This window comes from Acinetobacter sp. ANC 4173 (assembly GCF_004331255.1).
Lineage (GTDB): Bacteria > Pseudomonadota > Gammaproteobacteria > Pseudomonadales > Moraxellaceae > Acinetobacter.
Map to the genome: position 1 here is coordinate 1 of NZ_SJOF01000019.1, position 49317 is coordinate 49317.

40 protein-coding genes, 5 tRNA genes, 1 other RNA gene and 2 pseudogenes are annotated in these 49317 nt (G+C 41.6%); 22 read left to right on the forward strand and 26 right to left on the reverse strand.

The genetic code is table 11. From position 1 onward, the window contains the following. A partial coding sequence (locus E0H94_RS16785; RefSeq protein WP_131327544.1) for an Ig-like domain-containing protein occupies window positions 1–2357 on the reverse strand: 2357 nt, incomplete at its 3' end. A 911-nt stretch (window positions 2358–3268) separates the two neighbouring features. Between E0H94_RS16785 and E0H94_RS16795 the strand changes: the two are divergent. Continuing rightward, window positions 3269–3637 (forward strand): annotated as a pseudogene (locus E0H94_RS16795) (transposase); the annotation flags it as partial. A gap of 237 nt (window positions 3638–3874) precedes the next feature. Here E0H94_RS16795 and E0H94_RS16800 read toward each other — a convergent pair. From E0H94_RS16800 to lldP, 6 genes are all read right to left on the reverse strand, one after another. Further along, window positions 3875–3964: transfer RNA gene (locus E0H94_RS16800), tRNA-Ser, on the reverse strand. A gap of 87 nt (window positions 3965–4051) precedes the next feature. Then, window positions 4052–6085: an NADPH-dependent 2,4-dienoyl-CoA reductase gene (locus E0H94_RS16805; RefSeq protein ID WP_131327545.1), complete on the reverse strand. Its 2034-nt coding sequence runs from the start codon at window positions 6083–6085 to the stop codon at window positions 4052–4054. Between the two features lie 181 nt (window positions 6086–6266). Then, on the reverse strand, window positions 6267–7964 hold the full coding sequence (dld, locus tag E0H94_RS16810) for a D-lactate dehydrogenase (RefSeq protein ID WP_131327546.1): 1698 nt from the start codon (window positions 7962–7964) through the stop codon (window positions 6267–6269). Between the two features lie 304 nt (window positions 7965–8268). After that, window positions 8269–9423, reverse strand: coding sequence for an FMN-dependent L-lactate dehydrogenase LldD (lldD, locus tag E0H94_RS16815; RefSeq protein WP_131327547.1), 1155 nt, complete (start codon window positions 9421–9423; stop codon window positions 8269–8271). A gap of 2 nt (window positions 9424–9425) precedes the next feature. After that, window positions 9426–10169, reverse strand: coding sequence for a transcriptional regulator LldR (lldR, locus tag E0H94_RS16820; protein WP_131327548.1), 744 nt, complete (start codon window positions 10167–10169; stop codon window positions 9426–9428). 32 nt (window positions 10170–10201) lie between these two features. Continuing rightward, the gene (gene lldP, locus E0H94_RS16825; protein ID WP_171462089.1) at window positions 10202–11872 is read right to left on the reverse strand and encodes an L-lactate permease; all 1671 of its coding nucleotides are present in this window, start codon (window positions 11870–11872) and stop codon (window positions 10202–10204) included. Between the two features lie 566 nt (window positions 11873–12438). On the opposite strand from lldP, the gene argG reads away from it, so the two are divergent. The 11 genes from argG (at window position 12439) to E0H94_RS16875 (ending at window position 19952) form a co-directional block, all read left to right on the forward strand. Beyond that, on the forward strand, window positions 12439–13779 hold the full coding sequence (gene argG, locus E0H94_RS16830) for an argininosuccinate synthase (protein ID WP_131265737.1): 1341 nt from the start codon (window positions 12439–12441) through the stop codon (window positions 13777–13779). A 266-nt stretch (window positions 13780–14045) separates the two neighbouring features. Then, window positions 14046–15080, forward strand: coding sequence for a dihydroorotase (gene pyrC, locus E0H94_RS16835; protein WP_131327550.1), 1035 nt, complete (start codon window positions 14046–14048; stop codon window positions 15078–15080). After that, window positions 15065–15724 carry a ribonuclease T gene (rnt, locus tag E0H94_RS16840; RefSeq protein ID WP_131327551.1) on the forward strand — a complete coding sequence of 220 codons (660 nt, stop codon included), beginning with the start codon at window positions 15065–15067 and terminating at the stop codon, window positions 15722–15724. The genes pyrC and rnt overlap by 16 nt, the downstream gene beginning before the upstream one ends. A 20-nt stretch (window positions 15725–15744) precedes the next feature. Beyond that, window positions 15745–15820: transfer RNA gene (locus E0H94_RS16845), tRNA-Glu, on the forward strand. Between the two features lie 97 nt (window positions 15821–15917). Next, the gene (locus tag E0H94_RS18530) at window positions 15918–16070 is read left to right on the forward strand and encodes a hypothetical protein (RefSeq protein ID WP_165495629.1); all 153 of its coding nucleotides are present in this window, start codon (window positions 15918–15920) and stop codon (window positions 16068–16070) included. 316 nt (window positions 16071–16386) lie between these two features. Then, a tRNA-Glu gene (locus E0H94_RS16850) sits at window positions 16387–16462 on the forward strand. Window positions 16463–16570: 108 nt separating this feature from the next. Beyond that, window positions 16571–17989: an amino acid permease gene (locus E0H94_RS16855; protein WP_131327552.1), complete on the forward strand. Its 1419-nt coding sequence runs from the start codon at window positions 16571–16573 to the stop codon at window positions 17987–17989. 80 nt (window positions 17990–18069) lie between these two features. Next, window positions 18070–18810 (forward strand): hypothetical protein, encoded by a 741-nt coding sequence (locus tag E0H94_RS16860; RefSeq protein ID WP_131327553.1) that lies wholly within the window; start codon window positions 18070–18072, stop codon window positions 18808–18810. Window positions 18811–18927: 117 nt separating this feature from the next. After that, a tRNA-Glu gene (locus E0H94_RS16865) sits at window positions 18928–19003 on the forward strand. Window positions 19004–19045: 42 nt separating this feature from the next. After that, window positions 19046–19121 (forward strand) — tRNA-Glu (locus E0H94_RS16870). 132 nt (window positions 19122–19253) lie between these two features. After that, window positions 19254–19952, forward strand: coding sequence for a glutathione S-transferase N-terminal domain-containing protein (locus tag E0H94_RS16875; RefSeq protein WP_131327554.1), 699 nt, complete (start codon window positions 19254–19256; stop codon window positions 19950–19952). Window positions 19953–19954: 2 nt separating this feature from the next. On the opposite strand, the gene E0H94_RS16880 is transcribed toward E0H94_RS16875, so the two are convergent. From E0H94_RS16880 to E0H94_RS16905, 6 genes are all read right to left on the reverse strand, one after another. Next, on the reverse strand, window positions 19955–21199 hold the full coding sequence (locus E0H94_RS16880) for an NADH:flavin oxidoreductase/NADH oxidase family protein (protein WP_131327555.1): 1245 nt from the start codon (window positions 21197–21199) through the stop codon (window positions 19955–19957). 62 nt (window positions 21200–21261) lie between these two features. After that, window positions 21262–22890, reverse strand: a complete 1629-nt coding sequence (locus E0H94_RS16885; protein WP_131327556.1) for a dipeptide ABC transporter ATP-binding protein — start codon at window positions 22888–22890, stop codon at window positions 21262–21264. Continuing rightward, window positions 22868–23878, reverse strand: a complete 1011-nt coding sequence (locus E0H94_RS16890; RefSeq protein WP_131327557.1) for an ABC transporter permease — start codon at window positions 23876–23878, stop codon at window positions 22868–22870. The genes E0H94_RS16885 and E0H94_RS16890 overlap by 23 nt, the downstream gene beginning before the upstream one ends. Beyond that, window positions 23878–24942: a microcin C ABC transporter permease YejB gene (locus E0H94_RS16895; RefSeq protein ID WP_131327558.1), complete on the reverse strand. Its 1065-nt coding sequence runs from the start codon at window positions 24940–24942 to the stop codon at window positions 23878–23880. Before E0H94_RS16895 ends, E0H94_RS16890 begins: the two co-directional genes overlap by 1 nt. A 77-nt stretch (window positions 24943–25019) precedes the next feature. Then, the gene (locus E0H94_RS16900) at window positions 25020–26834 is read right to left on the reverse strand and encodes an extracellular solute-binding protein (protein ID WP_227548666.1); all 1815 of its coding nucleotides are present in this window, start codon (window positions 26832–26834) and stop codon (window positions 25020–25022) included. Between the two features lie 50 nt (window positions 26835–26884). Then, the gene (locus E0H94_RS16905) at window positions 26885–30091 is read right to left on the reverse strand and encodes a LysM peptidoglycan-binding domain-containing protein (RefSeq protein WP_131327560.1); all 3207 of its coding nucleotides are present in this window, start codon (window positions 30089–30091) and stop codon (window positions 26885–26887) included. Window positions 30092–30309: 218 nt separating this feature from the next. On the opposite strand from E0H94_RS16905, the gene dnaQ reads away from it, so the two are divergent. The 3 genes from dnaQ (at window position 30310) to nudC (ending at window position 34228) form a co-directional block, all read left to right on the forward strand. After that, window positions 30310–31680, forward strand: coding sequence for a DNA polymerase III subunit epsilon (gene dnaQ, locus E0H94_RS16910; RefSeq protein WP_131327561.1), 1371 nt, complete (start codon window positions 30310–30312; stop codon window positions 31678–31680). Between the two features lie 125 nt (window positions 31681–31805). Then, complete coding sequence (locus tag E0H94_RS16915; RefSeq protein ID WP_131327562.1) at window positions 31806–33455, forward strand: chemotaxis protein; 1650 nt, start codon at window positions 31806–31808, stop codon at window positions 33453–33455. Beyond that, complete coding sequence (gene nudC / locus E0H94_RS16920) at window positions 33455–34228, forward strand: NAD(+) diphosphatase (RefSeq protein ID WP_131327563.1); 774 nt, start codon at window positions 33455–33457, stop codon at window positions 34226–34228. Before E0H94_RS16915 ends, nudC begins: the two co-directional genes overlap by 1 nt. Here the strand turns inward: nudC and E0H94_RS16925 are convergent. Genes E0H94_RS16925 through E0H94_RS16935 form a run of 3 tightly spaced genes read right to left on the reverse strand, consistent with a single transcriptional unit; the run spans window position 34217 to window position 36286 of the window. Further along, window positions 34217–35101, reverse strand: coding sequence for an alpha/beta hydrolase (locus E0H94_RS16925; protein WP_131327564.1), 885 nt, complete (start codon window positions 35099–35101; stop codon window positions 34217–34219). The genes nudC and E0H94_RS16925 overlap by 12 nt on opposite strands. Continuing rightward, window positions 35091–35786 carry a BON domain-containing protein gene (locus E0H94_RS16930; RefSeq protein WP_131327565.1) on the reverse strand — a complete coding sequence of 232 codons (696 nt, stop codon included), beginning with the start codon at window positions 35784–35786 and terminating at the stop codon, window positions 35091–35093. Before E0H94_RS16930 ends, E0H94_RS16925 begins: the two co-directional genes overlap by 11 nt. Before the next feature lie 59 nt (window positions 35787–35845). Continuing rightward, the gene (locus E0H94_RS16935; protein WP_131327566.1) at window positions 35846–36286 is read right to left on the reverse strand and encodes a YraN family protein; all 441 of its coding nucleotides are present in this window, start codon (window positions 36284–36286) and stop codon (window positions 35846–35848) included. Between the two features lie 337 nt (window positions 36287–36623). On the opposite strand from E0H94_RS16935, the gene rsmI reads away from it, so the two are divergent. Beyond that, complete coding sequence (rsmI, locus tag E0H94_RS16940) at window positions 36624–37460, forward strand: 16S rRNA (cytidine(1402)-2'-O)-methyltransferase (RefSeq protein WP_131327567.1); 837 nt, start codon at window positions 36624–36626, stop codon at window positions 37458–37460. 65 nt (window positions 37461–37525) lie between these two features. Here rsmI and E0H94_RS16945 read toward each other — a convergent pair whose 3' ends face one another. From E0H94_RS16945 to E0H94_RS16960, 4 genes are all read right to left on the reverse strand, one after another. Beyond that, complete coding sequence (locus E0H94_RS16945) at window positions 37526–37774, reverse strand: hypothetical protein (RefSeq protein WP_131265755.1); 249 nt, start codon at window positions 37772–37774, stop codon at window positions 37526–37528. 174 nt (window positions 37775–37948) lie between these two features. Beyond that, complete coding sequence (locus tag E0H94_RS16950; protein WP_131327568.1) at window positions 37949–39181, reverse strand: FAD-dependent monooxygenase; 1233 nt, start codon at window positions 39179–39181, stop codon at window positions 37949–37951. Then, the gene (gene ubiH / locus E0H94_RS16955) at window positions 39178–40386 is read right to left on the reverse strand and encodes a 2-octaprenyl-6-methoxyphenyl hydroxylase (protein ID WP_131327569.1); all 1209 of its coding nucleotides are present in this window, start codon (window positions 40384–40386) and stop codon (window positions 39178–39180) included. Before ubiH ends, E0H94_RS16950 begins: the two co-directional genes overlap by 4 nt. 368 nt (window positions 40387–40754) lie before the next feature. Then, window positions 40755–41102 (reverse strand): hypothetical protein, encoded by a 348-nt coding sequence (locus tag E0H94_RS16960; protein WP_131327570.1) that lies wholly within the window; start codon window positions 41100–41102, stop codon window positions 40755–40757. Between the two features lie 339 nt (window positions 41103–41441). On the opposite strand from E0H94_RS16960, the gene E0H94_RS16965 reads away from it, so the two are divergent. From E0H94_RS16965 to E0H94_RS16975, 3 genes are all read left to right on the forward strand, one after another. Next, the gene (locus E0H94_RS16965) at window positions 41442–42434 is read left to right on the forward strand and encodes a DUF1852 domain-containing protein (RefSeq protein WP_131327571.1); all 993 of its coding nucleotides are present in this window, start codon (window positions 41442–41444) and stop codon (window positions 42432–42434) included. 36 nt (window positions 42435–42470) lie between these two features. Further along, window positions 42471–43517: a methionine synthase gene (locus E0H94_RS16970; protein ID WP_131327572.1), complete on the forward strand. Its 1047-nt coding sequence runs from the start codon at window positions 42471–42473 to the stop codon at window positions 43515–43517. A gap of 162 nt (window positions 43518–43679) precedes the next feature. After that, on the forward strand, window positions 43680–44171 hold the full coding sequence (locus tag E0H94_RS16975) for a flavin reductase (protein ID WP_131327573.1): 492 nt from the start codon (window positions 43680–43682) through the stop codon (window positions 44169–44171). A 92-nt stretch (window positions 44172–44263) separates the two neighbouring features. On the opposite strand, the gene pepP is transcribed toward E0H94_RS16975, so the two are convergent. Together pepP and E0H94_RS16985 are read right to left on the reverse strand one after the other, a co-directional pair. Next, window positions 44264–45583, reverse strand: a complete 1320-nt coding sequence (pepP, locus tag E0H94_RS16980; RefSeq protein WP_131327574.1) for a Xaa-Pro aminopeptidase — start codon at window positions 45581–45583, stop codon at window positions 44264–44266. A gap of 76 nt (window positions 45584–45659) precedes the next feature. Beyond that, complete coding sequence (locus tag E0H94_RS16985) at window positions 45660–46289, reverse strand: UPF0149 family protein (protein ID WP_131327575.1); 630 nt, start codon at window positions 46287–46289, stop codon at window positions 45660–45662. Between the two features lie 64 nt (window positions 46290–46353). Here E0H94_RS16985 and E0H94_RS16990 point away from each other — a divergent pair, with 64 nt between their 5' ends. The 3 genes from E0H94_RS16990 (at window position 46354) to ssrS (ending at window position 47477) form a co-directional block, all read left to right on the forward strand. Then, window positions 46354–46911 carry a hypothetical protein gene (locus E0H94_RS16990; protein ID WP_131327576.1) on the forward strand — a complete coding sequence of 186 codons (558 nt, stop codon included), beginning with the start codon at window positions 46354–46356 and terminating at the stop codon, window positions 46909–46911. Next, window positions 46908–47192 (forward strand): cell division protein ZapA, encoded by a 285-nt coding sequence (locus E0H94_RS16995; RefSeq protein WP_044738413.1) that lies wholly within the window; start codon window positions 46908–46910, stop codon window positions 47190–47192. Before E0H94_RS16990 ends, E0H94_RS16995 begins: the two co-directional genes overlap by 4 nt. Window positions 47193–47292: 100 nt before the next feature. Then, window positions 47293–47477: non-coding RNA, 6S RNA (gene ssrS / locus E0H94_RS17000), on the forward strand. Window positions 47478–47802: 325 nt separating this feature from the next. Here the strand turns inward: ssrS and E0H94_RS17005 are convergent. From E0H94_RS17005 to E0H94_RS17020, 4 genes and pseudogenes are all read right to left on the reverse strand, one after another. After that, on the reverse strand, window positions 47803–48588 hold the full coding sequence (locus E0H94_RS17005) for a thiazole synthase (protein WP_131327577.1): 786 nt from the start codon (window positions 48586–48588) through the stop codon (window positions 47803–47805). Between the two features lie 12 nt (window positions 48589–48600). Beyond that, a complete protein-coding gene (thiS, locus tag E0H94_RS17010) occupies window positions 48601–48798 on the reverse strand; it encodes a sulfur carrier protein ThiS (protein ID WP_116758899.1) in 198 nt (65 codons plus the stop codon). Between the two features lie 25 nt (window positions 48799–48823). Continuing rightward, window positions 48824–48910, reverse strand: a pseudogene (locus E0H94_RS17015) (DUF423 domain-containing protein); the annotation flags it as partial. Between the two features lie 117 nt (window positions 48911–49027). After that, on the reverse strand, window positions 49028–49317 hold a 290-nt coding region (locus E0H94_RS17020), incomplete at its 5' end, for a 4Fe-4S dicluster domain-containing protein (protein WP_171462090.1).

The following is a 49317-nucleotide window of genomic DNA, read 5'->3' on the forward strand; positions in this document are numbered from 1 at the left end:
GTAGTGGCATCCAGTCCATCCAGGTCTGCCGCTGTAATCTGGCCGCTGATTGTGCCCGCATCTTCAGTGCCTGTACCGGTGATTGCACCGCTGATCGTGGTCGGGTTGCTTCCCACGGTCACTGTTACGGTGGCGGTTTCAGCGACGCCGGTACTGCCGATCGCGGTATAGGTGAAGCTATCGCTACCACTGAAACCTGCATTCGCGGTGTATTTCACGGTGCCGTCTGGGTTGATGCTGACGCTGCCGTTGGCCCCTTGTGTCACACTGCTGACTGCGACGCTACTGCCTTCAAATGAGTCATTCGCAAGTACATTGATATTGACCGATTGGCCGCTGCTGACCGTGGCGGTATCATTAAATGCATCTTGTTCGGCACTCACCGTGACCGTGATGGTTTGGGTACTGCTATTGCCCAAGGCATCTTTCACGGTAATCACAAAGCTGTCCGAACCGTTATAGTCCTTCACTGGAACGTACGTCCAGTTGCCATTTCCATCCACACTCGCTAGACCGTGCGCTGCTGTGCTGGTCACACTGTAGGGCGTAGTGGCATCCAGTCCATCCAGGTCTGCCGCTGTAATCTGGCCGCTGATTGTGCCCGCATCTTCAGTGCCTGTACCGGTGATTGCACCGCTGATCGTGGTCGGGTTGCTTSCCACGGTCACTGTTACGGTGGCGGTTTCAGCGACGCCGGTACTGCCGATCGCGGTATAGGTGAAGCTATCGCTACCACTGAAGCCGGCATTCGCGGTGTATTTCACGGTGCCGTCTGGGTTGATGCTGACGCTGCCATTGGTCCCCTGTGTCACACTGCTGACTGCAACGCTACTGCCTTCAAATGAGTCATTCGCAAGTACATTGATATTGACCGATTGGCCGCTGCTGACCGTGGCGGTATCATTAAATGCATCTTGTTCGGCACTTACCGTGACCGTGATGGTTTGGGTGCTACTATTGCCCAAGGCATCTTTCACGGTGATCACAAAGCTGTCAGAACCGTTATAGTCCTTCGCTGGAACGTACGTCCAGTTGCCATTTCCATCCACACTCGCTAGACCGTGCGCTGCTGTGCTGGTCACACTGTAGGGTGTAGTGGCATCCAGTCCATCCAGGTCTGCCGCTGTAATCTGGCCGCTGATTGTGCCCGCATCTTCAGTGCCTGTACCGGTGATTGCACCGCTGATCGTGGTCGGGTTGCTTGCTACGGTCACTGTTACGGTGGCGGTTTCAGCGACGCCGGTACTGCCGATCGCGGTATAGGTGAAGCTATCGCTACCACTGAAGCCGGCATTCGCTGTGTATTTCACGGTGCCGTCTGGGTTGATGCTGACGCTGCCGTTGGTCCCCTGTGTCACACTGCTGACTGCAACGCTACTGCCTTCAAATGAGTCATTCGCAAGTACATTGATATTGACCGACTGGCCACTGCTGACAGTGGCGGTATCATTAAACGCATCTTGTTCGGCACTCACCGTGACCGTGATGGTCGTTTCAGTTTTACCACCAAGCCCATCTTCTACAATAACAGTAAATGAATCTTGTCCATGATAATCTGGATGTGGTGTATAGGTGTAAGTTCCATCTTTATTAATAACGACGATCCCATGTTCAGGATCTGTACCTTTCGTATAACTTAATTTATTTTGATCAATATCAGTTGCAGCAATACGGCCTGTAATAGTTTGATCTTCTTGTAAGGTAATTTCTACATTTGGCACATTTGACACATTTGGTGGATTATTAAGAGAACTTAATGATGACCATTCATACAACTTTTCAGTTTGACTAATTCGGTTAGTTTCAGGATATTGAGGACTTAATGGTGCAAGTGGTTCGACAATACGATTCAATGTCAGTGGTGTATAACCATCCGATACACCTTGCTCACCAATACGAGTCAACTGTACGAAACGATGCCCGCCATAATTTGTGGTTGGGTCCTCTTGAAACCATCCTGTTTCAATTTCAATATAGTCCTTACCATTTTTTTGGAATACTCGACCATTTTCCAGGCGAATTAAATCACCTTGCTCTTCAAAGTCATCTTCAAGAGTTTTGTATTTCGCTACAAATGTTTCAATTTTCTGAATTTCATCAGCTAGGTTATGAACCTGATTCTCTTTTGCAAGTAATTGACCTACATCCAACACCCCATTTTGTTGGCTCAGATCACTACCATTAATTTGAATCACTTTTCCATTTGATAAATGTAAAACAACCTTACCATCTTCAGGAATAACCAATTTATCATGCTCTGATAAATTTATATTTTTTCTCAATGCTGAATGTTTACCAGACATTGTTACTTTATCAACCGCTCCAACAATCGAAATAACTTTCACATGTACAAGCATTAGTTATTTACCCCTTAAATTATAAAAATTCCGTGCATAACATTCTGATCAGGTCTATCAAAGTAGCTTTTAGTACCCAAAAAACCGTGATAAATAATTTTGATGTAAAATCTATATTTTTTGATTTCCGTCCTAGTAGAAATCAATTGGACCGTTTTGCTTTTTTATCTATTCCCGACATATAACGAACTATCTCTTTTTAAAATGATTAATTGATTATTATTTTCTGGAAAACGGGAGTGTAAAAGCTGTGAATTTAGGTCCAGCACACGCATTGACAATTCAATTGAATTCATAACCATAGAAGGCTTAACCATAGAAATTCTACCTAATTTTTGATATTAGTAAGCAAAATACATCAATAACGTTTACTGGTTCACATTTTACACAAGTATGTTTGATTTGCACGCTGTTTTTAAAGAATTATGTGATATAAAAAAGTGAAACTTTTATTAAAATTAGTGAAATAGGAACTATCTCCCTAAATAACCAAAATCAAGGATAAGAAGTTGACTTGAAAAGGAGGAGAACTAGAGCCATCAGTTGAGTTAGCACACCAAATTTACAACTCCAGTCTGTATGTTCAATAGTATCCAATTTATTGTTTTGGCCAAATGTAACGATAGAGTTTATTGAAGCGACCAATTCCCTAAAAAAGAAAAGAAACTTAAATTTGCTTCTTATGAACCATTGCTCTATACAAGTGATGACGTATTTTTTGACTTTCCTATAGCAAAAGAATTTAAAAAAAATGCCTCGATAGACTGTATCCAATGGTTTTTAGTACTGCTTAAACCTATTGTTGGAATTCAGATTTTTAATTACTTGATCTAGATTTTATAATTCCACATCCAATTGAAAACAGACCTATTCTATATTTTAATTTAGCTGAACTTAGCAAAAAGGCTTATATTGATTCTGTCTATACAGATGGAGCATATGACACGAAATACTACCGACAAGTGATTTCAGATCGACAAGCACATGCAGTGATTCCACCAAGAAAAAATGCGAAACCTTGGAAAGACAAGCAAGCGAGATCTATAGAAAGGAATGAATTATTAAAAACAGTCAAACGTCTGGGACGAGCCATTTGGAAAAAGTGGTCTGGGTATCATCGTCGAAGTTTGGTGGAAACCAAAGTACATTGCATTAAATTATTAGGCGATAAATTAACTGCAAGGAACTTTCCTAGTCAGGTGAATGAAATTCATACGCGTGTAGCCCTACTCAATAAATTTACTGAATTAGGTCGATCTCATACCCAAGTTGTCTCTTAAATTTGAGTCGCTTAGAGAAACTCTAGTTATGAAATCTTTGTGCAACAAAGCCGTTATGAGATAAAAATATTAAAAAGAGTTTAGAATTATTATGGTTTTTTTAAACCTATTTCTCATCCCATCCAAAATCATCCTGTTACTACTTTTTACATCCAAAATTTGATGAAGGGTAGATTGAGGAGTAAAACCATAGATAAAAAATAAGCCCTTGTAAAAACAAGGGCTTATTTAGATAATTGGCGGAAGCGGTGAGATTCGAACTCACGGAGGACTCACACCCTCGTCGGTTTTCAAGACCGGTGCATTAAACCGCTCTGCCACGCTTCCATGTGCGCAAGAATACTAAGCTTTTTCATTTTAGACAAGTAAAAAATACAGTTAAAACATTCAAGTGTGTATTGTTTCATCAATTCCTTAAATTTTGGTTGCAATTTCAGCGCCATCACGAATTGCACGCTTTGCATCAAGCTCTGCTGCAAGTTTTGCACCACCAATAATATGGTAATTGGCTAAAGTGGCCTGCCCTTCACTTGGCATTAAATCTTTTACAGATTCTTGCCCTGCACACACCACGATGGTATCGACTCGAAGCAACTGATCCTGACCATTGGTTTCAACCCACAAGCCTTCATTAGTCACGGCTTTATACTGCACACCACGTAACATCCGTACCGCATGTTTTTTTAATTGCGCACGATGTACCCAACCCGAAGTCTTACCCAACCCAATGCCTAATGGCGTGGTTTTACGTTGTAATAAATAAATCTCACGTACAGGCACTTCAACTTCTGCATGTCGTAAACCACCTTCTGTCATATAGTGTGCTTCAGCAGCCACCCCCCATTCCCGCTTCCACTCAGCTAAAGGTTGCGGCTGAACTTGATGTGGCGGTTTTAATAAAAACTCAGACACATCAAAGCCAATTCCCCCAGCGCCAATCACTGCAACACGATGACCGACTGTTGCTCCTCGCAGTACTTCCGCATAAGAAAGTACATTCGGCGCATCACTGCCTTGAATCTTTAATGCCCGTGGCACGACACCCGTAGCAATAATAACTTCATCAAAACCTTCTCGCTCTAATTGTTCGCGACTGACTTGGGTATTTAAGCGTAGCTCAACCCCTGTTTTTTCCAGCTGCACTTTAAAATAGCGAATCGTTTCGTGGAATTCTTCTTTGCCAGGAATCACTTTAGCTAAATTAAATTGCCCACCCACTTCATGACTGGCTTCAAACAATGTCACTTGATGCCCACGTTCTGCCGCAACTGTGGCTGCCGACATGCCTGCAACTCCACCACCTATAACCGCGACACGTTTAGGCTTAGCAGTTTTGACATAAACCAATTCAGTCTCAAATGCCGCACGCGGGTTGACCAAGCAAGTTGCACGTTGATTTTTAAAGGTATGATCCAAACACGCCTGATTGCAGGCAATACAGGTATTGATTTCATCTACCCGATTGGTCGCAGTTTTATTGACCCAATAAGGATCTGCCAAGAATGGACGTGCCATTTGCACCATATCGGCTTTGCCTTGTGCCAATATTTCTTCTGCTGTATCTGGCATATTAATTCGGTTTGAGGCAATCACAGGCACTGTCACATGCTTTTTCACTTCTGCGGTATAGTCAGCGAATGCTGCACGTGGCACCGAAGTCACAATAGTCGGAATACGGGCTTCATGCCAACCAATGCCTGTATTTAATAAGGTAATACCTGCTTTTTCTAAAGCTTGTGCAACGGTAATTACTTCTTGCATGGTGTTGCCATCATGCACCAAATCCAACATAGATAAGCGGAAACAGATAATAAATGTCTCCCCCACTTTCTGACGGATTGCTTTGACAATTTCAACCGCAAAACGCATACGATTGTCAATCGAACCACCCCAACGATCTTGACGTTGATTGACATGACGGCTTAAAAACTGATTCAGTAAATAACCTTCTGAACCCATAATTTCGACACCGTCATAACCCGCCAATTTTGCAAGATATGATGTTTGCGCATAATCTTGAATAGTGGCCAAAATGAGTTTTTCACTCATCTGGCGGGGTTTGAACGGTGAAATAGGAGACTTAATGGGGCTAGCAGATACCACGAAAGGTTGATAGCCATAACGACCCGAATGTAAAATCTGCATGAGAATTTTTGCCCCATGCTTATGCACCGCATGGGTCACCAAACGATGCGGTGCAATATCTCCCATGGTATTCATGGTACCACCTGCGGGAAGCAGCCAACCTTGACGGTTCGGTGAAATTCCGCCTGTAATAATCAGTCCAACCCCTCCTTTCGCGCGCTCGCCAAAATAGGCAGCCAGTTTAGGATAATTATAAAAGCGGTCTTCTAAACCTGTATGCATAGAGCCCATCACCACACGGTTTTTAATGGTGGTAAAACCCAAATGAAGGGGTTTTAAAGTATTTATATAGGGTGTGGTCATGGTGAATCCTTATAATTTATTGGCTTTGCAACTTGTTGCATAATACTTTAACGTGATTTTTTATTTTGTTTATGGCTTTAACAGACTGATTCACAAAATAATCAGCCAATAAAAAAGTGTAGCCAAATTCTATTGCGAGTTGACTACACTTTTATCACAACTTATGAATCAGCTGTTGGATTTACTTCCAGTATTTTAATTTCGAGGTCTGCCCAATCCCTACATTAAAACTATTGGTTGGGTCAAGCTTTTGATAATGCTGTTTTAACGCAGGTTTCGCCACATACAAATGTCCAACATTATGCTCTGCGGGATATTCAGCACCACGATCATCCAGTAAATGCCACATTTGATGTTCCATTGCCAAAGGATCGACACCTTTTTTGACAATATAGTCCTGATGGAACACATGACATAAAAAATGTCCGTAATACAGTTTATGCACGATCATCTCGTCCATTTCTTTCGGCAAGGTTTCCACCCATTCACGGTCATTACGACGTAAAGCAATATCCAGCGCTACAATATCTTCCACTTCACTCCGATGGGTATCACGATAACGAATCGCAGCACCCGCGACTGCAAAACGATGTAAAAAGGCTTTTCGCCCTTCTTCTTCACTACAATGAAAAAAACTGCCTGTAGAACGCTGGGAAAAATAACCGCTCAGAAACTGTTTCACTTGCTCCACATCCTGATTTTCAATGCGTAAAATCAGATGATGTTCATAAAGATCACGAAATTCATTCATGCGTTTTGGTAAATGATTCGGCATAAACTTGGTGATCAATTGCAGAACTTTATCGGACAATCCTTTCAAGCCTACTTTTTCCAAATAGCCATCAACTTTGTCCTTCATGGCAAAGGCAGCAGGTACTTTAGCCGTACCAAATTTTTCAATAAAGACAAAAGTATCTTTACCGTATTCTGCACCAATGTCATATGCGACGCGGTGAATGTATTCCCCTGCAATCGGTAATCGCGGCAAATCTTTCAGTAAAAAACGACGAATTTCTGTCAAATCATCCTGTGCATTGGTGCCCACATAAAACACCTGACTTGGAATCTTCTCAAAAGTATCTAGTCGAACCGCAAACACACAAATTTTTCCTGCCGAACCGGATGCTTCAAACAAGCGGGATGGGTCGGCATTAAATCGTGCAGGGGTCGCTTCATCTACTTGCTTGACATCATGGGCATAACGCTGGTCAGATGCACAACAGCTTGGATTATGCTGCACATCAAGCATTTGATATTGCTGATTTTGCAGACGAGATAAGATTTCTTCAGGCGTAGTACCTAAATCTACCCCCAAATGATTGACGAGTTCCAATTGACCCGCTTCATTGACTCGGGCATAAAGTGCCAATTCGGTATAAGCAGGACCACGGCGTACCAAAGCACCGCCTGAGTTATTACACACACCGCCCAATACAGATGCACCAATACAAGAAGAACCAATCACCGAATGTGGTTCACGATTAAAGGGTGCCAGTTCTTTTTCTAAACGATCTAACGTTGCTCCAGGCAGACAAATCACTTGCTGCCCATCACGAATAATTTGAATGCCCGCCAACCGACGTGTGCTCATCAATATCACAGGGCGGTCATAATCATCACCAAAAGGAGTCGAGCCACCTGTCAAACCGGTATTAGCCGCTTGCATAATTACAATACAATCCGCATCAATAGCCGCTTGCAAAACTTGCCATTGTTCAAGTAATGAACCCGGTGCGACAACAGCCAACACTTTTCCTGCACCATAGCGACGACCTTGGCGGTATAAACGAGTGTCTTTATCTTCGGTTAATACATATTGTTTACCGACAATAGCGATGAGCTTTTGAATGGCGTACTGTGCATCTGATTGAGTTTGCATATGAAATTTTCCTATTCCAAATGTTAATCAGGAATAATGTTTATTGATTTAATTTTTTATTTAAGTTTTTGAATTAAAAATAAAAAATTAAATTTTAATCCGATATCGAAAGAATCCCCCCCCAAATCCCCCTTAAAAAAGGGGGAACTTTTTCATTCCTTTAATCTTGAAAGATGTAGCCCCTCCTTTTCTAAAAGGGAGGCTGGGAGGGATTAAAGTAAAATGAATTGGGAGATGAATTAAAAAATTTAAATATTTTCAACTCATAAACTTATGACTGAACCACCACACTCGTTAAAGCTCTTCACTCAGCCAACTCTCTCTCTAACTTGACCAAACAGTCAGATGTAATATCTGTAATGGTTTTGGCACCAGTCAACGTCATGGCAACCCGCATTTCTTTATCAATCAATTCTAAAAGATTTGAAACACCAGCACCGCCCGCTGCACCTAATGCGTAGACAAAAGCACGACCCAGCATACAGGTGTCCGCACCCATCGCTAGCATACGCACCACATCTAAACCATTACGAATACCTGAATCTGCTAGGATTTTAATATCGCCTTTGACCGCATCGGCAATTGGAGGAAGCGCACGTGCAGAAGATAAAACACCATCAAGTTGACGACCACCGTGGTTTGAAACCACAATACCATCTGCACCAAAACGCACTGCATCTTTGGCATCTTCGGGATCAAGAATACCTTTAATGACCATTGGGCCATCCCAAAACTCACGAATCCACTCTAAGTCTTTCCATGAAATAGACGGATCGAAGTTAGAACCTAACCAACCAATATAATCTTCCAAACCAGTCGGTTTACCCAAATATTTAGAAATATTACCCAAATCGTGTGGACGTCCCATCATGCCGACATTCCACGCCCAATGTGGGTGGAAACACGACTGCATATAACGACGCATTGCGGCATTAGGTCCACTCATTCCCGAGTGGGCATCACGGTAACGCGCACCCGGAACAGGCATATCCACAGTAAATACCAATGTCGAACAGCCTGCTGCTTTAGCACGTTCCAAGGCATTGCGCATAAATCCGCGGTCACGCAGCACATACAATTGAAACCACATTGGGCGCTGAATAGCAGGTGCCACTTCTTCAATTGGACACACTGAAACGGTCGATAATGTAAAAGGAATGCCTTTTTTATCCGCTGCCACTGCCGCCTGAACTTCACCGCGACGCGCATACATACCAGTTAAACCCACTGGCGACAATGCCACAGGCATCGACAAAGTTTCATCAAACAGTTTGGTTTCAAGACTCAGCTCTGACATATCGTTCAGAACGCGTTGTCTTAATGCAATTTTAGAAAGATCTTCTACATTGCGCTTCAGGGTATATTCTGCATAGGCTCCACCATCAATATAGTGGAAAAGAAATGGCGGTAAACGACGTCTCGCAGCTTCGCGATAATCATTTGCAGATGAAATAATCATGGTTATATCCTGTTTAAACGGCTCGAACGTTGTCGACGAGCTTCTTCCTCATCAATCGAACGTACTTGCTGAACTACAAACTCAATGTGCCCACATACAGCCTTGCGTGCGGCTTCAGGGTCTCGGCGCTCAATCGCATCAATCACTTGTAAATGTTGTTCATGCAATTGATCAAAACGGTGCGCTTCGGAATAGACTTTGCGTCGTCCTAAAGCCACGTTAAATTGCAACAAATCGAACACGCCACGCATGACTTGAATCAGCACCAAATTGTGAGAGGCTTCTGCAATCGCCAAATGAAAATTGGCATCGGCACGTGCAGCTTGCTCATCATCGCCCAAAGACTGGAAATGGGTAATTTGGTCATAACAATTACGGATGTGCTGAATATCCTCTGGGGTGGCGCGTAAAGCGGCATGCCATGCTGTCCCCCCTTCCAGAATAATTCGCGCTTCCTGCACATCAAAACGATAAGCAGGATCTTCATCAATTAGCTCACTCAGCGGCTGAACAATTTGATGTTGCGACCAAGAGCTAGGTGATTGTTGTAAATAAGTTCCCGCACCGACTTTGCTGACCAGCATGCCCTGACTGGTCAATTGCTGTATTGCCTCGCGCAAAGAGGAACGGGATACACCAAGTTGCTCACACAACTTTCTTTCAGCAGGCAAACGGTCTCCAACTTGCATATTGCTTTGTTCAATCAATACACGCAGGCTTTGTACAGCTTTATCGGAGACTTTCATCTGCTTTCCTTAACGTTGGTACACAATTTGTGTTATGGAATCATCCATGGGAACACATAGGCTTGTAAGGTAATAATAATACCCATCATGATTGTGAACGTTATACTGTGTTTTACGGTAAAACGGAATAAATCAGACTCTTTACCGACCAAGCCTACCGCCGCACAGGCAATCGCAATCGATTGAGGCGAAATCATTTTACCGGTTACACCACCACTGGTATTGGCCGCCACCAAAAGCACTTCTGGCACACCAATTTGTTGTGCAGTTGTTGCCTGTAAAGCAGCAAATAAAGCATTGGCAGAGGTATCTGAACCTGTGAGGAATACACCAAGCCATCCTAAGAATGGTGAGAAGAAGGTAAATGCATGACCTGTATGTGCAAGCGCCAATGCCAATGTTGCAGACATGCCTGAATAATTGGCAATAAAAGCAAAAGACAACACCATACCAATAGAATAAATTGGGATTTTTAATTCATTAACGGTTTCACCAAAAGTAATTACTGCTTCTTTTGGCTTCATTTTTAAGAAAATAATGGTGATGATTGCAGCAATTAAAATTGCAGTACCCGTTGCCGAGAACCAATCAAATTTATAAATTGCATCGTAATCTTTAATTTCAGGAACAACAGGTGGCATCTTTTGAATCATTTGATGCAAATACGGCACTTTGATTGCAATCACGAGGTCATGTAATGCACCATCTTTGGTAAATAAATCCTTAAACGGTTTTACGCTCCAAATCGTGACCATCACAGTTAAAATCGCAAAGGGTGACCATGCTTTAGCAATTTGAGCAATTGAATATTTCTTTTGCTTTTGTTCTGCTAAATTCTCATCAACATTACCTTCTTCATTGGCAAAACGGAAAATATGTTTCGGCTGCCAGTATTTCAATAAAATCGTTAATGAAACCAAAGAAGCAATCGATGCCGTAATATCCGGTAATTCAGGACCAACAAAGTTTGAAGTTAAATATTGTGCAATCGCAAATGAACCACCACCCACAATAACTGCTGGCCATGTTTCTTTCACACCGCGCCAACCATCCATAATCGCCATGATCCAGATCAATACAATCGGCACCATAAATGGTAACTGTCGGCCGACCATCTGACTGATTTCATGGGTGTCTACACCAGACACCTGACCTGCCACAATAATTGGAATCCCCATTGCACCAAAAGCCACAGGCGCGGTGTTCACAATTAAGCAAAGACCTGCTGCATATAAAGGTTTAAAACCTAAACCCACCAATAATGCTGCGGTAATTGCCACAGGTGCACCAAAACCTGCTGCACCTTCTAAGAAAGTACCAAAAGCAAAACCAACGAATAGCATTTGTAAGCGCTGATCTTCAGTAATCGACAAAATGGAAGAACGAATAATGTCGAACTGGCCTGTTTTCACCGAAATTTTATACAGGAAAACAGCGCCAATAATGATCCACGCAATAGGCCATAAACCGTAGAAGAAACCATAAACCATGGATGCCAAAGCCATCAGCAAAGGCATTTTATAAGCAAATAAAGAAACAAGCAGTGCAAGTACAACCGTGATCGTACCTGCCACACTACCCTTCATACGAAAGACAGCCAGCGCTAAAAAGAAAAAGATAATTGGAATAAGTGCAATTAAACTGGAAAGCCAGATATTGCCAATAGGATCGTAAACTTGTTGCCAATGTTGAAGCATTGTCATCTCCTTGAAATGCTTACTAGAGCCTTGAGTTGGTCAGATCATCCTGATGTAAAACGATCAAATTGGTCAGACCAATAAACCAAAAGTGTAAAAAAATAATAGCTGTTTGCGCTATTATAGTAGTTTCAAACCTCAAACAGGTCAATAAAAAAGCATAATAAATATATTGGTCATACCAATATATTAAATCCGTTTTATTAAAACACTCTGTTTATAAAAAATGAGTAATCGTCGTAACACTACTGTTTTTATTTGTTTTTTTAGATTGAGCAATTCCAGACTGCATAATTATTCAACTTTAGTCGAATTAATGTGTTTGTTGAGGATTTATCCAGCCTTCAAGGCAGTTCTCGGAGTTTTATGTGAATTACAAAGCTTTAACCCGTGGAAAAATACTGCTTTTTGGGGCGTCAATTTACGTATATCCATTAGAAAATTTACTGTTTTTTTTATTTTGACTTTGTTTTGCGAAAACAAGCGTCTGGAAAAGTGCTACAATCGCAAAAATATGTATTCTTTCAGGCCACCCATTCTCGGTGCCTATATTTATATCGTTAGGATTAACAATGACTGATAATGCAACTATCTTGCAGAATGTCCCAGTTGGCAAAAAAGTTGGTATTGCCTTCTCTGGTGGTCTAGATACTTCAGCTGCTTTATTGTGGATGAAACAAAAAGGCGCAGAGCCTTATGCATATACGGCAAACTTAGGTCAACCTGATGAAGATGACTACGATGCCATTCCGAAAAAAGCGGAAGCTTATGGTGCAGTAAAAGCACGTCTAGTAGACTGCCGTTTACAGCTTGCACTTGAAGGTATTGCGGCAATTCAGTGTGGTGCATTCCATATCAGCACTGGCGGTATGCCATATTTCAACACGACGCCATTGGGTCGTGCAGTAACAGGTACAATGCTTGTTACCGCAATGAAAGAAGATGACGTGAACATCTGGGGTGATGGCTCAACGTATAAAGGCAACGATATTGAACGTTTCTATCGTTATGGCTTGTTGACCAATCCTGCACTTAAAATTTACAAACCGTGGTTAGACCAAACATTTATTGATGAGTTAGGCGGCCGTGCAGAAATGTCACAGTTCCTCATCGACAATGGTTTTGACTACAAAATGTCGAAAGAGAAAGCTTACTCAACTGACTCAAACATGTTGGGTGCAACTCACGAAGCAAAAGACCTTGAATACCTCAATGCAGGCATCAAAATCGTTGATCCAATCATGGGCGTTGCGTTCTGGAAAGACGATGTAAAAGTTGAAGCTGAACAAGTTTCAATTACTTTTGAAGAAGGTTTTCCTGTTGCAATCAACGGTCAACGTTTTGAAAATCCAGTCGACTTTATTCTTGAAGCGAACCGTATCGGTGGTCGTCATGGTCTAGGCATGTCTGACCAAATCGAAAACCGTATTATCGAAGCGAAATCTCGTGGTATTTATGAAGCACCGGGTATGGCCCTTCTTCATATTGCTTATGAGCGTTTAGTTACGGGTATTCACAACGAAGACACCATTGAACAATACCGCATTAACGGTTTACGTTTAGGTCGTTTGTTGTATCAAGGTCGTTGGTTCGATTCTCAAGCGCTTATGCTGCGTGAAACTGCACAACGTTGGGTTGCTAAAGCCATTACGGGTACAGTCACTTTAGAATTACGTCGTGGTAATGACTACACCATCATGAATACTGAATCTCCTAACCTCACGTATGAAGCTGAGCGTTTAACTATGGAGAAAGGTGATTCAATGTTTACGCCGATGGATCGTATTGGTCAGCTTACTATGCGTAACCTCGATATTACAGATACACGTGCAAAACTCGGCATTTATACCAACTCTGGTTTGTTGGCTGTAGGTACTGGCTCTGCAGTTCCACAATTGAAAGACAAAAACTAAGTTTTCAATTGCTGCATATCTAAAGAAAAAACCGCCCTAAGTTGGCGGTTTTTTCTCTTTATGAGTCACATCCTGTTCGTATTGATTCTTCGCAGATGGAATAGCCCTAATCAAAGAACGGATTGCTTTTGATATTTCTCAATCACACAAAAACAATAAAAAAGCCTTTTTTATTTACCAGAATTAAGCCATTTATCTGTAATTCAGCTTAGCATTACTGAGTGATATAGATTATCATCTGATTTATTTTTTAGTCCGAAATCGCCTTGAATACGATTACTCTTTTGCAGCCAGACGATTGGCATGCCCACTTACGTGACGGCCTCGCCCTGAAACGCACAGTTCCAGATTTAGCAGCCCAATTTAAGCGTGCGATTTGTATGCCAAATCTTGTTCCACCTGTGAAAACTGTGGAAGAGGCGCTTGCTTATCGTGAGCGAATTATGGCGCATGTGCCTGAAGGCAATGCATTTGACCCGCGTATGGTGTTGTATTTTACTGATAGCACTCCTGCAAGCGAAGTCAAAAAAATCAAAGATTCTGAATTTGTAAATGCCATCAAACTTTATCCAGCGGGTGCAACCACCAACTCGGACAATGGCGTAAGCGATATTCGTAAAGTATATGCAGTGATTGAACAACTTGAAGAACATCAAGTGCCGTTACTGTTACATGGTGAAGTTACCCATAACCACGTCGATATTTTTGACCGTGAAAAACGTTTTCTAGATGAAGTTTTAGCACCTCTATTAAAACAGTTCCCGAAATTGAAATTGGTACTTGAGCACATTACCACCAGTGAAGCTGCGCATTTTGTGTTAGAACAAGACCGTAATGTTGCTGCCACGATTACGCCTCAACATTTATTGTTCAACCGTAACGACATGTTAGTGGGTGGGATTAAACCTCACTTCTACTGCTTGCCAATTTTAAAGCGCCAAACACACCAACAAACTTTGCTGGAAGTGGCAACCAGTGGTAATCCTAAGTTCTTCTTAGGTACAGACAGTGCACCTCATTCAAAAAATGCCAAAGAGAATGCCTGTGGTTGTGCGGGTTGCTATAGCGCACCAACAGCAATTGAACTGTATGCTCAAGCGTTTGACCAAGTCAATAAACTCGAACGCCTAGAAGGCTTTGCCAGCCTTTTTGGTGCAGACTTTTATGGTCTTCCGCGTAATACTGAAACCATTACACTGGTTAAAGAAGAGCAAGTCATTCCTGAAAGTTTTGATTATTTAGATGGTGACAAGATTATCCCGCTTTATGCTGGTAAAACCATCCAATGGAGAAAAGTGTGACAAATGAAACTCTACCAGTAATTGGTCAGCGTTTCCGTGGATTTTTACCTGTGGTGGTCGATGTCGAGACCGCGGGTTTTAATTCACAAACTGACGCGCTGCTAGAAATAGCCACGATTCCAATTATTTATGATGCAGAAGGCAAATTCGTTCCAGGTGAAGCCCATCATGCACACATTAATCCATTTGAAGGCGCAAATCTGGATCGCCGTTCGCTGGATTTTATTGGCATTGATCCATTTAATCCCATGCGTGTTGCGATGGCCGAAGATGAAAAATCGGCACTGAAACGTATTTTCAAAGCAGTGAATGAAGTACGTCGTCAACAAAATTGCACCCACGCGATTTTGGTCGGTCACAATGCGCACTTTGATTTAGGTTTTGTTCAGGCAGCGATTGCGCGCACGGGCACTAAAAATCAAAATCCATTTCACAGCTTCTCTGTATTTGACACGGTGACTTTAAGTGCGATTACTTTTGGTCAAACAGTACTTGCCAAGTCATGCATACAAGCTGGAATTGAGTTCGATGGTAAAGAAGCTCACTCAGCTTTGTACGATACAAAAAAGACCGCTGAACTGTTTTGCTATATTTTGAACAAACTGTCTCCTCACCTACTTGACACTTTGGTGGCGGATCAATAAGATACCGCCATCTTCTAAACGTCCCTATCGTCTAGAGGCCTAGGACATCGCCCTTTCACGGCGGTAACCGGGGTTCGAATCCCCGTAGGGACGCCATCTCTTTGCACTCGCAAAACTTTTATTTTAAAATTCTCATCTCATTCTATTTTTAAGAATTGTTTATACTCTTGTCTTTATTTTTCCCGATTGACCTATGTTAAAGAAAATATTACTGGTTTTACTGATTCTTTCTCCTTCTGCTGTTTATCTTTATATTGCCAATAAACAGCAAGAACCTGCTCCGTCCACATCTAATGTGGCAAAGTCAGATAAAGCGCACAACCCATACCAAACGCCCGAACATTAAATGTGCTTAGTGCTTTCGTTTATCAATAATTTAAGCTTGTTGAAATTTCAGTTTTCTTAGTATTAACCACATGAAATCTAATTCAACCTACCCTCATAGCTTGATCAAACCCTTCATCGCTAAGCTATTGAATGAATGAAGCTTGCCCTTAACAACAAAAGAGATCGAGATATCGAGTCTGTAGAAACGTAAAAAATTGCGTTATATCCTGCAAGTAAGACATTTTTTACACAAACAAACCCATTTTTTAGAAATATTGTAATAACTTATTTGACAGTAAAGAAAAAAATACATAATATACGCATCACCTCGCAACGTCCCTATCGTCTAGAGGCCTAGGACATCGCCCTTTCACGGCGGTAACCGGGGTTCGAATCCCCGTAGGGACGCCATCTATCGTTTATACAATCATTCAAAACGCATAATTCATTATTATTCGATTGCAGATTTGTAGTTTTGCACTACAATAGCGCGCTTCATTATTCTATTTTCTCTCTCTTATGCAGTCATCTCAATCTCCGAATGATGCTATGCATCAGGGCAATTCTGCGCCTTTAAAACGCGCTATGAGTACTCGACATCTGGTCATGATTTCACTTGGTGGTGCAATCGGGACGGGTCTATTTTTAGGGTCGGGTGAAGTCATTGCACAAACGGGGCCTGTAGGTGCCATCATCGCTTATATTTTAGGTGGAATTATTGCCTATATGGTGATGCTTTGTCTGGGAGAACTTGCGGTACATATGCCTGTATCGGGTTCTTTCGGCGCTTATGCACAAAAGTATATTGGTCCAGGGACAGGCTACACGATTACATGGTTATATTGGCTAACATGGACGGCAACGCTCGGCACTGAATTCACCGCTGCCGCTTTGCTGATGCAAGAATGGTTTCCCCATATATCTGTCTGGATTTGGACGCTCATCTTTGCCGCCATTATTTTTAGCTTAAACATGAGTTCAACCCGACTGTTTGCTGAATCAGAGTTTTGGCTGTCTCTGGTCAAAGTCGTGACTGTTATTAGTTTCATTATTTTAGGTCTATTGGCCATTTTTGGCGTACTGTCTTTTCATGGTTATAGCTCTGCACCTCTGTTTAGTAATTTGACCGCAGAAGGATGGTTTCCACAGGGCTTCTTCCCTATTTTTGCCACTATGCTGATTGTGAACTTTGCCTTTTCGGGTACAGAATTAATTGGTGTGGCTGCAGGTGAAACTCAAGATCCCGCGAAAAATGTACCTAAAGCAATTAATGCTGCTATTTGGCGTTTGCTCATCTTCTTTGTAGGCACAATTGTCGTGATCAGCGCCCTACTGCCACATCAAATGGCGGGCTTGGGTGGTAATGGCGTGAGCAGCAGCCCCTTTGTGACCGTGTTTAACTATATTGGTATTCCACATGCAGAAGACATCATCCGCTTTGTGATTATTACCGCACTTCTTTCAGCGGCAAATTCAGGCTTATATGCTGCTTCACGTATGATGTGGTCTTTATCTTACAAAAAGCAACTGCCTGAAGTGTTCTCTAAGTTAAATCACAAAGGCATTCCTTTTGTTGCCATTATTGTCACTATGTTTGGTGCAATTCCGGGATTGCTGTCTGAACAATTTGCGCCTGAAACCATTTTCAAAAACCTACTGGGTGTAGCTGCATTTACAATGGTCGTGGTGTGGATGAGCATTTGCTTAAGCCAGTTCAATTTCCGTCGCCAATGGTATAAGCAAGGTCGTACAGCGAAAGAGTTAGGCTTTGCAGCACCACTATTTCCAATTGTGCCAATTTTAGGTTTTACATTCTGTTTTATTACAGGGATTAGTATGGCCGCAGATCCTGAAATGATTGCGGGCTTTATTGGCTGTTTAATCTTTATTGCCTTGTGTTATCTCAGCTATTACGTGTTTTATCGAAAGCAAAACTAACACATAAAAAGAGTGGTCAAAGACCACTCTTTTTTTTAAGCTAAATATAAACAATGTTCTCTATAAAAGCCTGACCTTGTATGAAAATCATTTTTATTCACGGCATGAATCAACAAAATTATGATGAGAAAACCTTAAAACAACACTGGTTAAATGTATTTAAAACTGGCTTGAATCATGCAGAGCAAAATATTGAACTTGAATCACTGGATATCAAGCTCCCCTTTTATGGCGACTTACTGACCAAACACCAGCTCAATAACAGTTTAGATTTAAATACACTGCTCCCTAAATCGCTGTTGCAGTTACACCTTCCCTTTCACCTCTGGCATAACACGTCGATTGTTGAAGAGCATAGTCCATGTATTACCCCTTTGCCTTGTTTCAATCCAGAGCAATCGGAGTCACTTACTCAGCGTTTATCTGTCATTACAGCACTCACCAAAGATCATATTATTGTGGCGCATTCATTAGGCACCGTCATTGCCTATAACTTATTGCATCAATTTGCCCATTTTAGAGTACATCGTTTTATTACATTGGGTTCACCCCTTGCCTTTAAAGTGATTCAAGAAAAACTTACCTTACCGATTTCTCGACCACCTCAACTACATGGCGATTGGTTTAATTTTTATTCCCCTGATGATTTCCTAACGGCCTTCCCCTTATCTGAAGCACCTTTCAATTTTGAACCCCCGATTATTAATCAAGCAATCACTACACTGGTGGATAAGCCTCATCAAATTACCGGTTATTTAGAGCATCCAGCTGTTATCCAAAGTATTGTGGATGCTTTAAAGCTTAAAAAACAACCACTTTAAAGTATATTTCATAAATTTGTATTCTTTTTATTCACTCAATTCTTTTTTAATGATTATCTTCAAAAAAATATTTGACACCCCCCTATATTCACCCTATTATACGCCCACCTCTGAAACGTCCCTATCGTCTAGAGGCCTAGGACATCGCCCTTTCACGGCGGTAACCGGGGTTCGAATCCCCGTAGGGACGCCATTTAATTTATGGTTTAGTTTTCAGAAGTACCTGCCTCATTAAGTCCCTATCGTCTAGAGGCCTAGGACATCGCCCTTTCACGGCGGTAACCGGGGTTCGAATCCCCGTAGGGACGCCAAATTCAGAGATGTTTATCTCTTAAAAAAACCTGAGCAAAACGACTCAGGTTTTTTTATGCCTCTATTTTAAGTTATGCTTTGTTAGAGCAACATAAAAATCATATTGAATAAAAGGCAACTGAAATAACAAAATGCAGATTCAACTTTACCATAAGCCCAATTCACGTTCGCAACGTATTGTCTGGCTTTTCGAAGAACTCGGTCTCGATTATGACATTTTGGTTTGCGACACACTTGACGATGCCAATACGCGTCAATTACAACAAGCACATCCTTTGGCAAAATTTCCAACAGTCAAAATAACAGAACTTGAGCACACTTTTTTCTTATCTGAAACCAGCGCCATTGCCGAATGGTTCAGTGCTCGCCAGCAAATTTTAGGTACAACAAATTTAGACGGTTCTGCCTTAGTGGATTACTGCTATTGGAAAAACTTCACTGATGCCTCTTTTATGCCAAATTTGGCGTTAAAACAGATCTTTTCCCAATTGGCAATCCGAACCCCTTGGCTTATTCGTTTTATTCCACGAGCCATTCAATATGGATTTAATCACGGCTATTTAAATCCCTTACTGCAACAACAAATGCAAATGATCAATCAGCATCTCACCACACAACTGTGGGTGGCAGGCTCTCAATTGACTATTGCAGATATCTTGCTTTGGTTTCCATTACATGCCTACACCCGTCTACATGACCGTTATACACACTACCCTGCGATCAATACCTATTTACAACAGATTCAAGACAGGCCCGCCTTTCAACGCGCTTTGTCAAAAGGTCAATGGTCTGCCTCAATCTTCAAACAGTATTGGGCTGAAGCCAACTAATATTATGCGCTTTTGCGGGAGTTGATCTGACCTTGAATCACGGCTTTTAAATTCCCCTTCACATAATGGAAAAATACTTTAAGTGGAGAAAGTTTCGGATTTGGCTGTTTACCTTGCGCAATAGTCTTAAATTGCGCGGCATACCAAATAATTTCCATAATGGCCATTTTATCCACCATCGGAATACCCGTTTTAATCTTATCCACTGCATAACGAACATCTTGCCCAACCAATAAGCGTTCAGTCAAATCGGTTTCTACGGCAAATGGACGGGCAATCCCGATAAAATCACAGGCACCACTGTCGAGCGCAGCATTCATACCTTGTGCTGTACGGAAGCCACCTGTCACCATTAAGTGGCAACTGACTTGTTGTCTAATTTTTTCAGCAAAGTCGAGGAAATAGGCTTCGCGAGCGATGGTACTGGCTTTTCGTTTATCTTCCTTCGCACCTGCCATAGCAGGGGCTTCATAGGTGCCGCCCGAAATTTCAATCAAGTCAATGCCTGCTGCGTCAATCGCTTTAAACACAGCAATCACATCTTCTTCAGTGATGCCGCCACGTTGGAAATCAGCAGAATTCAATTTGACTGAAATAATAAAGTGATCTGATGTTACTGCCCGAACAGCTTGGTAAATTTCTAACAAAAAGCGCATACGATTTTCAATGCTACCGCCCCATTGATCTTGACGTTTATTGGTCAATGGCGAGAGAAACTGACTAATCAAATAACCATGTGCACCATGCAGTTGCACGCCTTCAAATCCCGCTTTTTCACAAATCTGCGCTGCACGGGCAAAGCGTTGAATAATGTCTAAAATTTCATCTTCACGAAGTTCACGTGGTGTACCAAAGGTGGTGGCAAGCATCGGACTAAACGCTACTGCCGAAGGTGCTACGGTTTCTTTATTTAAACCTTTTGGGCATTGTCGTCCTGGATGGGATAACTGAACTAACTGTACCATCCCATATTGCTTACCCAAAGCTGCCCACTGACTCAGTTCAGCTATGTCACGTTCAGATTCAACAACAACAACACCTGGCTCATTCTTGGCACGAAAATCCACCATCACATTCCCCGTAATGGCACAGCCCAAGCCCCCTTTTGCCCACGCCTCATATAAACCTAAATGTAATCGATTCGGTTGCCCTGCATGATTGGCTAAAGCCTCACTCATTGCCCCTTTAATAATACGGTTTTTAAAAGTGGTATTTCGGATTTGCAAAGGTGCTGCAATGTGACTCATGTGAATTTCCTCATTCTTTTATTTAGATGTTTTACTCTAATCAGTTTACCAATGAGGTCAAGTCATTTCTGACAATTTATTTTGTCAACTTTGTCAATTGAATGATATTGACTGGCTTGGATCAATTGCTGGGTATATAGGTGTAAGGGATGAGCAAACAGTGCTTCCGTGGTCTGCATTTCAATCACTTGCGACGCACGTAATACCAAAACTTTTTGACTAATCGCACGTACTACATGTAAGTCATGGCTAATCAATAAATAACTCAGTTGATACTGCTGCTGTAAACGGCGCAAGAGCTGCACAATTGCTCGTTGTGTCGTACGATCTAAAGAAGATGTCGGCTCATCTAAGATAATCAACTGTGGTTTTAACACCAACGCTCGCGCCAAAGCAATCCGCTGACGCTGACCACCTGATAGTTCATGAGGATAACGATGTTTGAAACTATCATCTAACTCAACATCCAATAAAGCTCGACTCACTTTCGCTTCAATATGATTTTCATGTTGATGACCAAGCGTCAATCCTTCAGCAATAATCTGTTGTACAGTTAAACGTGGGTTTAAGCTGCTAAAAGGATCTTGAAAAACAATCTGAAAATTGGCGCGTAGTGGACGTAATTGTTTTTGATTCAGGGTATTTAAATTCTGCTGCTGAAACAGAATCTGTCCTTGACTCTGAATCAAACGCACAATAGCCAAGGCCAGAGAACTTTTACCCGATCCACTTTCCCCCACAATACCAATACATTCCCCTTGCATTAAGGTCAGATGAGGAATTTCAACCGCAACCTGCTGCCCTGTCACGCGATTGAGCCAACCTTGTTTAATTGGATACTGCACCAATAACTGTTCTAATTGCAGGACTGTTGGAGTCACAGAGGGTGCAAGTGCTTCCCCAAAATCGTGATTCATCAATTCATGGGTATAGTCCGTTGCAGGATGCTGAAATACCTGCTCGGTAGCACCTTGTTGCTCAACACGCCCTTGATTCATCACAATCACATCATCTGCATATTGACGAACCAAATTCAAATCATGGCTAATCAAAATCAGTGACATCTTACGCTGCTGTTGCAGCGTCTTAATTAAATCTAGAATCTGTACTTGCAGGGTCACATCCAAAGCCGTGGTGGGTTCATCTGCAATTAAAATTTCAGGGTCTAATGCTAAAGCAGCTGCAATCATCACACGCTGTCGCTGACCGCCCGAAAGCTGATGCGGATAACGCTTTAACAGCGCTTCAGTTTGAGTTAATCCAACATCATTTAATAACTGTATCACCTGCTGACGGACAAATTGGTGAGACAAGCCTTGTAGAGTTAAGGCTTCCCCAACAATTTTTTCAACCTGATGCAAGGGATTCAATGCCGCCATCGGGTCTTGGAAAATCAAGGCAATTTTATGACCCCGAATAGACTGCAATTGCGGTGCAGAAAGTCTGAGTAAATCAATATCAGCATAATTTACCCTGCCTGATCTGAGCAAACTTGGGGGCAATAAACCTAACAGCGCTAAACAACTGATCGTTTTACCCGAACCACTTTCCCCCACCAAAGCCAATGTTTTACCCCGATGCAGTTGAAAGGATAAATTGTCCAGTAATGTCGTGTGCTCATGTCGGATGTGTAGCTTCTGAACATCTAGAATCACGCTTGCTGCATGATTATTGTCGTGGATCGAATGCATCTCGCGCCGCCTCCCCAATATAAATCAAGAGTGACAAGACTATAGCGAGAGTAAAAAAACCGGATAAAGCCAACCACGGCGCATTTAAGTTATTTTTACCTTGTAGCAAAATTTCCCCCAAGGAGGCCGTATCAGCAGGCAATCCAAGCCCCAAGAAGTCTAAAGCAGCTAAAGCGGTAATATTGGCCGTTAACATAAAAGGGAGCTGTGACAAACTGGAACTGATGACATTCGGTAAAATATGCCGAACAATAATACGTGTATCAGAAACCCCTAGAGCACGGGCAGCTCGAACATAATCGAAATTGCGCGCACGTAAAAACTCCGTCCGAACCAAATTTACCAGTGTAGTCCAACCAAAGAACAACATGATGAGAAATAGCCAATACACACTTGGCGTAAAGATACTGACTAAAATCATGACCATAAACAGCATGGGTAAGCCGCCCCACACCTCTAATAGCCGCTGACCGATTAAGTCGATCCAACCGCCATAGTAACCTTGTATTGCACCAATAAAGATACCCATCACTGCCGAAAATAGTGTTACAGCAAAACCAAACAATAGTGAAACACGTAAGGCGTACAAAATTCTGGCGAGGACATCTCTGCCTTGATCATCCGTGCCCAACCAATTTTGCGCTGTAGGTTCAGACGGAACAGGGACAGCTAAATCTAAATTTGGCGTTTGTGCAGCGTACCGAATCACGGGCCACACGACCCAGCCCTGATCAGCTATCAATTGTTGCACTACGGGATCTTTATAATCGGCTTCTGTTTCAAATACCCCGCCAAATGTGGTTTCGGGGTATGCCTTAAATACTGGAAAATAAAAAGACTGCTGATATTTGACTAACAAGGGTTTTTCATTGGCAATCAAGTCCGCTGTTAATGACACCGCAAAAATCAGACTAAATAAAATAAAGCAAAGAAACCCCAAACGATTTTGTCGAAAACGTTGTAGACGTGTTTGAATCATGGGAGACATTAGTGTTTCCCTCGTGATTCAAAATCAATCCGTGGATCAACCCATTGATAGAGCACATCGCAAATTAAACGCAGAATTAAGCCCAATAAGGTAAAGATAAATAACGTCCCAAAGATGACGGGATAATCGCGCTGAATAATGGCTTCAAATCCTAACAACCCTAAGCCATCCAGATTAAATACAATCTCGATAAATAAATTGCCGACAAAGAAAATACTGACCAATGCTTCGGGTAAACCCGCCATAATCACCAATACAGCATTTCGAAATATATGCCCATACTGAACGCGAGATTCACTCAGTCCTTTGGCACGAGCTGCCCAAACATAAGGTTTGTTTAATTCTTCCAAAAAAGAATATTTGGTCAAATAACTTAAACTGGCAAAACCGCCCAAAACCATCGCCAATAATGGCAGGCTTAAGTGCCAGAAATAGTCTTGAATTTTGCCCAGCAAACTCAATTGTTGAAAATTATCCGAGACTAAACCCTGTAGTGGAAACCACTGAAAATAGCTGCCGCCAGCAAAGAATACAATCAACAAAATAGCAAAAACAAAAGCTGGGACAGCATAACCTACGGCTAAAATAAGCGAGGTGGTTTTATCAAACCATAAACCATGTTGCTTGGCTTTTTTAATCCCCAAGGGAATTGCAATTAAATAAATCAGCAAACTGCTCCATAGCCCGAGTGAAACAGAGACCGGCATTTTTTCCCAAATTAATTGCGTCACAGGTTTATCTTTAAAAAAGCTCACGCCAAAATCGAAGCTTAGGTAGTTTTTAAGCATCACAGCAAAACGCATATACGCCGGCTGATCAAAACCATACTGGGCTTCAATCTGATGAATCATCTCTTCACTGAGTCCCTTCGCCCCTTGATAATTACTACTTTCAGCAGCAATACCCACTTTAGCCGCTTGTAAGCGCTGAAAAGACTCTGCTTGCTGAATGGCACGCTCTACGGGGCCACCAGGAGCAATCTGAATCACGGCAAAATTAATGCACAGAATAAAAAATAAGGTTGGAATGATCAGGAATAACCTTTTTAGAATATACGTACCCAATTGCTTATCCTTATCTTCAGCATTATTTATCCCCCAAATCTGGCTGCATCACTCAAAATGAAGATGCCCTCTCGTCGTTATTTACCGAGAAATTGACTGACTTTTTTGGCTTGTGCGGGGTCACTCCACCAATAGTCTAAGCCTAAAGATAATTTTGGCTTCACTTTAGGTTGATGATACATATTCCAATAGGCGTACCAATTGTCATTTTTACCATAGGTCAAAATTTGATAATAACCTGCACGTAGTAATCGATCCAACACTCGGGTGCGCAGAATTAATTGTTGCCGATTTGGCGCTTGAATGACCTGTTGCACAGCAGCATCGATGGCAGCATTTTGTATGCCTGCATAATTATAGTTACCCAACTCGCGCGCTGCACTGCTACTCCACATTTGCGCCTGTTCGCTACCCGGTGAAAGGGATTGTGGCATTTCCAAGGGAGTCACATCAAACTCGTAACGGCGCATCCGCTCCATATATTGCGAGACATCGACCTGACGTAGTTTAACGGTAATTCCTAATTTTTCTAGGTTTCGAATCCACGGCATAATCGTGCGTTGCGAACCATCTTGGTAAAACAACACTTCAAACTGGATCGCGCGCCCATTTTTACTGTACAACTGCCCTTGTCGATATTGGTAACCCGCCTTCAGCAAAATAGTACGCGCTTGGAGTAAATTCGGGCGATTGAATCCGCCCGCATCCGATTTAGGATACTGCCAATTAGACAGTACACCTTGTCGTTGCACAGGATGTAACTTGGGTAAATAAGGTTGTAATAATTTTAATTCTACAGCGCTCGGCTGCCCCATGGCTGCCAATTCGCTGTTCTGAAAATGGCTTTGCAAACGCTGATACTGTCCATAGAATAAAGCTTTATTCAGCCATTCAAAATCATAGGCATAACTGAGTGCCTGACGAAAATAAATGTCGTTAAATGGAGCTTTCCGTGTATTCAAGACCAAGCTTTGATTGACCACGGGTCGTGCCAAACGCTGGCTATATCGCTTGACCAACCCAGCTTTTACAGCAGGGAATTGATAGCCTGTAACCCATGTTTTGGTTTTCTTTTCTTCGTGTAAGGTATATTGCCCCGACTTAAAACCTTCAAAGGCAATCTCATTATTACGATAATAGACATATTTCAGCCGATCAAAATTATAACGCCCACGATTGACCATTAAATCTTTTGCCCAATAATTCGGATTGCGCTTATAGGTAATACTGCGCCCTGCATCAATACGCTCAATTAAATAAGGACCTGAGCCTAAAATCGGCTGTAGCGTAATTCGAGTAAAATCTTTATTTTTCCAATCCAATTTGGAATAAATGGGTAAACTGGCCACAATCAGTGGCATTTCCTTGTTCTTACTCGACTTAAAAATAAATTTAACTTGTGATTTGGATAGGACTTCTGTTTTCGCCAAATTGGACAAATACATCTGCAAGCCTAAATTGGCTTTGCTTTGATAGGCATCAAAACTGAATTTAACATCCTCAGCAGTCACAGGCGTTCCATTGCTAAAACGCGCCTGAGGATTCAAATGAAAAATAATAAATTGCGGATTTACAGGATCAAATGTGACTTGATCTGCCAATAACGGATACATCACCCCAGATTCATCTAAGGAATTATCCATTAAGGTATCAAATAGATAATTTACGCCCTCTGTTGCACTGCCTTTGCCATTCATGCTGTTGAGATTATCAAAAGTACCATTTGCCGCAGTGCTGATATATCCCCCTTTGAGTGCCTGTGGGTTGGCATAAGGCATTGCCTTAAGCTTGGTATATTTGGGCTGACCATGTACAGCAATATACGGTGTCGTCTGCAAAGCCGACCACACCTGCTGTGTCACCATACCACTGCTTAAACACAGCAATAGCATGGCAACTTTTTGGCTCGTTAAACGAACTATCGACATATTAGATGAACGAATTAAAGATTCGGAACTTTAATCACATCACCAATTTTTAACTGTGCTGATGGCTTCAAATCATTCATTTCAGCCAAAGCACTCGCCTCAACACCATAACGTGCAGCCAAGCGAATCAGATTATCACCTGATTTCACCTTATATTCTTTCACCGTTTTCGGAATCAGAATGGTTTGACCAACCTGTAAGCCAGTACGCGAACTTATGTCATTTAAACTTGCCAATTCAGCAACTGAAATACCCGTACGACTCGCAATTGCATTCAACGACTCACCCGATTTTACTGTATATTTTTCAGCATCTTTACTGCTTGCACTGCTCTTTTTCACAGTTGCATCAGCTTTGGTCGTGGTCTTGCTCGGCAAATCACCTTCAACTTTTAAACGCTGCCCAATACGAACCGAAGCGTTAGTTGATAGGTCATTTAATGCTGCCAAATAACTCAACTGTAAGTGATATTTTTTGGCAATACTGCTTAAGGTCTCACCTGATTTCACTACATGCGTGTCTTTTGTAGCTATTGTACTTTCAACTTGCTGTTCAATCTCAGGAACTTCACCTGTGAGTTTTAATCGCTGCCCAACACGAACATTGGCATGACGACTCATGCCATTTAAGGTCGCTAAATTGGCTTGGTTTAAATTGTATTTACTGGCAATAGCGGACAAACTATCTCCTGACTGCACCACATAATTTTCTGGCACAGTAGAACCTGCTGGCACTTTAATGGTTTGCCCAACATAAACACCACTGTTGGTTGAAATCTTATTCAGTTCCGCCAAATCACTGAGCGACATTTTCGACTGTGACGCAATGCTATATAGCGTATCGCCACGCTGAACTTTATAGGTTTCAGTTTTAATGTTGGTCTCAACATTTGGACTGTCTACTTTTACCGTGATATTTTTTTCCGAGGTCGATGCATCCTGATTTACGGTATTGATCGGAACATTGATTTTTTGCCCAAGCATTAAATTGCTACCTGCATTTAAGCCAGGGGTCAGTTCTGCCAACTCTTGATTAGACAAAGCATAACGCTCAGCAATCAATTTTAAATACTCACCGCGTTTCACCACGTAAGATTTAGTTTTAATACTGCTCTTTGCCGTGGTTTTTTCAGTCAACTTCTTCACTGTGGTTAAACCACTGTCTTTTAAGGACAATTTCTGACCCACAAACAGACCACTGGTCACGGTCAAATCATTATAGTCCGCCAACTGCTTCACTGATAAACCAAATTGATTCGCCACACCGGTCAAATTGTCATTGGCTTGCACCACATAACTGTCGGGTTTGCTATTGGCACTATTAGAAGGGCGATCTTGCGCAACGGGTTTAGCATCATATAAATAAATACTGGTGCCCACAAATAACATTGCATTCGGATCAATCTGATTCCATTTGGCAATATCGCGCCAGTTCACGCCATTTTTCATTGCGATCGTTGCCAAGGTATCACCTGGCAGAACCGTATAAGTGGTACGTTTACCTTTAGGCGGCACCACCACCACTTCAGATGCGGTTTTCACATAGTTCTTATCTTTATTCAGTTGGGCTTCTTCTGAGTCCAACTTGGTATTGTCGGTTACCGATTTTGGATAAGCAAAACCTTTGGTTAACTCTTTACCTTGTTGCTCTGCGACAGATTGACTGGTCTGAATTGCGGTCAGTTTAATCTTACCATCATAAGGATCAACAATTTCTGTGCCTTGCGGTGCAATCTGTTTGATCTCTGCAACCACTTGTTCTTGTTCAGCCTTAGTTGCCACAGGTTGTAAGACCTGATCGACAGTTTTGCGGGCATCCTCAGCTTGAACCGCTGCCATAATCTGCTCACGTTCCACCGCAGAAATTGGTGGTTCCACACTTACAGGCTTCACATCTTTAGCAGGTATGACGGCAACAGGAATACGTGGCGCGCTCGGTACAATTGTACTCGAAGCAAAAGCAGCCAATGCATCTGCACCACGTGGTGTCGTGGATAAAGGACGCCCTGTGTTCGTTGTCACTGAAGTGGTGGTCTTAGTGTCTGTGGTTTTAAGGTTATTACTTGCAACCAAAGCAGGTGGAGTCGCTTTACTTGGTGTGATCACCGTTGCAGTCGAACTATTATTCGTAATAGGTGCAGTACTTGCCCATAAACCGCCTGAGTTCGATTGTAATTTAGATAACTTGGCATCAATCGATGGACTAATATCCGCAGGGATCAAAATACGCATTGGGCTGCTACTATCAATCTGATCACCACGATGACCCGGATTGAGTGCATACAATTCAGCACGACTTAAACCTGTAACCGCAGCAATATCATTTAAGTTCGCAGGCCCCACACTAATTTCTCTAAAGTGCGGTCGGTTGGCAATCGGGGGTAATGTCACCCCATAAGCATTCGGATTCTTAATAATCTGTGCCACTGCCAAGAAACGTGGCACATAGTTCATAGTTTCTTGTGGTAAACGTAAAGACCAGTAATCGGTTGGCAATCCAGCCTCACGGTTACGGTTAATCGCCTGTTGAATTCGACCCGGACCTGCGTTATACGCTGCCAAAGCCAACTCCCAAGAACCAAACTGGTTATACAGACTCCCTAAGAATTCATAAGCTGCACGGGTAGATTCGACCACATCGCGACGACCATCATACATACCCGACTGTTTTAATCCATAAATACGACCGGTACTTGGAATAAACTGCCAAAGTCCTGCCGCCGCCGCACTACTGGTTGCTGCTGGGTCATAAGAACTTTCAATAATTGGTAATAGCGCAAGTTCAGTCGGCAAACCACGACGCTCGGCTTCTTTTACTGTGTGATAAAGATAACGTGATGCACGCGCACTTAAACGCTCAATATAGGGTTGTCGAGAGACGAACCAACTGCGCTGTGCTTCAATACGCGAATCCCAGTGATTGAGATCCATTTTAAAACCGACGGTCATGCGCTTCCAAACATCACCATGTTTTAAAATAAGCAGACGATCGCCTTCTACAGCACGCATATCGGTGGCAGATAAAAGATCTTCCAAAGAATCTAAACTATTTGCATCTAAATAATTCGAGCCAACCTGTTTTGATGCAGCAGCCTTGGTTGCACTCTGGCTCGATGCACAACCTGTGGTTAATCCTAATGCTGCAAGTGCAGAGCCCAATACAGTAATCTTAAATAATGTCGGAACCGAGGGCTGCCACAAGAACGTGGTTGGTTTATACATAAAAAAATCCAAACAACTCGTATAAAATTTATTTTTAGCACTGCCATTGTAGTGAAGCACGGCAGAGACTCAAGGCAATAATTTAGCGCGATTCCATGATAAATGTTACAAGAAATTAAAATTTAACCATGTAATACACTCCCAAAGCACAAATGCGTTATACAATATAAGATTGGATTCGCTTCTGTTAACTTTCTTTGCTGGCTGGATGACCCTTTATGTCTGAAACAATTACGCTCTATGTCGATGGCGCTTGTCGTGGAAATGGTAAGGATGGCGCACTCGGAGGTTGGGGAGCTTATATCGTTACAGCAACCGAAGAACGCAAAGTTTTTGGTGGAGAAACACATACCACCAACAACCGCATGGAATTGACCGCGGCAATTGAAGGCGTGCTCGCTTGTCCAAAATCAGCCAAGTTAATTATCTGGACTGACTCCAACTATGTCAAACAAGGCATAACTGAATGGATTCATGGCTGGAAAAAGAAAAACTGGAAAGATGTCAAAAATCCAGATTTATGGCAAAAACTCGATAGCGTTTGCCAAGGTCGAGACATCGAATGGAACTGGATTAAAGGTCATGCAGGTCACCCAGGTAATGAAATGGCAGATCAACTGGCGAATTTAGGCGCTGATCAAACCACAAAAAATTTAACAGCAGCAATAGAAAACAACACTGAAGATAAAAAAAAAGCTGAATCCGACTGGCTTTTTGACGACCCTTTCGGACTAGATTTTGCTGGAGAAGAAGCTGAACCTGTAGAACCTGAATATATTGAAGACGAAGTTGCTGAATCCAACATTCCTGTAGAAACGCTTCAAGATTCACAAAAACAAACTACAAAGACACATCCACATATTGTGATTACTCCTGCAACCGTTGAGGCCATTGGTCCTCGTCAGTTAATTCTGGATACCGAAACCACAGGTTTCTATTTTCAGGACAGTGATCGCATTATTGAAGTCGGCGCGATTGAAATGATCAATCGCAAACTCACAGGCAGCTCCATCCATATTTATATCAATCCTGAAAAAGAAGTCGGTGACTCGGTCAATGTCCACGGCATTACCGATGAGTTTTTAACAGATAAACCAAAATATGCAGAAATTGCAGATGTCTTATTTGACTACTTAAAAGGCGCCGAGATTATTGCGCATAACGCGACCTTCGATATGAACTTCTTAAATATGGAGTTTAAACGTACAGGTCATGGTGCACTCTCTGATGTCTGCGAAGTCACAGATACTTTAGCGATGGCAAAAAGCAAACATCCTGGACAGAAGAACTCCTTGGATGCTTTGGTACGACGCTATGAAATCGCGCAACGCGATCGTACTTTCCATGGTGCATTGCTCGATGCTGAAATTTTAGCAGACGTCTATTTGGCGATGACGGGCGGACAAGTGTCATTTGATATCGATGCGCTATCACAAAGTGAACAGCAACAAGGCGCAAGTGGACGACGCCAAGTTGATGAAACAGGCTTAGCCGTCATTTTACCTTCCGAAGCAGAATTGGCCGCACATGAGACTTGGGTCAAACAAATTGAGGAAAAACAGGGCAAATCTTGCTTTTTTTCAAAATAATTTCTACAGATTCTGTTATTTTTTGTATTTAAACTTTGGGGACATCAGTTATAGTTAAATACAAGAAATAACGCTCTAACTCAACCAAACATAAACAGATAATACATTAGGAAAGGTGCAGATAAATGTCTTACCAAACCTCTATTCATTTTGATCCTACGGCCTTACTGATAATAAAAAATGAGGTTGATAACTCGATCAAGTTAGTTGAGTCTGCCGTCAGTACCTTAGCAGAGGATCATACGCTACCATTTGGTATTGATGATGCGCTGAATCAATTTGAACAATGTGCTCAAGTTCTAGTCTTAATTGATATGCCAAACTTAGGACAAATTGCTCAATACGCTGCGGAACTCATGCGTAAAATCATGGCAAATCCTGAAAATATCAACACACAGGACGTGGTCGCGCTCAGTGAAGGCACGACCATGCTAAAACGCTATATTGAGTTTATCTGCCTGCGTGAAGTCAATATTCCTCAATTCCTACTCGATACTTTAAATCGCTTAGAACTGGCTTTGGGCAAACCGCTGACGCATGAAGGTCAACATCTTGAATCACTGCTGAACTGTATAGAGCCTAACTTCCAGTTACCTCATATTCCAACCCTAGAAAAGTCAGAATATGTACACCGCTTATATAAACTCGCCTTGAACAAATTGCTCCAGCAACAAAAAACCGAACTTGATTTACAAGCAATTCGCATTGTGGGCACTTATTTAGCGGGTTTAGCCAACCAATTACCAAGTCAACAATACTGGGGACTGGTTCATGTAGCATTTAATCAAATTGACAATCTGCTATTCACAGATGCACGTTTACGTAGTCTGATTGAGATTGAACGCAATATGGCAGCTTTTTTCAAAGCACCAGAAAATTTCAATGCGAGTCTGAAAGATTTATCGAATATTCTCAGTTTATGTATTAGCCAAGAAGATGACTCGACTCAAAGCATCCGTGAGCAACTAAATATTGGTGAAGATGCCTTAACAGACACGCAACTCCAAGTGTTTAGCCGTCATCTTTATGGTCCAGATTTCAATACCATGCACACCATTAGCGAACTTGTGACCAATGAAATGGCACAGATCCGCAATGAAATTGAATATAACTACCAAACCATGTCGCCTGAAAAAACGCAAGAATTACAGGCAAAAATTAAGGAATTGGCCAATATATTCAAAGTCTTAAATTTGAATGAAGCATATCAAGACTTATCACGTCAGTTTGAAGTACTGAATCAAAGTGATGTATTAAAAGACGAAAACTTTGCTCAACAATTAATGAAAAGCATTATATCTGCCATAAATTCAATTGGGGTATTAGAGCGTCACCATACTTCCAATCGCTTACAACATCGCGTAAATAACTTGAATGTTTCTCTAGATCGTCTAGATGAAGCCCATGATGCGTTACTGAATGAAACCAAAACATTGGTTGATCACGCTGCTGCTGCGTTAATTCAATATCGTCAAAATCAATTCTTGGGTGCGTTAGGCAATCTATCTACACAACTCAGTGAAATCAGCGGTGCTTTACTCTTCCTGAATACCAATGAAGGTCAGCAAGCATTAAAAAATGCTGCGCAATTTGTGCAACAAAAAATTGAAGCTTCAAGCAGTATTTCTGAACAAGAAATCAACTACATTTTAGATACTCTAGCGAGTGCCGAAATGATGATTGATAATTTGAAGAACAAACAGCCTGTATTACATTCGATGTTTGATGTAGCATTGAGCAGCAGCCAAAAACTTAATGCCGAAGTAGTCGCCTAATGTCAGAATTATCACTTGCCTATATTTTTCATCAACAACAACTACTAGTTGATGAACATCTGCAACTGCCTAAAGTTGAGCATTTGGCAAGTGATCTGCACTTACACACGGGCAATACCGTCATTGCCCGTGATCTACAAGCCCATGAAAGCATTCCGCGTGGACTACAATTGGTGCCTATTCGTCAACTGTTGACTCAATGGACCACCAAGCAGTTTGAACAGGCCAGTCGTGCCATGCAGCTCTTAGAATGGCGTCGCAACCATAAGTTCTGTAGTCATTGCGGACATGAAACACAGGTTCATGCAACTGAATATGCCATGATCTGCCCTGATTGCCATTATCATCAATATCCACGGGTACAACCTTGTGTTATTACGGTAATTACACGCGGGGAAGATGAAATTCTTTTAGCAAAAAATGCCCAAAATACCAACAATATGTATGGTCTGATTGCAGGTTTTGTTGAAGTTGGTGAAACCCTAGAAGATGCAGTACGTCGTGAAACTGAAGAAGAAGTCGGCTTAAAACTCAAAAATATTCAATATTTAGCGAGCCAGCCATGGCCCTTCCCAAGTAATTTAATGATTGCCTTCCGTGCTGAATATGCAGCAGGCGCTATTCAATTACAAGAAGAAGAAATCAGTGACGCGCAATTTTTCAAATTTGACCAACTCCCTCAAATTCCCTTCAAAGGAAGTATTGCGCATGCCATGATTATGCATGTGACGCAAGGACACCCAGTTGCCGATGACACCCATCTATGGCTTTAAGGCTTCCTCAAGGGAAATCAAAATCTGTTCTTTGGTTTCAAAATAACGGTTGAATAAACTGGATACTGATCCCATCACAGTAATGTGACCTGTGCGTGGAATCACTATCATTTTGCTGTGATTGCCTTTTTCTTTTAGTACTCGGTCAAAATCTTCAGTATTGTTGTGTCCCACAATCTGGTCATTTTCTGCCATCAGCAAATAATGCTTAATGCTATTCGATGCCACAAAGTAATACGGCATGACTTGCTGAAAAGGAACACTTTGATCAAATGCTTCGGCACACAGCGGATCACCCTTATAATCAAAATGATACGGACCTGCTACCCCGATAATGGCACGGATTTGCGCACGACATTGCAATTCATACTGCTGCGGATGATACACCGCCGACATGACATTAAATGCCCCTGCCGAATGTCCCATAAGCACTACATTGTCGGTACGAATAGCCAACTTTTGCTGATGCAAACTCAAAAAGTTGAGTGCAAGGGTTAAATCGTCTACATAGCTCGGGAAAATGTATTGTGGCGCAAGATGATAGTTAATGACTGCCACATCATAACCTTCACGGGCAAAAGCTTCCCCCACAAACCGATATGAACTTTTATCGCCATGTGTCCAAGCACCACCATGCACAAAGATAATTAAAGGTTGATTCAACTGTGCTTTATGCGTTTTGAATAAATCGAGACGATGACGTGCCTTTAAACCATACGCAATATTTTCATGCAGTGTATATCCCTCACGCGGTGTGAGTTGATTTAATGCATAACTGCCAACATCGTAGATGCGAAAGTCTCGAACAAAGTCTTTCGCATTACCTACGGTGTCATTTAACTGTTTAATCCAATATTCGGATTTATTGAACATTCGTCGGTTCTACCTGATCTGGGTCAATAGCTACAGGCGTTTGAACTTCAGGCTGCGCATTGCTTGCGACTGGGCTTACAAAACTAGAATTTATCGACTTCTGTCCTTGATCGACATTATCAACCAATGTCACGATTTTAGTTACATTACCCACTTGCTGTAACACGTTGTTTAAATCATTGATTTCAGCATTATTCAAACGCCCCATCACGTACAACACACCATCCTCTGTATGTACACGGACTTTACTGTCAGAAACTACGGTTGCTTTCATAATCAAGCCACGAGTATTTGCTGTTGCAGAAGCATCCTGCATGATGGTGTTATATCCAATTTTATCACCCAAGGTAATAAAATTATGCACATTTTTTACGTCACTCATCGCACGGACATTGTCTTCAGCCAGTTGTTTTAAATGCTGATCTGGGACTTGCCCTGTCAATAAAACATTACCATAAAAACTTTCGATATTGACGCGCGATTGTTTAAAACGAGAATCTAATTTATATAAATTAATGTTCGCTGTACGTTCAATTGAGGAATCAATAAATACCTGACCCAATGAGCGTACCCCACTTTCAGTTCCAACGGGTGCAGTCCCTGTACCACCCGAAATAAAACTCGCACAGCCTGATAAACTTAGACCTGCGACACAAAGCACTGTCATTGCAATACGATTCAACACTCAGCAAGACTCCTCACTTATTTCATTCATTTTCTATAGCATTTATGCTTCCTGTTCCTTCAGAGATTAATGAACTCTGAATCAAAAGTAAAAGCATTTTCTATCCATTGCAGATCATAAGTGAAACTTGAAAAGTCATACTGTACTGTTTTTGCAAATTGTTGATAGAAATCAAAACAAATTACATCAAATCGACAATAGAACTGCTGATATTCGGGATATTGGTTAAGAAAGCACAACGCTGTTTTGATAAGTTTACGCTGTTTCGAAAGTGACACCACTTCATTGGCATGGGCATAACGGGTCAAAGCGCGTGCCTTCACTTCAACCAAAAGCAATTCTTCGCCTTGTTGCACCACCAAATCTAGCTCACCATATCGGCTATGATAATTTCTTTGCACAAGCTGAAAACCCTGCTGTTGCAAAAGGGTTAAAGCTTGTTGTTCTGCCCAATCTCCCAAAGCTTGCGATGTTGTTTTAAGATTCAATTTTTCTTCCATTCAATAAAACCTACTCATTTCTTGTTGTAATGCAATGAATACCTAGCTTTTTTATATATGTTTATTCTAGTGCAAGCATAGATCTAATCTCAAATGTATATCATCAATTCAAGCAATTAGAACATTACGATCTGCCTTTTCTAAAATATGCCAAGTTTCAAATACTATTCGTTTACATAACAGCATTGAATATAAGATCTTCACAGAATCTAATTCGCGTCTGAGCAATGGATTCAGGTAGAATGCATGTATTCTCACGCGTCCTGGGATCCTAACTCCCTACCACTTACATCGCGTCATTCTTTTCTTAATTCTATTTTTGGCATGGAGACTTCACATGAGTGCTCAGTTATTTGTTATAGCAACCCCTATTGGGCACTTAGATGACATGACGTTTCGTGCTATTGAAACCCTAAAATCAGTGAGTATTATTGCAGCCGAAGACACCCGTACCTCTGCACAATTGCTCAAGCATTTTAATATCTCTACCCCCCTTACCGCATGTCATGATCACAATGAAAGCAATAAAATTGATATGTTAGTGCAACGTCTGTTAAAAGGCGAAAATATGGCATTGATTAGTGATGCAGGTACACCTTTAATTAGTGATCCTGGGTTCAAACTGGTCCGTGCAGCCCAAGAACATGGCATTCGTGTGATTCCAGTTCCGGGTGCATGTGCTGCAATTGCGGCCTTAAGTAGCGTGGGTTTGCCAAGTGATCGTTTTAGTTTCGAGGGTTTTTTATCCTCTAAAGCTTCACAACGTTTATTGCAACTTGAAAAGTTGAAAGATGAGACTCAAACCCTAATTTTTTACGAAGCACCTCATCGAATTTTAGAATCTGTAAAAAACATGGCTGAAGTATTTGGTGCAGACCGCCCAGTGGGTTTTGCTCGAGAAATTACCAAAACCTTTGAAACCATTCGCAAAATGACTTTGGGTGAATTGGTTCAATTTATTGAGTCTGATCATAATCAACAAAAAGGTGAAATCGTGTTGGTGGTGGGTGGTGCAACCCAGGAAAAAGACATGGAACAAGAGAAATTAGACCAACTGCTCACACGTCTTTTACAGGATTTATCAGTCAAAGCAGCATCACAACTGGCTGCGGACTTAACTGGGATTAAGAAAAAAGTGGCTTATCAACGTGCCTTAGAGTTGACTGCACAGTAAAACTGAAGCTTGAATGCTGAACAAATAAAAAACCACTCTCATGAGTGGTTTTTTATACTGCCAAGTTAGTCGTGTGCAGACTCATCTGGCGGAACTTCAGTAATACGTCCACCACGCGCCAAGAATGCAGCCACTTCATCTTCTAAAGCTTCACGTTGCTTCTTCTTTGCAGTCACGGTTAATGTTTCTGCCTCAGCAACATCACCATCAGAAGCACCTTCTACTTCATCTGATGCACCTTTTTCGGCAGCCTTTGCCTCATCCTCATCTACAGCAGAGTCTTCTGCATCATCATAATCATTCATATCCGTCATCTTAATCTCCCCGCAATGACTTCCAAATACTTCGTTTCGAATCAATTTCGAATTACGATGAAATTTATCAATCTAAATCGCTTTCGCATAGTACTTAATACAAAAAAATCGTATCTTTTTTAATCAAATTCGTAATCAGATTTAACTAAATGCCTAAAAATTATCTATTTAAACCTAATTTGCATAACGGGTATTTTTTAATGTCTGCAAACCGTTAGCCTGCATCATAAAAGCATCTTTCAATACGGGCTGTTGTTCAACTTGTTTTAAGCCAAAATTACGCGCCCAAATAATGGGGAAAAAATCTGTAGTTTCTAACCAGCCAATTGCAGACATGCTATGCATCATGGCGTCATTTTGACCTTTACGACAATGTTCATAACGCTGCAATGTTTGTTCATGTGCCCACACCCCACGCGAAAAATCATGCAATAAGGCATCACACAGTACCGCAGCATCTAAACAACCAATATTCACCCCTTGCCCTGCCAATGGATGAATCACATGTGCCGCATCTCCAATCAAAGCCAATCCTGAAGTCACATACTGCTGCGCAGCTCGTGCTTTCAACGGAAACATCGCCCGTGGGGTCGCTTCTAACACCTCACCCAACATATGCTGACTTTCACGTGTCAGCAGTTGTAAAAAGGCAGAGTCATCCAGTGCAGTATATTCCTCGGCATAATCATCGGGCAAAGTCCAAACAATGGACTGCCAATGACCATCTTGCTCGGGTTTTAAGCTTGCCATCGGTAAAAATGCCAAAGGACCCGTTTCCAAGAAAATTTGACGTGCAACATGCTGATGCGGCTGTGCAGTACGAATAGCACAAGTCACGCCGGCCTGACGATAATCCAATACATCCAGATCAATAAATGCCTGTTCGCGCACAAAAGAGTTGGCACCATCGGCACCGATCACCAATTTAGTTGTTAATTGCATGCCATCCGCTAGATGAATATGCCAAACACCAACGCCACGTTCTACACGCGTGACTTTGACTTGTGTTCGATAGTCGTTAACTTCACTCAACATGCGTTTTTGAATGGCTAAATTCAAAATACTTGGCTCGACCATTGAACCTAAGGCTTGCTCGGCAGCTGGAGCTTTCTGGCTAGCGTGTCCAAAGTTAATTTCACCATAGCCATTTTTATTCCAGACCTGCATACCACTATAGGGCATTTGACGCGCCAATAACTCCCAAACTTTTACCGTCTTGAGCAAATGAATGGTCGCTTGGCTCAGTGCCAATACACGTGGATTAGCAACCGCTAAAACCTTACTCTCATCCAAAATAGGTGCAGCATCTAGAACCGTGGCTTGTACCCCACCTTGAGCCAGTAACAAGGCAGTCAATCCACCGACTAAACCACCACCGACAATGACAACATCTAAAACTTGGCTCATGCTTTTAGTCCCATTGCGTAAGTGGCCACCAATGGTTTAATACCTGGGATTAAATCAAATGCGATGAGTCCTGTATTGCGTAATAACTTCAACATTGGATTTTGATTGCTAAAACCTCGCACCACACTGTCACAGAACTTAATTACACGTTGCTGGTCTTTTAAGCGGGCTTGTTCATATTCAAGTAAAATACTTGGCTCACCGAGGTCAGCACCTGCACTCTGTTGTGCTTCTAAATAACGCAGCAATACATAGGCATCACGCATACACAGGTTAAAACCTTGTCCTGCAACGGGATGAATGGTATGTGCAGCATTTCCCATCAGCACCACACGACCCACTGCCTGCTTTTCGGCTAACACTTGTGACAACGGATAACTAAAACGCTTGCCGGTTTTTTGGAATTTACCTGCACGGTCACCATAGGTTTGCTGCAAGGCATCTAAGAAATGTTGATCATTTTCTTCACCCAACCATTCTTGCTCGGTGCCCTTTTTCACTGGCCAAACCACTGAACGGCGATATTCACCCGGTAAAGGTAGCAAAGCCAATGGACCAAGTGGACTAAAACGCTCAAAGCCAATATGTTGATGCGGTTTCGAGGTTTGTACAGTGGTGACAATCGCCACTTGATCATAATCGTGCTCAGATACACCTATGCCCAAGGCTTGACGACAGAACGAATCTCGACCATCGGCTGCAATCACTAACTTGGCTTGTAGTTGTAACTGTTCTTCACCACGTCGTGCTTCAATATAAGCATGCTCTGCATCTTGGGTAAGTGACATGACCTGTACACCATCAATCAACTCAATCAATGACTGTTGGCGAACTTGAGTCAGTAACACACGCCCTAACCACGCATTTTCAATGACTTGCCCAAAGCTTTCGACTTTTTCTTGCTCTGCAAGTAGACGAGCCTTACCAAAGCTGCCCTGTTCGGTAATATGCACTTGTAAAATTGGTGTTGCATGTTGTTGTAGGTCTTGCCATAAACCCAGTTCTTGATAGATTTGCACGCTACGGCGCGACAAAGCGCTGTTTCGTGCATCGAAACTGGAGTGATACGGTGCAAGATTGATGTCATCATAATTGGGGTATTTGATGGCTTCGAGCAGTTTGACTGCAATATTCGCTTTCGCCAACATGAGTGCCAGACTCAGTCCGACCATTCCACCACCGACAATGACGACTTCTTGCTGCATGCTTGTATCCTTTTTATGGCGTATTCGAAGGAAGAAACCTCAAAATACCTATAAGTTTTAATGGATTTTATATTACATCAAAGTGTTTTATTTTTATAATGAAATGGATGCTTTTACGTACTATCAAGGCAAAGGGTCCTGCCATAATTTTGAGAATGAGCTTTGTGTCTATTCTGTAAAAATTTATTTAAAAAACTGTTTAGATCAACTTATCAAATTTATGCAACTTTGACCGAGTTGCAATCGTGGAACGTGAATAATCATGAAAAAGCCCAATCAGTGAGAATTGGGTCTGCAAGCTAAAGTATAAGATATTGAATTATAAAAGCTAATTATAAGAATTTCGTATGAGGTGTATTATGTTAATTTTAAAAATCATACTCACGACGTAGATAGATCCATCCCCAATTTCCACACTTATCTAAAATAGCTTCAGATGATGGTGTTATTTCTAAAGTAAGTAAAAAATCTGTTATTTCATTATGAATATCTGCCAAAACTTCTGTATTAGCTATCTCCATTTCTTCTTCTTCTGATAATGTACTGTCGAAGAATATTATTGTCTCAATAATTTTACCTTTATGATCATAATTAAATGTTATGCCACGCATTTTTTTGCTAGCTCTACCAAGTAAACTATAAAAAGTTGAAGCTCCTACTCGTTGAAATAGCGGAAGATTTTTTTGTCTGTTAATTTGAATTTCATTTATTAACATTTATTAATTTCCTTAAAAATATAGCTATTATTTAACATAATGATTACCATCCGAAAATACAAATTTCAACTAAATATCAATTATTTAAAAATTTAAACACCACTAAAAATTCACAAAATTCCGACTTTGAAACAAGTCGATAGTTTATTCCTAATTTTTATTTTTTTTCGCAAAGCCAATACGAAAACACACCTATTTTAATGTGGCTTAAACTTCAAACATGAATTTTACTCACTTTAGGTTGAGACTAAATCATTTTTATTCATGTTGAGATTGCGGTATAAATTACACCATTCAAGCAATTTAGATTTAATCTCAAAAATTAGGATGACAATCACCATGAGTAAAGAGTTTGCATGTTCAATCAAACGCATTCGTTTTGATGAAAACTATCAACCAGCAGATAGCACACGCCTAACGACTAACTTTGCTAACTTAGCACGTGGTGAAAGCCGTGAGCAGAATCTACGTAATACGCTTCGAATGATTAACAATCGTTTTAATGCTTTAGCACAAACAGATAACCCGAATGGTGATCGTTATTCCCTTGAAATTGACATTATTTCTGCGGATTTAGATATTGAAGGCAATGGTCAAACTTTCCCCATTATTGAAATGCTGAAAAGCACCATTACCGATCATCATACCCAGCAGCGTATTGAAGGCATGATTGGCAATAGCTTCTCATCTTATGTACGTGACTACGATTTTAGTGTGGTGCTGAAAGAACACAATAAAGAGAACTCGACGTCATACGCACCAGAAGGTTTTGGTGATTTACATGGCAAGCTTTATCAATACCTCGTCAACTCAGAGACTTTTAAAGCAGAATTTAATCAACAGCCTGTGATTTGCTTGAGTGTTTCAACAGCGAAGACCTATCACCGCACGACCAATGAGCATCCGATTTTAGGGGTTGAGTATAAACAAGATGCATACTCACGTACTGATGAGTATTTCCATAAAATGGGCTTACAAGTTCGCTTCTTTATGCCAAAAGGTAGTGCTGCACCTTTAGCATTCTATTTTGCAGGTGATTTACTGCGTGATTACACCGATTTTGAATTGATGAGTGCGATTAGCACCATGGAAACGTTCCAAAAAATTTATCGCCCTGAAATTTACAATGCAAATTCATCGGCGGCACAAGTTTATCAAGCAAGTCTAGAGTACCCAGATTACTCATTAACACGAATCGTCTATGACCGTGTTGAACGTGGTCAGCTCGCAGTCAAGCAAGGCAAATGGACGGAAGAGAACTTTATCAAGCCTTATCAAAACATCCTTGAGCAATGGGCGGCCAATTACAACGCAGACCGTAACGCTGCTTAATTTAACTGAAATAGAATATTGAAATAGAGATTTAAAATGGCAATTTTATTACCCACATCAACAGCTGGCAGCTTACCTAAGCCTTCTTGGCTTGCTGAGCCTGAGAAACTGTGGTCCGCATGGAAACTTGAAGGTGAAGAACTGCTTCAAGCCAAGCGCGATGCTTTAAGCTTATCTTTACATGAACAGTTGCAAGCAGGTATTGATATTGTTTCTGATGGTGAGCAAACGCGTCAGCACTTTGTGACCACTTTTATTGAACATCTTGAAGGTGTCGATTTCGAAAAACGTGAAACAATGCGAATTCGTAATCGTTACGATGCCAGTGTGCCATCTGTTGTGGGTGAAGTATCTCGTAAGCAACCTGTATTTGTTAATGATGCCAAGTTTTTACGTAGCCAGACCACACAGCCAATTAAATGGGCACTACCTGGTCCAATGACCATGATTGATACATTATTTGATGGCCATTATAAGAGCCGTGAAAAATTGGCTTGGGAATTTGCCAAAATCCTCAACCAAGAAGCTTTAGAGTTAGAAGCAGCAGGCGTTGACATTATCCAGTTTGATGAACCCGCATTTAATGTATTCTTTGATGAAGTGAATGACTGGGGTATTGCAACTTTAGAACGCGCGCTTGAAGGTTTGAAATGTGAAACTGCGGTACACATTTGCTATGGTTACGGTATTAAAGCCAATACTGATTGGAAACAAACTTTAGGCAATGAATGGCGTCAATACGAAGAATCATTCCCTAAACTGCAAAAATCTAAGCTTGATATTATTTCACTCGAATGTCAAAACTCGCGTGTGCCGATGGATTTGATTGAACTAATTCGTGGTAAAAAAGTCATGGTTGGTGCGATTGATGTGGCAACTAACACGGTTGAAACGGCAGAAGAAGTGGCCAATACACTGCGTAAAGCATTGCAATTTGTCGATGCAGATAAACTCTATCCTTCAACCAACTGCGGTATGGCGCCTTTGGCACGTGAAGTGGCACGCGGTAAACTCAATGCGTTAAGCGCAGGTGCTGAAATCATTCGTAAAGAACTTTCGGCTTCATACGCAGTAAGCGCGTGATGTGAAAGGGCTATCCATTTGATAGAATGGGTAGCCCGCATTCCAGTTAAAAGCATGCGTCGGTTCTACTCGGGACTCGTTCAGATCATCTACCGATGCAACCAAATCGCGTGATATAGCCAAATCTAAACAAAATGTACGGCTCAATTTAGGAATAGTGTGATGATTGAAGCAACAGACTTTAGAAATGCAATGTCTTTGTTAACCAGTGCAGTCAGTGTAGTAACCACGGCTGGCATGTCTGATCGTCATGGATTCACTGCATCAGCCGTGTGTAGTGTGACGGACACCCCACCGACATTATTGGTCTGTATGAATAAAGCGTCTCGGTCACATGCACATTTTGTCGACAATAAAATTCTCACCGTGAATGTTTTAGGTGCACAGCATCAGCATATTTCGAATGTCTTTGCATCTAAAATGACGTCTGAAGAGCGTTTTAAACACGGCGTTTGGACAGAACTAGAAACCGGTGCACCCGTTTTAAAGGATGCTTTGGTCAATTTTGATTGTGAGATTGATGACATTCAAGAAGTTGGAACACATACAGTTTTTATGTGTCGTATTGTCGCGATTCAACAAAGCCAACATGAGCAAAGTTTGGTGTATTTTAATCGGGCTTATCATCAGGTGGGGCAAACGGAAAACGCTTAAATAACAGTTTTTCGATAGAATATATCTCGAAGAAAACCACTGCAAAAAATAAAAAAAGCCAATCATAAGATTGGCTTTCATATTATTGATGCTTAAGCCATCAAAGCTTCAATCTCTGCAATCGATTTTACAACGCCTTTGGTTAAAACCAGTGGCCCATTGGCAGTTGCAACGACATCATCTTCAATACGAATACCAATCCCACGCCATTTTGCATCCACTGTTTCATCATCTGGTGCAATATAAAGACCCGGTTCAATCGTTACAACCATCCCTTCTTCATAGGCACGCCATTCCCCTGCTTGTTTGTATGCACCAACGTCATGCACATCCATACCTAACCAGTGTCCCGTACCATGCATATAAAACTGATGGTAAGCTTCGGTTTCAATAATCTGTTCAATATCACCCTGCATCAGACCGAGTGCTAACAAACCCTCAACCAAAATACGCACTGCAACGTTATGTGGTTCTTTATAGGAGTTGCCAATTTTGACCGCGTCAATTGCTGCAAGCTGCGCGTTTAATACAATTTCATATAATGCTTTTTGTTCAGGACTAAACTTACCATTGACTGGAAAAGTACGAGTAATATCTGATGCATATAACTCATATTCACACGCTGCATCAATCAGAACTAAATCACCATCTTTCAATTCTTGGTTATTTTCAACATAGTGCAAAATACAGGCATTGGCACCCCCACCCACAATACTGTTATATGCAGGAACACAACCCTGTTGACCAAACACATAATTTAGTTCGGCTTCCAAAGCATATTCCATCATACCGGCACGCACAGTTTGCATGGCACGGGTATGTGCTTGTGCACTAATATTCGATGCAATTTGCATCAATTCAATCTCTTGTGGTGTTTTAAATAGACGAATTTCATCTAAGATGCGATCCAGTTGTATCACTTGCGCTGGCGATTCATTGCCACGGCGTTGCTGTGCATCTGCCTGTTGAATCCATTTACTCACACGGACATCAAACTCAGAACTGTGTCCAATGCGATAGAATAATTTCTGTTTATTCAGTAATTTCTCAATGATTTCTTCGTCAAGTAAATCAATGGCATAAGCTTCATCAGCTTCATAATCATCAATGGCACCATCAATTCCTGCACGGTAACCATTCCAGATTTCCATCTCACGATTACGTTCACGACAGAACAAGCTATAGGTATAGCCTTCATCTAAAGATTCATACGTTTCAATCACAGCAACCGCTTCTGGTTCTGCAAAACCCGTCAAATAGAAAAAACTACTGTCCGCTCGAAATTTATAGTCTGCATCTCGATTACGAATGGCCACTGGGCTAGTGGCAATAATCGCGATACTGTGTGGTCCCATTTCCTCTGCGAGGCGGTCACGACGTTCCTTAAAATCTACTTGAGTCAGTTTTTTCATTAAATGTTCTTCGGTCTTGTTGAATAAAGAATAGGGTTGCTGTGTTTACGATCTTAAAGCAAAAAAACGACCAAAATTAACTTGGTCGATGTGGTGTAAACATTTCTACAACACTGTTGTCAGTGCTCGTTTTATTGTGCTGCATTTTGGCATGAAAGTTTTGCAACAATGAACTTTCATCTACCGCGACTTTCGTGCGACCTAAAGCCAAGCTCACAGGAATCAAGCGTACAAACTCATACAGTTCTTGATAACTGTCCTCACCTTCTTCGTCATTGTCAGATTCTTCAAATTCAACTGCAGCCACATCTTGTAAATGCTCAATCAATTCCATTTCATCGGCACGAATATGACCTGAGGCTAAACCAAAGCCCAATACTACACCTGCGCACCAGTCTGCCAGTGCTTGCACGCGATCTGCTAACACATGTTCATCATCTGGTAACAAAGGCAAGTAGTCTAATTCATCTTCCGAGAGTGCATGCGATACATCTTCAGCTTCATCAGTAAGCACTGTTAAAGCCATATCGCTTAATTCTGGAACATTAAGGGTCGCTAAAATTTGTTGCCACTCTTCACGCGTCGGTGATTCAGTCACACAAACTATACCTGTGAGTAACCCATGTAACTCACTTGGGCTTGAAATCTCTTCAATTTGTGAAAAATGTTGGTTCCATTCCGACCAACCTGAAATATCGTCTTGCATTCGTTTATCCAATCTCTATACTTCTTATATATTACCTTTGTTTGCAACACTGTGCGACTACGTTATGTTAGAAGAATTACAGCGTCTACAGGCGCATATTGGCGTTTTAAAATCTCGACTCACGCATTATGAAACTGAAAATAATGCATTAACTGAAGCCAGCGCAACAGCCGCTGAACAGCATCACGCCCAAGTTGTGCATAAAAACGGGATTATTACCAAAAAACAAGAAGAAATTGAGAACCTTACAGAGCAATTGACTGAGGTACAGTCCCAATTTAAGCAACTCAATACCGATGCAACTGCTTTAGCAGACCGCTATAGCCGTTTGGAAAAAAGCTGTACCGATTTAAAAAATCGCTTTCAGGATATTTTAAGTGAACGTAATGAATTACGTGTCATTAAAGAAAAAATGCAGAATGAACAACGTCATACGCAGCAGGAAATTCAAAGTTTGCAGCAGGAACGTGATAGATTGTTACAAAAAAATGAGTTGGCACGTACCAAAGTGGAAACGATTATTCAGCGCCTATCTATTTTAGGCACTGAACAAGACCAGCACGCACAAGAAATTCAACAATTGGCTCATCCCACCGAAGTAAATGAGGAAATGCAATCATGAGTGAACAAATTCCTGTTGAACTGCGTGTATTGGGACATAGCTTTCGTTTAGCCACCACAGAAGATAAAAAGCCTGAGTTGGAACGTGCTGCACAATTGCTGAATGACAAATATGATGAATTTCGACGTCAAGCACCGCGCGTTGAACCCAGTAAACTGATTATCATGGTGGCACTTGAGCTTATGCAAGAAGTGCTCGCAATGAATAAATCCTTACAGGAATATGCACATTGTGAACGTTTACTCAGCACCATTCTTGAAGATGTCAAAACCCTTACTTAGTTTCACGTTTATTTGCATAATCTCTCGACAAACAGCACTTAATTTTACAGTTCTTTGCCTACGATGATTTGCCAGTATGGGTTTATCCGTTATACTAGGCTTAACTCTGAGATGTTCGCCAGCGGGTCTATTCCCCTGCCGATACTTAAACTTATGGATTGCGTTCTGTATATTTAGAGTGTATGCCCACCTTCGAGTGGGAAACCCAGCAAGTATACGTCGCGTCCACCTTGAACTCATCGGGTTCAGGGTAACGACACATGCAGCGGCATCATCGGAGTGCTTTAAGTTATTGATTTAAAATAACTGCAAATAAAATTTCTAAAATTACCACCATTCTATTTTTCATTTTCTAAGCCTTTGTATACGCCATGTATACCGAAAAACTCAGCGCTTATGCAGCATTGCTGTGAGGAAATGAAAAATGTCTGACAAAAAGCAATAATCGCCCTTTCGTTCATAAAAACTTAATTAAAGAACTCTCCGATGCCAGTGATGTACTTAATGCATCGAAAAAGTATTGCTTTTCAATTACTAAAGAAAAACAAATCTTCTATCGAGCTCTAAAATTGACAGAATTTGCTATCAAAGTCACAACGCATTCATTGGTCTATATAAAAAACATACCCGTTTCAGGCGAGCTGGCATTTGCCATACGCTTACGTGGCATACGTCCTGCAAGAAATGCTTCACGTCCTGCTTCAACCGCCTTTTTCATGGCCGATGCCATTAAAATTGGATTTTGAGCAGCAGCAATCGCGGTATTCATTAGTACGCCGTCGCAACCTAATTCCATCGCAATTGCAGCATCGCTTGCTGTACCAACACCTGCATCAACCAGAACTGGAACTTTGGCATTTTCYTTAATGATTGAAATGGTGTGCGGGTTTAAAATACCTAAACCAGAACCAATTAAACTGCCTAAAGGCATAATCGCAACGCAACCCATGCTTTCTAATTCTTGCGCGACAATTGGGTCATCCGAGGTGTAGACCATAATCTCGAAACCATCATCAATCAGTGTGCGTGCTGCTTTTAAGGTTTCAGTGATGTTAGGATACAGGGTCTTTTCATCGCCTAACACTTCCAGTTTTACCAGATTGTGACCGTCTAATAGTTCACGTGCCAACATGCAGGTACGGATTGCGCTGTTTGCATCAAAGCAACCTGCTGTGTTCGGTAAAATGGTGTATTTTTCAGGCGGGATTACAGAAAGTAAATTGGGTTGATCAGGGTGTTGCCCAATGTTCACACGACGAATGGCGACTGTGACAATTTCAGCACCACTGGCTTGAATGGCTAAATCAGTTTCATTCAAATCTTTATATTTACCAGTACCCACTAACAAACGTGAGTGAAAGGTTCTTGAACCAACAATAAGAGGGGTGTCTTCCATGGGAGCTCCGAATTAGCCGCCACCAACGGCCTGAATAATTTCAATGCGATCTTGATCACAAATTGGGGTTTGTTCGAGTTTAGACTTAGAAATAATCATTTCATTTTGTTCTACCGCAAAGCGTTTACCTTCTAGTTCTAACTCTTGAACCAGTTGTAAAAGATTGCGACAAGTGGTGTCTTTTGCTTCACCATTCAAAAAAATTTGCATGTTTCATTCCCGAAAATCTGCGACTTTATTTGGCATATTTGTAAGCATTCCAAGCCAGAACCAGCCATCCAGCAATCATGAGGGCACCGCCAATTGGTGTAATTATATTTAGTCATCTTAATATACAGTTGTACGAGGTAAGTACGCTCCCTCATACAACTGTATATGATTTACATGTTCGGATATGAGACACGGTTAGCAAAGCAACACTTTGCCGTGTCGCAAGGAATTACATATTAGGGTAATTCGGACCACCGCCACCTTCTGGCGTTACCCATGTAATGTTCTGTGATGGATCTTTAATGTCACAAGTCTTACAGTGAACACAGTTCGCTGCATTAATCTGGAAACGCTTCGAACCATCATCATTTTCCATAATCTCGTAAACACCAGCTGGGCAGTAGCGCTGTGCAGGCTCGTCCCATTTTGGTAAGTTCACGTTCACTGGAATTGATGCATCAGTCAGTTTCAAATGTGCAGGTTGGTTTTCTTCATGCACGGTGTTCGAAACAAAAACTG

Excerpts from the sequence above, each read along its gene's own strand:
- E0H94_RS16985 (WP_131327575.1), bottom strand. The coding sequence starts at position 46,289 with ATGCAAGACGATATTTCAGGTTGGTCGGAATGGAACCAACATTTTTCA.
- rsmI (WP_131327567.1), top strand. The coding sequence starts at position 36,624 with ATGAGTGCTCAGTTATTTGTTATAGCAACCCCTATTGGGCACTTAGAT.
- E0H94_RS16885 (WP_131327556.1), bottom strand. The coding sequence starts at position 22,890 with ATGCATTCGATCCACGACAATAATCATGCAGCAAGCGTGATTCTAGAT.
- E0H94_RS16860 (WP_131327553.1), top strand. The coding sequence starts at position 18,070 with ATGAAAATCATTTTTATTCACGGCATGAATCAACAAAATTATGATGAG.
- argG (WP_131265737.1), top strand. The coding sequence starts at position 12,439 with ATGACTGATAATGCAACTATCTTGCAGAATGTCCCAGTTGGCAAAAAA.
- E0H94_RS16915 (WP_131327562.1), top strand. The coding sequence starts at position 31,806 with ATGTCTTACCAAACCTCTATTCATTTTGATCCTACGGCCTTACTGATA.
- dnaQ (WP_131327561.1), top strand. The coding sequence starts at position 30,310 with ATGTCTGAAACAATTACGCTCTATGTCGATGGCGCTTGTCGTGGAAAT.
- dld (WP_131327546.1), bottom strand. The coding sequence starts at position 7,964 with ATGCAAACTCAATCAGATGCACAGTACGCCATTCAAAAGCTCATCGCT.
- E0H94_RS16950 (WP_131327568.1), bottom strand. The coding sequence starts at position 39,181 with ATGAGCCAAGTTTTAGATGTTGTCATTGTCGGTGGTGGTTTAGTCGGT.
- E0H94_RS16995 (WP_044738413.1), top strand. The coding sequence starts at position 46,908 with ATGAGTGAACAAATTCCTGTTGAACTGCGTGTATTGGGACATAGCTTT.
- E0H94_RS16890 (WP_131327557.1), bottom strand. The coding sequence starts at position 23,878 with ATGTCTCCCATGATTCAAACACGTCTACAACGTTTTCGACAAAATCGT.
- lldP (WP_171462089.1), bottom strand. The coding sequence starts at position 11,872 with ATGACAATGCTTCAACATTGGCAACAAGTTTACGATCCTATTGGCAAT.
- ubiH (WP_131327569.1), bottom strand. The coding sequence starts at position 40,386 with ATGCAGCAAGAAGTCGTCATTGTCGGTGGTGGAATGGTCGGACTGAGT.
- E0H94_RS16805 (WP_131327545.1), bottom strand. The coding sequence starts at position 6,085 with ATGACCACACCCTATATAAATACTTTAAAACCCCTTCATTTGGGTTTT.
- E0H94_RS16945 (WP_131265755.1), bottom strand. The coding sequence starts at position 37,774 with ATGACGGATATGAATGATTATGATGATGCAGAAGACTCTGCTGTAGAT.
- E0H94_RS16855 (WP_131327552.1), top strand. The coding sequence starts at position 16,571 with ATGCAGTCATCTCAATCTCCGAATGATGCTATGCATCAGGGCAATTCT.
- E0H94_RS18530 (WP_165495629.1), top strand. The coding sequence starts at position 15,918 with ATGTTAAAGAAAATATTACTGGTTTTACTGATTCTTTCTCCTTCTGCT.
- E0H94_RS16990 (WP_131327576.1), top strand. The coding sequence starts at position 46,354 with ATGTTAGAAGAATTACAGCGTCTACAGGCGCATATTGGCGTTTTAAAA.
- E0H94_RS16965 (WP_131327571.1), top strand. The coding sequence starts at position 41,442 with ATGAGTAAAGAGTTTGCATGTTCAATCAAACGCATTCGTTTTGATGAA.
- lldD (WP_131327547.1), bottom strand. The coding sequence starts at position 9,423 with ATGATTATTTCATCTGCAAATGATTATCGCGAAGCTGCGAGACGTCGT.
- E0H94_RS16970 (WP_131327572.1), top strand. The coding sequence starts at position 42,471 with ATGGCAATTTTATTACCCACATCAACAGCTGGCAGCTTACCTAAGCCT.
- E0H94_RS16935 (WP_131327566.1), bottom strand. The coding sequence starts at position 36,286 with ATGGAAGAAAAATTGAATCTTAAAACAACATCGCAAGCTTTGGGAGAT.
- E0H94_RS16925 (WP_131327564.1), bottom strand. The coding sequence starts at position 35,101 with ATGTTCAATAAATCCGAATATTGGATTAAACAGTTAAATGACACCGTA.
- lldR (WP_131327548.1), bottom strand. The coding sequence starts at position 10,169 with ATGAAAGTCTCCGATAAAGCTGTACAAAGCCTGCGTGTATTGATTGAA.
- nudC (WP_131327563.1), top strand. The coding sequence starts at position 33,455 with ATGTCAGAATTATCACTTGCCTATATTTTTCATCAACAACAACTACTA.
- E0H94_RS16900 (WP_227548666.1), bottom strand. The coding sequence starts at position 26,834 with ATGCTATTGCTGTGTTTAAGCAGTGGTATGGTGACACAGCAGGTGTGG.
- E0H94_RS16975 (WP_131327573.1), top strand. The coding sequence starts at position 43,680 with ATGATTGAAGCAACAGACTTTAGAAATGCAATGTCTTTGTTAACCAGT.
- rnt (WP_131327551.1), top strand. The coding sequence starts at position 15,065 with ATGGAGAAAAGTGTGACAAATGAAACTCTACCAGTAATTGGTCAGCGT.
- E0H94_RS16880 (WP_131327555.1), bottom strand. The coding sequence starts at position 21,199 with ATGAGTCACATTGCAGCACCTTTGCAAATCCGAAATACCACTTTTAAA.
- E0H94_RS16875 (WP_131327554.1), top strand. The coding sequence starts at position 19,254 with ATGCAGATTCAACTTTACCATAAGCCCAATTCACGTTCGCAACGTATT.
- pepP (WP_131327574.1), bottom strand. The coding sequence starts at position 45,583 with ATGAAAAAACTGACTCAAGTAGATTTTAAGGAACGTCGTGACCGCCTC.
- E0H94_RS16905 (WP_131327560.1), bottom strand. The coding sequence starts at position 30,091 with ATGTATAAACCAACCACGTTCTTGTGGCAGCCCTCGGTTCCGACATTA.
- thiS (WP_116758899.1), bottom strand. The coding sequence starts at position 48,798 with ATGCAAATTTTTTTGAATGGTGAAGCAAAAGACACCACTTGTCGCAAT.
- E0H94_RS16960 (WP_131327570.1), bottom strand. The coding sequence starts at position 41,102 with ATGTTAATAAATGAAATTCAAATTAACAGACAAAAAAATCTTCCGCTA.